General features: G+C 66.9%; 34 protein-coding genes and 1 pseudogene (1 of these 35 running past the window's edge). 16 read left to right on the top strand and 19 right to left on the bottom strand.

Annotation, left to right across the window (positions count from 1 at the left end; genetic code table 11):
• A pseudogene (locus tag G6O54_RS13705) lies at positions 1–389 on the bottom strand (hypothetical protein); the annotation flags it as partial.
• Positions 390–964: 575 nt separating this feature from the next.
• On the opposite strand from G6O54_RS13705, the gene G6O54_RS13710 reads away from it, so the two are divergent.
• The 10 genes from G6O54_RS13710 (at position 965) to G6O54_RS13755 (ending at position 16,105) form a co-directional block, all read left to right on the top strand.
• On the top strand, positions 965–1,546 hold the full coding sequence (locus G6O54_RS13710) for an ECF-type sigma factor (protein WP_165226199.1): 582 nt from the start codon (positions 965–967) through the stop codon (positions 1,544–1,546).
• A gap of 242 nt (positions 1,547–1,788) precedes the next feature.
• Positions 1,789–5,676, top strand: a complete 3,888-nt coding sequence (locus tag G6O54_RS13715) for a bifunctional serine/threonine-protein kinase/formylglycine-generating enzyme family protein (RefSeq protein ID WP_165226209.1) — start codon at positions 1,789–1,791, stop codon at positions 5,674–5,676.
• A 342-nt stretch (positions 5,677–6,018) separates the two neighbouring features.
• Complete coding sequence (locus G6O54_RS13720; protein ID WP_165226210.1) at positions 6,019–6,756, top strand: PspA/IM30 family protein; 738 nt, start codon at positions 6,019–6,021, stop codon at positions 6,754–6,756.
• A 1,010-nt stretch (positions 6,757–7,766) separates the two neighbouring features.
• The gene (locus G6O54_RS13725; RefSeq protein WP_165226211.1) at positions 7,767–9,542 is read left to right on the top strand and encodes a phosphate ABC transporter substrate-binding/OmpA family protein; all 1,776 of its coding nucleotides are present in this window, start codon (positions 7,767–7,769) and stop codon (positions 9,540–9,542) included.
• A 129-nt stretch (positions 9,543–9,671) separates the two neighbouring features.
• Positions 9,672–10,781 (top strand): ABC transporter permease, encoded by a 1,110-nt coding sequence (locus G6O54_RS13730; RefSeq protein WP_165226212.1) that lies wholly within the window; start codon positions 9,672–9,674, stop codon positions 10,779–10,781.
• Positions 10,778–11,686 carry an ABC transporter ATP-binding protein gene (locus tag G6O54_RS13735; protein ID WP_165226213.1) on the top strand — a complete coding sequence of 303 codons (909 nt, stop codon included), beginning with the start codon at positions 10,778–10,780 and terminating at the stop codon, positions 11,684–11,686. The genes G6O54_RS13730 and G6O54_RS13735 overlap by 4 nt, the downstream gene beginning before the upstream one ends.
• A 23-nt stretch (positions 11,687–11,709) precedes the next feature.
• Positions 11,710–12,672 carry a hypothetical protein gene (locus G6O54_RS13740; protein ID WP_165226214.1) on the top strand — a complete coding sequence of 321 codons (963 nt, stop codon included), beginning with the start codon at positions 11,710–11,712 and terminating at the stop codon, positions 12,670–12,672.
• A gap of 505 nt (positions 12,673–13,177) precedes the next feature.
• On the top strand, positions 13,178–13,786 hold the full coding sequence (locus G6O54_RS13745) for a DUF2239 family protein (protein WP_165226215.1): 609 nt from the start codon (positions 13,178–13,180) through the stop codon (positions 13,784–13,786).
• Positions 13,787–13,940: 154 nt separating this feature from the next.
• Positions 13,941–15,353: a protein kinase domain-containing protein gene (locus tag G6O54_RS13750; RefSeq protein WP_165226216.1), complete on the top strand. Its 1,413-nt coding sequence runs from the start codon at positions 13,941–13,943 to the stop codon at positions 15,351–15,353.
• 65 nt (positions 15,354–15,418) lie between these two features.
• A complete protein-coding gene (locus G6O54_RS13755) occupies positions 15,419–16,105 on the top strand; it encodes an HAD family hydrolase (RefSeq protein WP_165226217.1) in 687 nt (228 codons plus the stop codon).
• A gap of 11 nt (positions 16,106–16,116) precedes the next feature.
• On the opposite strand, the gene G6O54_RS13760 is transcribed toward G6O54_RS13755, so the two are convergent.
• The 4 genes from G6O54_RS13760 to upp form a co-directional block, all read right to left on the bottom strand.
• On the bottom strand, positions 16,117–17,007 hold the full coding sequence (locus G6O54_RS13760; RefSeq protein WP_165226218.1) for a purine-nucleoside phosphorylase: 891 nt from the start codon (positions 17,005–17,007) through the stop codon (positions 16,117–16,119).
• Positions 17,004–18,437, bottom strand: a complete 1,434-nt coding sequence (locus G6O54_RS13765; RefSeq protein WP_205678778.1) for a NupC/NupG family nucleoside CNT transporter — start codon at positions 18,435–18,437, stop codon at positions 17,004–17,006. The genes G6O54_RS13760 and G6O54_RS13765 overlap by 4 nt, the downstream gene beginning before the upstream one ends.
• Before the next feature lie 25 nt (positions 18,438–18,462).
• On the bottom strand, positions 18,463–19,770 hold the full coding sequence (locus tag G6O54_RS13770) for a thymidine phosphorylase (protein ID WP_165226219.1): 1,308 nt from the start codon (positions 19,768–19,770) through the stop codon (positions 18,463–18,465).
• Between the two features lie 209 nt (positions 19,771–19,979).
• Complete coding sequence (gene upp / locus G6O54_RS13775) at positions 19,980–20,606, bottom strand: uracil phosphoribosyltransferase (RefSeq protein ID WP_165226220.1); 627 nt, start codon at positions 20,604–20,606, stop codon at positions 19,980–19,982.
• Positions 20,607–20,928: 322 nt separating this feature from the next.
• Here upp and G6O54_RS13780 point away from each other — a divergent pair, with 322 nt between their 5' ends.
• Positions 20,929–22,122 (top strand): hypothetical protein, encoded by a 1,194-nt coding sequence (locus G6O54_RS13780; protein ID WP_165226221.1) that lies wholly within the window; start codon positions 20,929–20,931, stop codon positions 22,120–22,122.
• Between the two features lie 54 nt (positions 22,123–22,176).
• On the top strand, positions 22,177–24,546 hold the full coding sequence (locus G6O54_RS13785; protein WP_165226222.1) for a hypothetical protein: 2,370 nt from the start codon (positions 22,177–22,179) through the stop codon (positions 24,544–24,546).
• 45 nt (positions 24,547–24,591) lie between these two features.
• Here G6O54_RS13785 and G6O54_RS13790 read toward each other — a convergent pair whose 3' ends face one another.
• From G6O54_RS13790 to G6O54_RS13810, 5 genes are all read right to left on the bottom strand, one after another.
• Positions 24,592–25,698 carry a hypothetical protein gene (locus G6O54_RS13790; RefSeq protein ID WP_165226223.1) on the bottom strand — a complete coding sequence of 369 codons (1,107 nt, stop codon included), beginning with the start codon at positions 25,696–25,698 and terminating at the stop codon, positions 24,592–24,594.
• A gap of 57 nt (positions 25,699–25,755) precedes the next feature.
• Entirely contained in the window at positions 25,756–26,787 is a 1,032-nt protein-coding gene (locus G6O54_RS13795) for a DUF1559 family PulG-like putative transporter (protein ID WP_256368982.1), read from the bottom strand.
• A 54-nt stretch (positions 26,788–26,841) separates the two neighbouring features.
• A complete protein-coding gene (locus tag G6O54_RS13800) occupies positions 26,842–30,834 on the bottom strand; it encodes a carboxypeptidase regulatory-like domain-containing protein (RefSeq protein ID WP_165226225.1) in 3,993 nt (1,330 codons plus the stop codon).
• Complete coding sequence (locus G6O54_RS13805; RefSeq protein ID WP_165226226.1) at positions 30,831–31,241, bottom strand: BlaI/MecI/CopY family transcriptional regulator; 411 nt, start codon at positions 31,239–31,241, stop codon at positions 30,831–30,833. Before G6O54_RS13805 ends, G6O54_RS13800 begins: the two co-directional genes overlap by 4 nt.
• 83 nt (positions 31,242–31,324) lie before the next feature.
• The gene (locus G6O54_RS13810; protein ID WP_165226227.1) at positions 31,325–31,987 is read right to left on the bottom strand and encodes an MBL fold metallo-hydrolase; all 663 of its coding nucleotides are present in this window, start codon (positions 31,985–31,987) and stop codon (positions 31,325–31,327) included.
• A 145-nt stretch (positions 31,988–32,132) separates the two neighbouring features.
• Here G6O54_RS13810 and G6O54_RS13815 point away from each other — a divergent pair, with 145 nt between their 5' ends.
• Complete coding sequence (locus G6O54_RS13815; RefSeq protein ID WP_165226228.1) at positions 32,133–33,362, top strand: glycosyltransferase family protein; 1,230 nt, start codon at positions 32,133–32,135, stop codon at positions 33,360–33,362.
• 57 nt (positions 33,363–33,419) lie between these two features.
• Here the strand turns inward: G6O54_RS13815 and G6O54_RS13820 are convergent, their stop codons facing one another.
• The 4 genes from G6O54_RS13820 to G6O54_RS38825 form a co-directional block, all read right to left on the bottom strand.
• Positions 33,420–34,403 (bottom strand): ROK family protein, encoded by a 984-nt coding sequence (locus G6O54_RS13820; protein ID WP_165226229.1) that lies wholly within the window; start codon positions 34,401–34,403, stop codon positions 33,420–33,422.
• 133 nt (positions 34,404–34,536) lie between these two features.
• Positions 34,537–36,402, bottom strand: coding sequence for an ATP-dependent zinc metalloprotease FtsH (gene ftsH, locus G6O54_RS13825; protein WP_165226230.1), 1,866 nt, complete (start codon positions 36,400–36,402; stop codon positions 34,537–34,539).
• A gap of 34 nt (positions 36,403–36,436) precedes the next feature.
• Positions 36,437–38,380, bottom strand: a complete 1,944-nt coding sequence (locus tag G6O54_RS13830) for an ATP-binding protein (RefSeq protein ID WP_165226231.1) — start codon at positions 38,378–38,380, stop codon at positions 36,437–36,439.
• An 819-nt stretch (positions 38,381–39,199) separates the two neighbouring features.
• On the bottom strand, positions 39,200–39,730 hold the full coding sequence (locus G6O54_RS38825) for a site-specific integrase (protein ID WP_369432141.1): 531 nt from the start codon (positions 39,728–39,730) through the stop codon (positions 39,200–39,202).
• A gap of 410 nt (positions 39,731–40,140) precedes the next feature.
• On the opposite strand from G6O54_RS38825, the gene G6O54_RS13840 reads away from it, so the two are divergent.
• Positions 40,141–40,707: a DinB family protein gene (locus tag G6O54_RS13840; protein WP_165226233.1), complete on the top strand. Its 567-nt coding sequence runs from the start codon at positions 40,141–40,143 to the stop codon at positions 40,705–40,707.
• Between the two features lie 122 nt (positions 40,708–40,829).
• Complete coding sequence (locus G6O54_RS13845) at positions 40,830–42,878, top strand: alpha-galactosidase (RefSeq protein ID WP_165226234.1); 2,049 nt, start codon at positions 40,830–40,832, stop codon at positions 42,876–42,878.
• A 12-nt stretch (positions 42,879–42,890) separates the two neighbouring features.
• Here G6O54_RS13845 and G6O54_RS13850 read toward each other — a convergent pair whose 3' ends face one another.
• Positions 42,891–44,744 carry a GxGYxYP domain-containing protein gene (locus G6O54_RS13850; protein ID WP_165226235.1) on the bottom strand — a complete coding sequence of 618 codons (1,854 nt, stop codon included), beginning with the start codon at positions 44,742–44,744 and terminating at the stop codon, positions 42,891–42,893.
• Positions 44,745–44,906: 162 nt separating this feature from the next.
• Positions 44,907–48,533: a protease pro-enzyme activation domain-containing protein gene (locus G6O54_RS13855; protein ID WP_165226236.1), complete on the bottom strand. Its 3,627-nt coding sequence runs from the start codon at positions 48,531–48,533 to the stop codon at positions 44,907–44,909.
• Positions 48,534–48,860: 327 nt separating this feature from the next.
• Here G6O54_RS13855 and G6O54_RS13860 point away from each other — a divergent pair, with 327 nt between their 5' ends.
• The gene (locus G6O54_RS13860) at positions 48,861–51,524 is read left to right on the top strand and encodes a hypothetical protein (protein WP_165226237.1); all 2,664 of its coding nucleotides are present in this window, start codon (positions 48,861–48,863) and stop codon (positions 51,522–51,524) included.
• A 58-nt stretch (positions 51,525–51,582) separates the two neighbouring features.
• Here G6O54_RS13860 and G6O54_RS13865 read toward each other — a convergent pair whose 3' ends face one another.
• From G6O54_RS13865 to G6O54_RS13875, 3 genes are all read right to left on the bottom strand, one after another.
• Positions 51,583–54,576, bottom strand: coding sequence for an ATP-binding protein (locus tag G6O54_RS13865; RefSeq protein WP_165226238.1), 2,994 nt, complete (start codon positions 54,574–54,576; stop codon positions 51,583–51,585).
• Between the two features lie 168 nt (positions 54,577–54,744).
• A complete protein-coding gene (locus G6O54_RS13870; protein WP_165226239.1) occupies positions 54,745–56,640 on the bottom strand; it encodes a trypsin-like serine peptidase in 1,896 nt (631 codons plus the stop codon).
• Positions 56,641–56,661: 21 nt separating this feature from the next.
• A protein-coding gene (locus G6O54_RS13875) for a trypsin-like serine peptidase (RefSeq protein WP_165226240.1) crosses the window boundary here: on the bottom strand, positions 56,662–57,671 show its 3' portion. It continues 190 nt past the right edge of the window; only the last 1,010 of its 1,200 coding nucleotides appear in the window; its start codon lies beyond the right edge, outside the window; it ends in the stop codon at positions 56,662–56,664.

The raw sequence follows: 57,671 nt of genomic DNA on the forward strand, positions 1-57,671 counted from the left end.
TGCACCCAGACGGTCTGCCCGGTCTGGATGGATCCGGTAAGGGTATTTCCGCCGCGCATGACGAAGTCGGCGGAGCCGGAGCCGGGCTCGAGGTCGAGAGCGGTGGAGTAGAGGGTGGCGCTGCTGGCGATGGAGCCGCCCAGGTAGTTCAGCGATCCGCCGGTGAAGGTCAAGTTGCCGGCGGTGGTCAGGGTGCCGCCGGAGACTGTCAGGTATCCCGAACTGACCAGCGAGTTGATCGCGGCCGTGCCCGTGCTGAGATGGACCGTGGCGGACGAGCCGATCATCACGTCGTCCGCCGTCCCCGGTACGGCCTGTCCGCTCCAGTTGTTGGGGTCGAGCCAGGAACTGGCGTCGCCCAGCCCGGTCCAGGCAACGGCAGAAAGCACCGTCCGCGCTTCCAGATCATCGAAGCGGGGACGCACCCGCCAGCGAATTGAGGAACGACCTCGCGACGCTCGTTCACGAAGATCAAGGCAATGAGGACGGGTGCGATGTCGGTTCACGAGGCGAAGCATGATGGAGAACTCCTGACCGCGAAAGGCACGTATCAATGTCGCTGCCAAGTGCGGGAGATCGTCATCGACGGCCGGCAAACAAGCTTGTCCGGAAGGCAGGCACAGCAATGCGTGAATGCGGCGTACGTCGACGCGCTTTCATTACCAAGAGGATGAATCGGGTTCGGAGTAGCTCATCGACCTTTGCGGATTCTCTCGGAAGGCGCCGCCGATGAGCCATAAGATATTCATTCACAATGGATTAAGACGTTCGCACGGCAGCCCACCAGATCAAGACTGTGGCGATCATGCATCAATCTCGACTTGAAGCGTGAAATCATGGCGTGATCGTGATAGCCTGATGATGCTGTTGTTCTTCGGTAAGACGACCGAGGGGACGGCCGATATCTCGAGGGCGAGTGTCGGGGCATCAGCTCATGTTGTCGAGTTCCCTGGAGCGTGGGGAGATGAGCCTGCGTGTCGAAGGTGACGTGACGCGGTGGATCGGGGAGATGCGGAACGGCGATCCGGAATCGGTCAAGTTGTTGTGGGATCGCTACTACGGCCATCTAGTACGCATCGCCCGGTCGGAGTTGCAGAAGAGATACAATGCCGAGGGGTTCGATGCCGAGGATGTCGCCCTGAGTGCATTCCACGTGGCGTGCCGGAAGCTGGGCAATGGCCGGTATGAGGGCGTATCTCGTCGCGATGAGTTCGCCCGACTGCTCATGCGGCTCTTGTTTCGAAAGATGCAGGAGTATCGATGCGCCGCGCATCGCGGGAAGCGTGGCGGCGGCCGGAAGAACGTGGACGGGATTGCGTTGGCTGAGCTTTTCGATCCCGGCTATCCCGAGGGTATCGCGCTCAGCGAGTTGTTCATGAAGGATCTCCTCGAATTTCTCCCGAATGACCAGCTCCGGCTGATCGCGATCTGGCGACTCGAGGGGTACACGCATCTTGAAATTGCTGATCGACTTTATTGCTCCGTTGCGACGGTCAAGCGCAAGCTCACGCTGATTCGCGAACGTTGGTCGGGACAGTTGGGATGAGTTCCAGCGAAACGGGCTCTCATTTTCGTCGAGCCCTTGAGAGAGACCGGCTTTGCGACGAGTACGAAGCCGAGCGGCGAGCGGGACTCCAGCCATGCATCGAGGACTACCTCGAGAAGGTCCTCGAGCCGGAACGTGGACCGCTACTCCGGGAGTTGCTGGCCATTGAATTGTCCCAGAACCGATCGAGAAGCCCTGCAGAGAGAGCGAAGCAACGCGATCGTTTTTCGAAGTGGGCGTCGGTGGTCGATCAGGTCTACAACAAGCAAGACGCCGACGGGACCGATGGGCAGGTTCAGGAAACCTATGAGAACACCTCCCGGTTTCTGGTGATCGAGAGGTATCGCAAGGGCGGCCAGGGGGTCGTGTACCTCGCCGACGACGAGCGGTTGGGACGAATCGTTGCTCTCAAGGAGATTCGCGACGAGCTGAAGGACGATCTTGAGATTCGCAAGCGATTTGAATTCGAGGCCCGGCTGACGGGCTATCTCGAGCATCCCGGCGTGGTCCCGATCTACGCCCTGGGTCACGGCCCAGGCGGCGAGCCTTACTACGTGACCCGAATGGTCCGCGGCGTCACGCTCAGGCAAGCGATCCGCGAGCTTCACGCTGGCGAGGTCTGGTCCTGGGGAGGACGCGGGAGACGAGCGGATCTCCATCGCCTGCTCCGGCGGCTCCAGGCGGTCTGCCAGACCATGTCTTACGTGCACGGCGTGGGAGTGGTCCACCGCGACCTGAAGCCCGACAACATCTTGCTCGGGGATTTCGGAGAGACGCTCGTCATCGATTGGGGCCTGGCCAAGCCCTTCAGTGCCGAAGGGCCTACGGCGCCGGGGGCCGATGTTCGTATCGTGTCCCTGGTGAGGGATCGGGGAGAGGCCACCTCGATCGGATCCGCTCAGGGGACGTTGCCGTACGCCAGTCCGGAGCAGCTCCGTGGCGACCCGGACGCCGGCTACCCTCCCTGCGACGTTTACAGCCTGGGAGCGACGCTCCATCAACTGCTCACGGGCCGAGCTCCTCTCGCCACGGGCGAAGACGCGAATCAGACTCTGGAAAGGGTATTCCAGGGGCGTGTCCCCTCGCCTCGCCAGGTCCACCACGGGATCCCGAGGGCACTGGACGCGATCTGTCGCAAGGCCATGGCCACTCGCCGTGAAGAACGTTACGGGACGGTGGCGGAACTCGAGGACGACCTCGACAGGTGGCTCGAGGGCGAACCCGTGCGGGCCTGTCCGTCCCCGCCGTGGGAACAACTGGCGCGCTGGGCGAAGCGGCATCGAATCAAGTCGACTGTCGTAGCGACCATGATGTCGCTCTTGCTACTCCTTGGCATCTTCCAGGTGCAACGCTCTCGGCTGGAGCGATCGCTCGTGGAGGCGGAAATCGATCGGCTCCAGGAGACCCCTCTGGCCCAGGTTGCGGCGTTCACCGGCAGCCTGGCGAAGACTCCGGATCTCGCCTCTGGGCTGGTGGCTCATCGACTCATTCAGGTCGGCGATCAGGCCAGGAGACGCAAGCTGGCGCTGGCCCTTGCACGGCTGGATCCGTCGCGGACGGAACTGGCCCGGAGCGAGCTGAGAGCGGACGCGCGGTATCGGTGGAATCTTGCTCGATCGCTCGTCGGGTCCAACTCGGATGGCGTGGATGCACCCGACAACCTCCGCTGGCTGCTTCGTCCCTTGCGAGCGGAGCTGCTCGAGCCGCTCTTCTTCTGCGAAGACAAGGAGGTCGTCGAGACGTTCCCCGAAGAGCTTCACGGGGCCGGTGCGTTGCTCCTGGATTACGCGAGCGATCGTCCGGACGTCCTCGCATGGGCGATCACGTTCGCATCGAACCGAGACTTTCCCGCCTATCTCAAGCTTCTCAAGAAAACGCCCGAGGCGTCGCGCAAACATCTCTCGGCCGTCTTTCTCAAGCATGGCTCGCTTGAGCTGGATCCCTACCGAAATCCGCGCTGGACGGAACCGAGCGCGGCGGACTTGCAGGCGATCGACGACGCTCAGGGCCTGGTGCTCCCTCATTCCCTTTGGTGCCAGACCATGCCCCTGGCGACGTTCCTGCGCGTCTCGGAGACGCTCCGGCCCACGGGGTTTCGGCCAGCTCGGGTCCGGCCAGTCGTGGGAGCAAGGGGAGAGCCCCTCATCGCCGCCATCTGGAATCGAGATGGTTTCGACTGGCGCCTGGAACGCGACCTGAGCACGGACCAGGCTCGTTCTCGGGATCGCGAGATGGCAAGTCAGGGATTCGGATGTGGTGACGTCGCCGTTTGTCCGGGACCGGATCCGAGTCATTCTTCTTACTCCGTCCTCTGGGTCCGCTGCGACTCCGAGATACGGCTTGCGGCTCGATTGCATGCCCGGAGCTTTCAGGACTGGGTCTCCTCACCTTCCGTCGGAGAGTCCGGGCGGCTGGAGGTCGGCCTGAGCCTGGAGCAGGCGCGTCACGACGACGAAATCATGAAGCCCCCCCTTCGCCGGTTTGCGCTGCTACAGTCCCTCAAGCGACCGGACGGGCGCGTCGAGGTGGGCGCGATTCGGCAGGAACGGGACGATTGGTACGACCGCTTTCCATTAACTTGCGGGCCGTTGGCAACCATCCGCGAAAGGGAGGGCCATCTCCTGGCCCAGACAGATGTCTGCCGGCTCCCTGCGGATCACTCGGGGGAGCCGGATCGCTATCTCGCCACCTGGCAGGAGCCCTCGACTTATCGGACGACATTCCTCGACGCCTCAGATCCAGCCTCTCACCGAGAGGAGGCGCGAACGCTTGCCGCGGCGGGCGCGTGGCCACTATCCGTTCAGTCCACTACAGACAAGGAGGGGGCGATCTCCACCGTTTCGGTGTGGGCCTCTCTTCACCTCGCGCGTTTTCATGATTATCCGGCGAAACCGCGGGTCAGGGCGGCGATCGCCCTCCATCAGCTCGGAGACCCCGGGCCGTTACGGAGCCTGCTTCGGTCCGGTCCGGACCCCACGGAGCGGTCCTGGTTGATCGAGATGCTTCGGACGCTGGAAGGGGACTGCGAAACGCTCATCCGGGAGTTCCGCGGCTCAACCGACGATTCCGTCCGAGGCGCATTGCTGCAGGCCATCGGGAATGGCGATCAGCCGACGGGACAAGATGCGTTCGTCGAGGAGGTCCTGACGCTGGCTTGCGGGGCGGCGGATCCGGGGCTGCGGGCCTCGGCCCGGTGGCTCGCGCGGCGTTGGGGGCTGGGCGAGGAACTCGCGGCCCGCGACGCCAAGCGACCGCGAGGCGAATCGACTCCTGGCGACGGCCGCCTCTGGTTTGTAAACAGGGAGGGTCAGGAATTCACGATCGTTCGGGGTCCGGTGACCTTTCTCATGGGAGAGACGAACCAAGAACTGGAAGCTCCCGGCTTCGCCCTCTCCCATCGCGTTCAAATCAACCGCGACTTCGCGATCGCGACGACGGAACTCACCGTGGCGGTCTTTCAGTGCTATCTCGACGATCCATCGGCCTCGGGGCGTTCCAACCGGACAGCAGCGGCAACGCCGTTCGGCCGCGAGCCCGACAGCCCCGCCCTGGGACTTAGCTTTTATGACGTCGCATACTTCTGCAACTGGCTGAGTGCACGTTGCGGAATCCCCAGGGATCAATGGTGCTTCATCGAGACCCCTTCAGGCGAGATCCAGCTTGCCCCGGACTACCTGCGGCGGACTGGCTACCGAATGCCAACGGAGGCCGAATGGGAATATGCGTGCCGCGGCGGATCCGTGACCCACCGCCCCTACGGTCGGGGCAGTCTCGACTCCGACGCGCTGCTCGAACGCTACGCCTGGTGCATGATCGGCCGGAGTTACAATTCCACCCAGCCGGTGGGATTGCTCAAACCCAATGACATGGGGCTCTTCGATCTTCTCGGGAACGCGCACGAATGGTGCCTCGACCCGGTCAAGCCCTATTGCACGGGATCGTGCGAGGCAACCGTGGTCGATTCCGAGAAGACGGAACCTCTGACATCGAAAGGCAAACGGAGTCTCCGCGGCGGATGGTTCAACATGCCTGTGTCCGGCCTCGGCTCGGCGCATCGGAGCTGGAACAGGGCATCCTATGGCGATCAGGAAACCGGCGTCCGACTGGCGCGTACGGTGAGGCCGCTTTGAACCGCATCTTCACTCAATTCCGAGCTGAAAGCGTAACGGCCTATTGATTTGGTCGGAGCGAGACCAGGCATAAGCTCCAAATGTCGAAAAGTGACACCCAAGTACGATTTGGACGCCGAGCACATCAATGCACCCATAATTCAAACATGCTGTCCAGCAAAGGCTCCCGGGGTTTTCAGCCGACCGTCACGCTTCCGGATCGGAAAGACTCGAACTCTTCTCTTTGATAGAGCACGCTCCAACCTGGGGACGTGACGGGCCACGTCGTTTCTGGTCGGCTGCTGGTACGATGTCACGCTTGTGGGGATGGGCACCAACCACCGACGCAGGACGAACCTCGCGATGATCCTGGGCAAACTCTGGCGTGCGTTCCGGGCTCAGCTCCACAAGCTTGCAGGCTCCTTCTGGGAGCCGGACCCGATCGCCGTGATGCAGCTCGAATATGATCGGGCCGTCGCCCAGCTCCGCGAAGGGCGCGAGGGCCTGGCCGACTACCGGGCGCTCGTGGAACGCGTCGCCCGCCAGGTCGCCCGCAACGTCGCCAACGTGGAGCGCCTGGACGCCACGGTGCGTACCTGCCTCGATGCCGGCGACCGCGAGACGGCCGGCCGCTACGTGCTGGAACTCCAGCGGGCGCGAAGAGACCTCGCCGACAACCAGGGACAGCTCCAGCTCCACGAGACGGCCTACGAGAACAACCTCCTCAAGATCAAGCAGGCCGGGAAGAAACTGTCGGAGATCCGCACCAAGATCGCCCGCTATGACTCCGAGCTGCGGATGAGCGCCGCCGAGGCGGAGATGGCGAGACTGGCCCAGGAGTTCCATGTCGACGCGACCACCGACTTCGGCCGGCTCGAGTCGGAGATCCAGGACAAGATCGACCTCAACCGGGCCAAGGTGAAGGTCGCCGCCGACCTGTCGAACGTGGGCGTGGCAGAGATCCGCCAGGAGATCGCCGGGAACGATCAGCTTGCCGAGGACGCCCTCCGCGAGTTCGAGGGGCAGGTCGCCCGAGAATCCGACCCGTCCATGCGAAGCCTCGCCCAGCCCTCCCGCGGACGGTTATCCCAGGTCGATTAGCGGGATTGTCGAAGGACGCGACGGCCAGGCCGACCCCTTGCCCTCATGCCGACTCCCCCTGCGAGATGGAGACCCGCGGATGGTAGGTTCCTGTTCGTCGGTCATGGGCACCTTGACGTGTTCCAGGCACCCGGCACGTCGGAACCCTGGATCGGGCTCGAGTTCCGCCAGCCGTGATTTCGCGAATTTCAGCGAGAACAATCTTTCAGAAGTCCCGGCCAACGCGGTCAAGAATCGCGGTACATGGCGCACTCTCTAGATAGGAGACCATCGCGATCGGACGAGGGTGCGCGCCGGGTTCGGAGCATCGCGAGTCCCGGGCAGAGGTCTCTCGCGGACGCGCGGCCTGAGACGACTCGATCCCGCGACGGTGCGTCGGCGGTCCCCGGGAGCAAGCATCGGGGTTCATCTTGATCGGATTCGAGGGGGCAAACCCAAATCAAGAAACGAATCTACGCGATTACCCCGTAACGACTTGCGTCAATATCCAGGTGACACCACCGCGACGATCGAAGCCAATTCCCCGCAGGACGCATCCGCCCGGATCGAAGGGTGGCACGGGCAGCCCGGAGGGGTGAGGTGGACCGTCATGGCACGTGGGCTCCATGGCACACGGGCCAGGCCGATCCGATGCAGTCAAGGAGGACGCGTTGATCGCGTCGGACCGGCTCGACCGCCGTGGCCGAGGGCCGGGCCGATTCGACGGGCGGGATCTCTCCTCGTGATCGGCCACCACGGTCATCCGCCGGCCATCGGAAAGTCGTGTTCCGATGGACGGCCTGGACGTCCGATCCCGGGCCGCTCGTGGGGTCAAGCGACGCGAAGAGACGGCCGACGTCGATCGCTTCGAACATCCGGCCAATCTCGGCGAACACACGGGTGAGGACTACCGGAAGCCCTGAGTTGCATGGTCTTGCAGCGAGGGTTACCCTGAAGGACCGCGCCCGGGTCAGGCCAAGTGCCGCCCGGAGCCCAAGTCGCCGATGAATCGCCAGAGAGGAACCTCGACAATGGCCGCCGGACAGCCGAAACCCGCCTTCTACGTGGCCCTGGCCGCGGTGGTGCTGGGCCTGATCGCGTTCGCCGTCTATCGCAAGGACGTGGTCGCGCCCAGGCCGGTCCAGCCGCAGGACGAGCCGAAGAACGGCGGGGGGGGCGGCCCGCCGATCGATCCCAAGGGCCTGGAGCAGGTGGCCGAGTCGACCGACTCCACCAGCCCGACCACGGTCAAGGAGTACAAGTTCGTCCCGGCCGAGAAGCTCCCCCCCGTCAAGGGGACCGGCAAGTACAAGCCGCTCGACCAGAACAACAACACGGTCCGGTTCGCGCTCAACGTCTGGGCGGGCTGGGCCCCGATCGTGCTCGCCAACGAGGGCTTCAAGGCGGGCAAGGAGTGGAAGACCGCCGACGGCAAGCCCTTCAAGGTGGACCTGGTCCTGATCGACAACCCGGTCGCGATGCGCGACGCGTATGCCTCGGGCGAGGTCCACATCGGCTGGGGCACGCTCGACATGGTCCCGCTCTTCCTCGAAGGATTCGTCGACTCCCAGGGGAAGCCGAAGGACTCCACGATCATGCCGCGGATCTACCAGCAGGTGGATTTCTCCAACGGCGGCGACGGCATCGTCGTCCGGGAGAACATCAAGACCGTGGCCGACCTCCGCGGCAAGAAGATGGTGATGGCCCAGAACTCGCCGTCGCAGTACTTCGCGCTCAACATGCTGGTCTCCGGCGGCGTCCAGCCGTCCGAGGTCCAGATGATCTACACCGACGACGCCTTCCAGGCCGCCGCGGCCTTCAACAATCAGAAGGACATCGCCGCCTGCGTCTCGTGGGCGCCGGACATCTACAACCTCTCGGGCGTGAAGGGGAACCGCCTGCTGGTCACGACCAAGGAGGCCAATCACCTGATCGCCGACATCTGGTTCGCCCGGGCGGACTTCGCCCGCGACCACGAGCCGATCCTGGAGGCGATCACCCGCGGGATCTTCGGCGCGATGGAGGAGCTCAAGAGCGAGGGGGCCCGCCAGAAGGTCTCCGGCCTCATGGCCGCCGGCTACAACATCCCGGCCAAGGACGCCCTGGGGATGTTAGGGGACGCCCACAGCACCAACTGGGCGGAGAACTTCCAGTTCCTCCTCAACCAGAACAACCCGACGAACTTCGAGCGGATCTGGCAGCGAGCCTATTACCTCTACCGGCGGATCGGGTCGATCCAGCATCAGCCGGTCCCCTTCGACCAGGTGATGGACTTCTCAATCATCCAGAAGCTGGGCAAGGAAGAGAAGTTCGCCTCCCAGAAGGCGGAGTATGGCACCCAGGCCCCGGCCAAGGACCTGCAATCCGTGCGGGCCGAGGGGGACGAGATCCTGACCAACACCGTCGTCCTCCACTTCTTCCCCAATAGCTGGGACCCGTTCAAGAAGGTGCAGCGGACCGTGGACGGCAAGGCCGTCGAGGAGATGTACGACCCCAACGTCGGCAACGTCCTTGAGGAGATCGCCCAGCTCGCCGGCCAGTTCGGCGCAGCCCGGATCGTGATCGAGGGCCATACCGACGCCTCGATGCGCGGGCAGGTCCCGCCCTCCCTGGTGAAGGAGCTGTCCCTGAACCGGGCCAACGCGATCAAGGAGGCCCTCCTTCAGAAGTATCCGAGCCTGGACCCGAACCGCTTCAACGTGGACGGCGTGGGCTGGGACCGCCCGGCCGATCCCAGCGACCCGGACAGCCACAGCAAGAATCGCCGGGTCGAGGTGAAGGTCCTCACGGCCGAGAAGGCGGCGTGAGGGTGTTCCGGATGGATTGAAATCCGAGCGCCGTGGACGTGTCCTTGACACCCGGCGGGCCATTCCCGACCCCTCCACCACGGAGGGGAGGGGATCGAATTCCGCCCTCCCCGTTCCTGGTGAAGCTGGATGGATCAGAACGAAACGGCGGGCGCAAGTGAGCCGTCCAGCCCCAGGCGCGAGTCCGACCTGAAGCTGGAGGCGACCCCTCCCGTCGACGAGCCGATGGCCGCGCCGGCGGTTCCGCCAGTCCCGCGCCGATCGCTCCTGGGCCGGCTCAGGCTCGGCCTCCGCGAATCCGCCCCGCGGTGGCAGGTGTTCCTGATGGGCCTGCTCGGAATCGGGGCGTGCTTCGGCCTCTGGTGGTTCGTGACCCGGGGCGAGCCGGAGGAGCGGATCCTATCGCCCTCCTCCGGCCTGAGCAGCCCGTCCGAGACGTTCGCCACCTTCCACAGCCTCTGGTTCGACCGGGGGCTGACGCGAAACCTGCTGACGAGCCTGCGGCGAGTCGCCTCGGGGTTCGGGCTGGCCACCCTGGTCGGGGTGCCGCTGGGGATCCTCTGCGGCTGCTTCACGCGGGTCGACGCCTTCTTCATGCCGATCACGCTCTTCGGCCGGAACATCCCGGTCGCGGCGCTGATCCCGCTGACCTTCTCGCTCTTCGGGATCGGCGAGCTCCAGAAGACGATGTTCATCTTCATCGCCTGCGTGGCGTTCATCGTGTCCGACACCGCCCGGGCCATCCGGGAGGTCCGCGAGTCGTATGTCGACTCGGCCTACACGTTGGGGGCGGGGCGGTGGCAGACGATCATGAAGGTGCTGGTGCCGCTGGCCCTGCCGAGCGTCTTCAACTCGCTGAGGCTCCTCTTCTCGCTGGCCTTCGGCTACATCATGCTGGCCGAGGTGGTGAAGTTCGGCGGCGAGTCGGGGGGCCTGGGCGACATCATCAACACGTCGCAGAGGCGCGGGCCTCGCGAGCACGTCGTGCTCGTCCTCCTGATCATCCCCGTGGTGGCCCTGGCGATCGACCGGGCGCTGCTCTGGATCCAGAGCGAGCTCTTCCCGTACCGCTACGGAGGCGCGGGCCTGCTCCACTCGCTGGTCCGGGCGGTCATGCACGGCTGTGAGGACCTGAAGGGCTTCCTGTGGCGGAGGCCCCTGCCCCCGGCCGTGGCGGCGGAGCTGGCGGGCCCGCCCCGACCGTCCGCGAGCGGACCAGCCGACGGGGAGGGTCCATGAGTCAATCCGAGCCGGGAGCCGGAGTGCCGCCGGACAGGAAGGTCGGGGTTGGCGAGGTGCTCGGCCACGTCGAGACGCCCGACGAGGTGTCGCTGCCGCACGTGGTCGAGTTCCGGTCCGTGACCAAGACGTACAACCCGGGGGGTGCGAACGAATTCACGGCGATCCGCGACGTGACCTTCGTGGTCCAGGACCTGATCGACAAGGGGGAGTTCATCGGCATCCTCGGGCCCAGCGGCTGCGGCAAGAGCACGATCCTCCGGCTCATCGCGGGACTTCGGCCCCAGTTCCCGGCGACACGGGGGGACGTCCTGGTCTTCGGCCGGCCGGTCGAGCGGCCCGGTCCGGACCGGGGGATGGTCTTCCAGGACTACACCAGCTTCGATCATCGCAACGTCCTGGACAACGTCGCCTTCGGCCTGGAGTGCCAGGGCGTGCCCCGCAGGGTCCGCTACGAGGTGGCGCGGGAGTGGATCGCGAACGTCGGCCTGAGCGTCGCGAAGGACCAGTACAAGTACCCGCACGAGCTCTCCGGCGGGATGCGGCAGCGGGTGGCGATCGCCCAGACCCTGATCCTCAGGCCCCGGATCATCCTCATGGATGAGCCCTTCGGTGCGCTCGATCCGATGACGCGGATGAACATGCAGGACCTGCTCATCGACCTCTGGCGGCGGACGCAGGCGACGGTCTTCTTCGTCACCCACTCGATCGAGGAGGCCGTCTTCCTGAGCGATCGAATCTACGTGGTGAGCAACTCACCGGGTACAATCCTCAGGGAACTGAAGGTGGAGCCGTCGGATCGCCCGTCCAAGGAGATGCAGCGTCAAACTCGGTTCCAGGAGACGGTCTATTACCTCCGCGACCTGATCAGCCAGCTCGAGGAGAGCCAGCGGGCCGGCACCTGATCGGTGAAAGGAACACGATCCCCGTGGGCCTGGGCAAGTACCTCAAGAAGGCGTTCCTCAACCACTGGAACCTGCTGGTCTTCCTGGGCGGGATGGGCTTCGCCGCCCTCTCCGGCCAGCCCGACGTGTACATCCCGCTGGTCCTCGCCGGCGAGGCGGCCTACGTCGGCGTGGTCGGCACCCACCCCAAGTTCCAGCGGATGGTCGACGTCCAGGAGCATCAGGCCAACCGCAAGTCGGACTCCGAGGTCGTCGGCGAGGCCTTCGACCGGATCCGGAAGTCGCTCCCGTCGCGTCAGCTCCGCCGGTTCGAGGCCCTCCGCGACCGCTGTGCCACCCTGCGGCAGCTCGCCCGCCAGATGCAGGAGACCGACGACCCGACGGGACTCTCCACCAACGAACCGTTCGAGGACCTTCAGCTCTCCGGCCTCGACCGCCTGCTCTGGATCTACCTCAGGCTGCTCTACACCCAGACCATGCTCGAGCGGTTCCTGGAGAGCACCAGCGAGGCCCAGATCCGGGGCGAGATCAAGAAGCTGGAGGACCGGATCGCCGGCTCCTGGAAACCCGGACCGGACGCGGTGATCCCCGAGTCGCGGCAGAACATCCTCAAGACCCTCCAGGACAACCTGGAAACCTGCCGCGCCCGGCTGCAGAACCTGGAGAAGGCGAAGGAGAACTACGACCTCGTGGATGCGGAGATCGGCCGCCTGGAGAACAAGATCCAGTCGATCACCGAGATGGCGATCAACCGGAAAGACTCGAGCTTCGTCACCGGCCAGGTGGATCAGGTCGCCGCCAGCCTGGTGCAGACCGAGCAGGCGATGAACGATCTCCAGTTTGCCACCGGCCTCGATCCGCTCGATGACATGGCCCCCGCGATCGTCCCTCGCGGCCAGGCGATCCCGGAGACTCCTCCGTCCGCCGAGCCACCTCCCCCCCGCCCCCGGGCGAGACAGACCGACGACGGAATTCGATACTACTGACACACCACGCCCGAGGCTGCCCTCGGCGATTCCCGATTCAGTCGTCCACGGTGATCTCGGCCTTGAGCTGCTCCCCCGAGACGAACTGGAGCGCCTCGCAAAGGGCAAGCTGCCTGGCATACTGCGTCCGTGCTTGGCCCTGAAGCAAGATCCGGCCACCATCCTCCCGAACAATCAGATCTCGAATGCAACCACGTGCGGCCTTGCGAACTCTTGATTCCATCAATTCCGCCAAGGATGTCACAATCCTCCCCCTTCCTGGTGGTCAGCGAGGATGATCACCATCTGCTGCTCTATTGCCGCACGCCGCGTTCCATTCGACCCCGCTTCTACTCGCAAATTAGGACATCCAGGCCCAAAGGTGGACTGGTATTTCCGCGACCCGCCATATTTTCGCGTTTCGACCACTCAAAACGGTCGAAGCGAGCCCATAATTTCACCCGGGCAATATTGACGGCCGAATATTATCCGGGTAAAATAGAAGGGTAACCCGGAGGGACTCGAGATGAATCAGAACGACGTTCGCGCCTTCACGGCCTTCGAGGGGACGACACGGATTGCCCGTGGCGACCTGCGACACGTGGCCGGCGTGGTGAAGGGCCGATATGACCGGCCGGATCGGGCGCCGATCCTGGTCTTCGACGACGCGACGGCGGTCCAGGTGGACCTGGACCTCGGAGGGACGGCGGAGCAGGTCGCCGCCCGCTATGAGGAGACAACCACGTTGCCGGAGGCCGCGGAGACCACCGCCCAAGAGGGAGACCTCGCCCGCCGGCCCGGTCGTCCGCGGCTGGGGGTGGTCGCCAGGGAGGTGACCTTGCTCCCGAGGCACTGGGAGTGGCTGAGCGACCAACCTGGCGGCGCGTCGGTCGCGTTGCGCCGGCTCGTCGAGCAGGCGAGGAAGCTGAGTGCCGACGCGGACCGGAGCCGGGCGGCGCGGGAGCGGGCCTATCGCGTGATGACGGCCCTGGCCGGGAACCTGGCCGGGTACGAGGAAGCGACCCGGGCCCTCTTCCGCGACGAGCCGGACCGGCTCGATGAGCTGATTCGGGACTGGCCGCCGGATCTGTACGCGTATCTCCGGGAGCTGAGCGGGCGCGTGGACCAGGCGTGAGGCGGTGCCGGCCCGGACGAATGGTCCGGGCCGACTGGAGTTCGCGGGCGTTCCTCGCCGGTTGTCTCATCGGCTAGAATCGTCCGTGGCACGGGCAGCAAGCTCGGCCGCAGGCCGGCCCATCGTCGCGGCCGCACCGCGGCGAGCGGGGCCCTTGGTATCCGGACCGATCGACCCGATGGAATCCACGTTCATAGGCAATCCGGCCCCGGGGTTCGACCTCGCCTGCACGCGCTTCCCCGACCCGTCGCGGCGGCGCGTCCGGCTGGAGGACTACCGGGGCCGATGGCTCCTGCTCCTCTTCTATCCCCGCGACTTCTCGCTCATCTGCCCCACGGAGCTGATCGGCATCTCCCAGCGATTCGACGAGTTCCAGGCGATGGGCTGCGAGGTCCTGGGCGTGTCGTGCGATTCGCTGGAATCGCACGAGCGGTGGATCGCCACTCCCATCTCGAAGGGAGGGCTCGGCGGCCTGAATTTCCCCCTGGCGAGCGACACCGACGGCGTGGTCTCGGCGCGCTATCACGTCTTCCAGGCCAGCCAGAGCATCCCGGTCCGCGGCACCTTCCTCATCGACCCCGACGGCCTGACCCAGTACCAGGTGGTCCACTCGCTGAGCGTCGGGCGGCGGAGCCAGGAGGTCCTCAGGGTGCTGCATGCCCTCCAGTCGGGGGGACTCTGTCGCGAGGACTGGATGGTCGACAGTCCCGTCCTCGACCCGTTGGGCGCGCTCAAGACCGGGCATTTCTTCTCGCACTACCTCGTCGAGATGGAGATCGGCTCGGGCACGTTCGCGCGGGTCTTTCGCGCCCGCGACCTCCAACTGGACCGCCCCGTCGCGCTCAAGGTGTTCAAGCCCGATTGCCCCGTCACCCCGGGCGCCGCGCTCGCGGAGGCCAGGGCCGCCGCGGCGCTCAATCACCCCAACGTCTGCACGATCTACGCGGTCGATGACACGGCGGGCGTGCCGATCATCGCCATGGAGTACGTGACCGGCCGGCCGCTCTCCAACTTGCCCCGGAACGGACCGATGCCGACGGACGGCCTCATCGAGATCTCGCGCCAGCTCGCCGCGGGGATGGCCGCCGCGCACGAGTCCGGGATCGTCCACGGCGACCTGAAGCCGGACAACGTGATGATCACCGAGGACGGGCTCGTGAAGATCCTCGACTTCGGCCTGGCCCGGCGACTGCGGAGCCCCGGGCCGATCGAGTCCCGGGAGACGCCGATCCTCGGCCTGGCGGACACCGCGGACGGGGTCTTCGGGACCCCGCGCTACCTGGCCCCGGAACAGACCCGCGGCGAGGCGTCCTCCTTCGCCAGCGACGTCTTCTCCCTCGGCGTCGTCCTCTACGAGCTCGCCACCGGCAAGGTCGCTTTCTCCGCGCCCAACTTGCTCCAGATCCTGGACCGGATCCGGACCGTCGATCCCGAGGCGATGAGCGCCGAGGTCCCCGAGCCGTTCCGTTCCCTGATCCGCCCCATGCTCGAACGCGAGCCCGGGCGGCGGACCATGACGATGCGGCGCCTCACCGATGACATCAGCACGCTCAGCGAGGCGATCTGACGTCCCTCCCGGCCATCCCGTTCTTTCCCCCCGCGCAACGCGTCCCCACGACGAGAGGTAGTGCCTTGCCCGCCGAGAATCCCCCATTCCTCGCCATCTTCGACCATGACGGGGTCCTCGTGGACAGCCTGGAGCTGCATCAGGACGCCTGGGTCGAGCACGGCCGTCGGACCGGCCTGCCGGTCACCCGTGAGTTCGTCCTCGAGACCTTCGGCATGACCAATCCTTCACTCCTGAGGAAGCTGATGGGCGACGGCCTCGAGGATGCCGAGATCGCCCGCCACACCGACGGCAAGGAGGCCTGCTACCGCGAGCTGGCGACCGGCAACATCACCCTGATCGACGGGGTCCGAGACCTGCTGGACGGCCTCACGGCGGCCGGCGTTCGGCTCGCGATCGGCTCCAGCGGCGTCCGCGGCAACCTCGAGCTGACCGCCCGCGAATGCGGGCTGGAGGGCCGGTTCGCGGCGATGGCGGGCCTCGAGGACATCACCCGGGGCAAGCCCGACCCGCAGGTCTTCCTGGTGGCCGCATCCCGGGCCGGCGTCGAGCCGGGGCGGGCGGTCGTCTTCGAGGATGCCCCGGTCGGCATCCGCGCCGCGAAGGCCGCGGGGATGTACGCCGTCGGCATCACCAACACCCACCCGGCCGGCCCGCTCCGCGAGGCGGGTGCCGACGAGGTCATCGAGACGTTCCGCGGCTACGACGTCCCCGCGTTGATCGATCGGCTGAAGGCTCGCGGGCTCGCCTGAGGCAGCACGCCTCAGACATCCCCGCCGAGTGTCGACATCTCCGCCGTGAGTCCGGTCCCGCCCGGATCCGAGACCCGGAGCACGACCCGGCGGAGAAGTTTGCCCAGCAGAGGGGTGGCCTTCTTCCCGGCCTCGAGCACGTCCTTGTGGCTGATCGGCGCGACGCCGACGCCGGCCGCGGCATTGGTCACCAGGGCGAAGGCCAGGACGTCCATCCCGCCGTGCCGGGCCACGATCGCCTCCGGCACGGTCGACATCCCGACGACGTCCGCGCCCAGGGTCTGGAGCATCCGGATCTCGGCCGGGGTCTCGTAGCTGGGACCCGGCAGGCACGCATAGACCCCCGGGATGACGTTGATCCCCAGCCGCTTCCCCTCCTCCCGGGCCACGGCCCGCAGCTTCTTGGAGTAGACCTCGGTCATGTCCGGGAACCTCGGCCCGAAGCTGGCGTCATTTGGACCGCGGAGGGGGTTGCTGCCGATCAGGTTGAGGTGATCCGACAGGCAGACGATGTTCCCCGGGCGAAGGTCCGCCCGGATGCCACCCGTCGCCGCCGTCAGGATCACGGTCTTCACCCCGAGGAGTTTCAAGACCCGCATCGGGAACGTCACCACCTCGAGCGGATGGCCCTCGTAGTAGTGGAACCGCCCCTGGAGCAGGATCAGACCGGCCCCGGACGTGCGCCCGACGATCAGGTTCCCCGCGTGACCGGCCACGGTCGGCACGGGGAAGTTTGGGATCTCGGCGTACGGGATCGTCACCGCGTCGGGCAGGCCCTCCGCCAGCTCGTTCATCCCCGAGCCCAGCACGAGCGCCACCGTCGGCAGGGCCGGGATCGCCTTGCGGATGAAGGACGCGGACTCGGCCGCCCGGGCGGCGAGGTCTCCGATCGATTCACTCATAAGAGGATCCCCGCGATGCACGCCGAAAGGAAGTTCGCCATCGTCCCCGCCAGCAGGGCCCGCCAGCCGAGCTCCGCGAGGTCCCGCCTCCGCTCCGGGACCAGCGCCCCGATCCCGCCGAGCTGGATGCCGATCGAGCTGAAGTTCGCGAACCCGCAGAGGGCGAAGCTCGCGATGTCGAACGATCGCGGCAAGATCGTCGCCTTGAGGGCCCCGAGGTCCTTGAACGCGATCACCTCGTTGAGCACGGTCCGCGTGCCGAGCAGGCCGCCGACCTCGCGGCAGTCCTCCCAGGGGACGCCCAGCAGGTAGGCCACCGGCGCCAGCAGCCAGCCCAGGATCTTCTGGAGCGAGGTCCCGACCTGGCCCAGGCCGAGGTTGATGAGCGCGATCAGCCCGAGGATGGCGATCAGCATGGCCGCGATGTTCAGGGCCAGCGTGAGCCCGTCGCGGGTCCCGCGCGAGATGGCGTCCAGGACGTTCGCGTCCTCGACCTCCGACGACGGCCGCGTGTGGCCGAGCGTCTCGGGCTTCTGCGTCTCCGGCAGGAAGAGCTTGGAGAGCAGGATCGTCCCGGGGGCCGTCATGATCACGGCCGTGATGATGTGCCGCGGCTCCACCCCGTAGCCGAAATAGACCGCCATGATCCCGCCGGAAACGTGGGCCATGCCGGACGTCATCACCGTCAGCAGCTCGGACCGCGTCAGCCGCGGCAGGTAGGGCCGGATCGTCAGCGGGGCCTCGGTCTGACCCAGGAAGAGCGACGCCGCCACGTTCAGCGACTCGGCCCCGGAGGTCCCCATGAACCACGCCATCACCACCGCGAAGAGCCGGACGATCCACTGCATCACGTGCAGGTAGTAGAGGGCCGCGAACAGCGCGGCGACGAAGATGACCGTGGGCAAGACCCGGAACGCGAAGACGAAGCCGCCCGGCCCTCCCGGATTTACGAGTGCGTCGCCGAAGACGAACTTGGCCCCCTCGAGCGCGCACCCCAGGACCGACTCCACGGTGCCCCCGGCCGCACGCATCGCCTGGATCCCGGCCGGCACGCGAAGGACGAAAATGGCGAAGGTCCACTGGAGGATCAGCCCCCAGAAGACGATCCGGCCCGAGATCGCCCGTCGGTTCTCGGAGAGGAAGACGGCCACGCCCAGGATCGCGAGCATCCCCACGAAGCCCCGCGCCCGATCGACCAGGTCGACCAGGTCGATCGACTCCGGCAGCGAGAATCGAGCGCTCCAGCCGCCCAGTTGGAGCTTGTATCCCCGACGGACCTCCACCGGACCGGGCTCTACCTTGGCCGGCCCGGCCTCGGGCTGCGGATGCGCCGCGGGGAGATCGGCCGGCGGGGGCCCTTTCGCCTCCTGGGCCGAGGCGACGGTCGCGAGGGGTATCAACAGAAACGCGATCGGCCAGATCCACCGCATTCGGGAGCCCTTCACAGTGGTCGAGTCAGTCCGCCAGGCGATCGATGATCACGTCGGCCGGAGAGAGGGGCTCCGGCCCGATCTGAAAGGCCGATCGGACCGCCGCGACGGCCTCCGTCAGCCGGGTCGCGTCGTTGTAGTGGAGCGTGCAGAGCGGTTCACCGGACTTCACGAAGTCCCCTTCCTTCGCTTGCAGGCAAAGCCCGACGGCGTGGTCGACCCCCTGATCCATGCGGGTCCGCCCCGCCCCCAGGAGCATCGTCGCATGGCCGATCGGCCAGGCCGCCAGCCGCTGGACATAGCCCGACTCGGGCGATACCACGTCCTCCCTGCTCCGGGCCGTCGGCAGCCTCGAGAAATCGTCGAGGCTCGTCGGATCGCCCCCCTGGGCCGCGACGAGCCGGCGGAAGCGCTCGAGCGCCTCGCCGGAGTCAACGACCCGCCGGCAGGTGGTCCGGGCCTCCTCGAGCGACTTCGCCTTGCCTCCCAGGAGGACCATCTCCGCCGCCAGCTCGAGGCTGAGGTCCATCAGGTCCTTCGGCCCCCCGCCATTGAGGCACTCCACGCTCTCGATGACCTCGAGGGAGTTCCCCACCATGAGGCCGAGCGGCTGCTCCATCCGTGTGATCAGGGCGGTGATCCGCTTGCCCATGCTCCGGCCGATGCCGCACATGGCCTCGGCCAGCGCCCGGGCGTCCTCGAGCTTTGCCATGAAGGCCCCGTTGCCCGTCTTCACGTCCAGCACCAGGCCGTCGATCCCCTCCGCCAGCTTCTTGGACATGATCGAGGCGGCGATCAGCGGGATCGATTCCACGGTCGCGGTCGCGTCCCGCATCCCGTACAGGTACTTGTCCGCCGGGGCGATCTCCGCCGTCTGGCCGATCATGACGAGCCCGCACTCGCGGAGCACCCGTCGGTAGCCGTCCAGGTCCAGGTCGGTGCGGAACCCCGGGATCGACTCGAGCTTGTCGAGCGTCCCGCCGGTATGCCCGAGCCCCCGCCCCGAGACCATCGGCACCGGCACCCCCGCCGCCGCGGCGATCGGCGCCAGGATCAGCGACGTCTTGTCGCCGACGCCCCCGGTGCTGTGCTTGTCCACCTTCAGGCCCGGGAACATGGACAGGTCGACGATCGATCCCGACCGCATCATCGCCATCGTCAGCGCCGAGGTCTCCTCGCCCGACATCCCCTTGAGCAGGATCGCCATCAGCAGCGCCGACCACTGATAATCCGCCACGTCCCCCCGCGCGATCCCGCCGACCATCCACTCGATCTGCTCCGCCGAGAGCGTCCCCCCGTCCCGCTTCGCCCGAATGATGTCAACCGCCCTCATGAGTGCCCCCGGGTAGAAAGGCCACAAAACGAATCTGGCCACTTATAAACACAGATTCACACCGATCATTCAGGGAGGTCAGGTAACATGCCCCCGACAGCCTGCCCGATCGCCTCGCTCTCAACCTTACCTTTCCCCATCTCCTGCATTATCTGTGTCCATCTGTGTTCATCTGTGGCTAAATTCCTCTTCGTTCTTTCATCCGTGGCTCACGTGGTCGCGAACTGCCGATCGCCGGCATCGCCGAGTCCGGGGTGGATGAAGCCGACGTCGTTGAGCCGTTCGTCGACCGCGGCGACGTGGATGGCGACCTCCGGCATGGCCTCGGCCATCTTCGCGATGCCTTCCGGGGCGGCGATCAGCGAGATCAGCTTGAGCCGGGGCACCCCGGCGTCCCTGAGGATCTCGCAGGTCCGGACCGCCGAGCCGCCGGTGGCGAGCATCGGGTCGACGACCAGGCCGAGGGTGATCCGCGGCTTGCGGGGGAACTTGTTGTAGTACTCGGTCGGCCGCAGGGTGGCCTCGTCGCGGAAGAGGCCGATGTGCCAGACCTCGGCCTCGGGGATCAGCTCGAGGATCCCCTCGGTCATGCCCAGCCCGGCCCGCAGCACGGGCACGATGCCGACCACGTCCCGGAGCGTCCGCGTCGGCGCCGTGCCCAGCGGGGTCTGCACCTGCCCATCCTTGGTCGGCAGGTCGGCGGTGGCCTCGTGGGCCAGGAGCATGGCGAGCGAGCGGACCAGCCTTCGGAATTCCGGCGGGGCGGTCTGAGTGTCACGAAGCCTGGCGACCTTGTGCTGGACGATCGGATGGGTGGAACAGAAGACCTGGGGCATGCGGTCCTCCCACGGACGGGCTGGAGGGTATCGAGGCGGCGATACGGCTTCGTCGGTACCGGCCGGGCGGGAGGACCAGGTCGGACCATCGCGGCGAATGACGCGGCGTACATCCTACCGGAGAATGGCCTGCGATTCATGGCCCCTCCGACCCGGCATCCCTCAAGTCGCGCCGCCTTGCCAGCCCGCCCCACTCCGAATATCGATCGGAGACCGGGCGCCCCGCCCCGGATCGTGGCAGAGCCTCGCCACGCGTGGTATTCTCGCCAGCGACACGGCTCGTCTGCGAGGACTCTCGCGCCGCGAAGCCCGGAGGTTTCCCATGATCGGAAGACGCAGCAGGCTTCTTGCCGCCCTCGGAGTCCTTCTGTCCGCGCCGATGGATTGCCGGTCGGCAGACCCCGCCGGCCCCAGCGGCGTGAGATACCTCGAGGACGCGACGAGGAGGCTGCTCGAAGGATGCCGGATCACGGCCGGGGACGGCACGACGCTCTACACGCCCGACGGCAAGGCGCACTATCGGGCCCTCTGGACGCGGGATTTCGCCTACATGGTCGAAAACGCCGGCGACCTCATCCCGGCCCGCGACGTGGAGGCGTGCCTTCGCTACCTGATCCGAGCCCAGCGCGACGACGGCACCGTGCCCGACCGCGTCCAGCCGGACGGAGTTGCCGTCTACGCGGCCGGAGCGCCGGACCATCCCGTCGGCCTCGCCAACCTGGACAATCCCGCGTTCCTCGTCATCGCCGTCGACGAACACCTGAGACGCCTGCCGGAGTCGGCCGCAAGGTCTCTCTTCGACGAATGGTCCCCTCAGCTCGACCGGGCGATGGCCTGGGTTCCCCGGAACCCCGGCGGCCTGGTGTACAACGACCCCGCTCGACCTCATTCGCCCTATGGGTTCACCGACACGGTAGGCAAGACCGGCGAGCTCTTCATGGAGTCGCTGCTGGACTGGACGGCCTCACGGAGACTGGCGACGAGGCATCAGCACGCCGGCCGCGCCGACAGGGCCGAGGCCTACCGGCGAGCCTGCCGGGCCATCGAGGAGCACCTCCACGTCCTCTGGGATGACCACGAAGGGGCCTTCCTCGCGGCAACCCGCGATTGCCGACAGGTTGACATCTGGGGGAATGCGTTCGCGATCCACATCGGGATCCCGCTGGCTGACCGACGGGGACGAGTCCTCCACTACCTCGCGAACAACCAGGGGCGCTTCGTCTGGCGAGGACAGGTGAGGCATCTCCCCAGGGGGGAGCACTGGCAACGGCTGCTCGCCCCCGTGGAGCCCGAGCGCTACCAGAACGGAGCCTACTGGGCGACCGCATCCGGCTGGATGATCGAGGCCATCGCGTCGGTCGACCCGCCGAAGGCCCGGTCGATGTTCGAGGAACTCCTCGCCGATTTCCGGTCGGGCGGGATATGCGAGTGCATCAACGTCGGCTATCGCCAGCTCGACAGCTACGTGGCGAACGCGACCAACCCCCTGGCGGCCGCACGCAGGCTCGGATGGTGAGGGATCAGGCGCCCACACGTGAGGCATCACGGGATCAAAGCGAATGAGGACATCATGCGACTGAATCCAAGGGCTCTCGGGATCGTCACCATCGCCGCCCTGACCTGCCTGACGCAGGCGTCACCGGCCCAGCCCGCGGCCGGCCTCGACGCCCGGCTCGACGCCCTGCCCGTGATCGACGAGATCGACACGGCCACGGCGGCACCCGTCCATCAGTTCCCCGAGGCCGCGAGTCGAGTCTCGAACATCCTGGGACGACGAGCCCGGGCCCTCGAGGCCGGCGATGGTCCCAAGACCATGGCCTGGGTGATCGGCAAGGGGAAGGGCCTGAAGGCGGGAGCGGCCTATGTTCTCGAGGTCGAATATCCAGATGACCTGCCGCGCTCGATCTTCATCGCCAACCGCGGCGCGGACCTCGTCCGCGGCTTCGCGACCGGGGCCGCGATCGGCGATGCCCGCCAGCAGTACGTCCCGCCGTCGGCCGAATCGCTGAAGTATCCCCAGTCCAGCAAGTGGCAGACCTACCGGACGATCTTCTTCCTCCACGACCGGTTCCAGGGCCTGTACGCCCAGCGCGATTCCAAACCAGGCGGCCGGCCGTTCACCCCGGCGGACGGCTTCCACGTCGTCGTCTTCCAGACGAAGCGGCTCAATGATCCGCCGTCGCACGGCGCGGCGATCGGCAAGATTCGCTTGCGGGCGATCCCCGACGTGAAGGCGCTCTACGCCGAGGTCGAGCCTCTTCCCGACGGCCTGCCGAAGCGGAGGATCTTCTTCCGCGAGGAGATGGCCGACGAGGCGATCTCGGCGCGCGAGGAGACGGACCGGGGCGTGGCCGACCCGCTCAACTGGCTCCTCTACAAGGCCCGAATGTCGCGCATCCTGGCGATGAACACGTTCACGAAGGACCTCCTCGAGTTCGGTCACAACCAGGGGTGGAAGGCCGGCGACCCGGACTGGATCAACGAGGCCCAGCCCCCTATGACCGACCTCTGGGACCGCGCCGTCAGCCGGATCGGGGCGGAGGGCCTCGATCTGCTCCCCTACTACGAGTACAAGGGCGCGATCGGCCGCAAGGAGGCGACCCCGCCGAGCCTCGGCTGGCAGCGGAAGGCGGAGAAGCTCTACCAGAATCTCCCCAACACGCGGTACTCCCAGACCTGGTGGACCGAGGACCACAACGCCGACCTCACCGATCCGGCGACCCTGAAGGACGTGTTCCGCGTCATCGACGCGACGATCCTCGCGCACAAGGGCCGGGCGAAGTTCGCCGGCGCCTGGTTCCGCGTCCGCGACAATCACCTGCCCATCAGCTTCGCCGAGGCCGCCGTCGCCCGGTTCCGCGCCGCCCATCCCGGGGATGAGCTCGCCGCGACCGCCTCGCGCCAGGCGTTGATATCCTCCTATGAATCCGATCACAAGCTCTACGACCGCTACATCGACTGGTGGCTCGGCGAGCGCCGGCGGTTCCTGGAGGCGATCGGCGACCACCTGGCGGAGGGGCTCGGGGATCCCTCGGTCCGGGTCTGGTTCACCCCCTGGATCAGCGAGCAGATCCCGATGCTCCGCGATCCCGGCTCGGGGGCGAACGGCCACCCGGTGCAGGTGACGACCGACGATGTCCCCTGGTGGGACGCCTTCGTCCGCACCCAGCCGGATTCGGGATGGTTCCGCTGGGCCCTCGCCCCGACGAGCTTCGAGAAGGTCGTCGCCGAGAAGACCTACGCCTATAGCCTGGAATTCCGCGAGAAGATCGGCGCCCCCCCGGACCGTTACGAGCCGTACCACTCCGCCCCTGGGGCCGATCCCCTGCACTACTCCGACAGCACCCGCGCGATGCTCACGTTCCCGATCGGCCGGCTGTTCACGGTCGCCAATCCGGAGCTGCTGGATTCTTATCGCACGAAGGCCGGCCTGACGGCGATCCGCCACTACACGCTCAACGAGGACGACCACGACCGGGCGAAGGGGCCATCGAATCTCCCCTTCGACGGACAGGCCGGTTATGCCTCGGTGGACGTCGATCGCGCCGGTCCGTTCGTCCGACTCCTCGAAGCCCGCGCCGTCGCCGCGGCCGACCCGACCTACCTGGGCTACCTCTCGGCGTCGAGCTTCTCGACCGGGTTCCCGGACCATGTCCGCCGCTTCAACACCGCATACCTGTCGGTGCCGGCCCTCCCCTCAACGGTGCTCTCCGACGCGTGCAAGGACCCCGCGATCGTCGTCCGCAAGATCCCGACGAACGGCCACGGGACCTACTTCCTGGTGGTCAACACGGCGATGAACCCGGCCAGGGACCTGATCGTGACCTTGCCGGCTCGCGGCCAGGTCCGCGACCTGGTTGAGCATCGCGACCTTCACGACGGCACGCTGCGGATCACGCTCGAGCCGGGCGAGTTGAGGAGCTATCGGGCGGCCGAGTGAGGCAGGCCGTCCCTCACCATGGCCAGACGTTGGTCCCGGCCCCTTTCAACCCCGCCTCTGGCGCCAGAGAACGATCAGGGAAGCTACGACCGCCGCGCCAAGGCCATACGGCAGGAGCGATGTCCAAGCGAGAGCCATGGGCGCTGAAGCGTCAACGGATCCCGATTTCTGCTCCTGGCTCTCGTCAAGTTGATCGTCGAGCGTTTTCTCCCTCGCGACCGCGGTCGTCTTCCACCTGGCTTGCTGCTGGCGGTACTGGGACTCGAGCGTGCGAAGATTGGCCGAGATCGGATTGCCGAGCTTCTCCTTGATTCGAAACACCTCGGGGGAAGCGCTCCTGTTGAACTCCATGGTCCTCTCCACCACGCGGACGGAAGTGCGCGTTGTCCATTCCTTGGTCACAACGACCTTCCTGTCGACCAGGGCGGCGAACCCCTGTGACTCTCCGGAGACCGGCATCCAGAGCTGGCTATCACCTACCCGGAAGGTCGCAAGCTTGATGTCACTTCGACCGGTCACGGCATTTTGCGAGTAGCTCTCGGCACGCACGACATGACCATTCCGGCGAAGGTCGATCCAGTAGCGCGAGAAGAGGGAGTCGGGGACTCCCCTGAGCCGAACATCGAGCACTTCGAGCGGGACCTGATCAATTTGATCGTGAGAGACCGAGCACAAGAACGTCCCATCCGCAGCCATCCTCCGGAGCGAGTCCGTCAGGAAGATGGAGCCGTAGCCGTCGGTCAGGTCGACCCTGACATCCTTCGGTTCCCTGTTCGAGTTAGGCACGATTGCCGCATCATCGTAGCGGTGGAATTCCTCGGACTGATGCTGACTTGTCCGCACAGCCACTCCTCGGTGTTCCACGAGATCATCGGAGACTCGGAGGTGGTAACTGTCGACGCGGATGTCGCCGCCTCGTTTCCGGATGAAGACGCCGCTGAAGGACTCGAAAAGCCCATCGTCGCGGACGACCTTCATGTCCTCGGCAACCTTGCCCCGGGCACGCATCTCACCCTCGAATTCACAGCGAAAATCCTGGATCGGCGCCTGCAGAGCCTCGATGGTGTCGAGGAGCTTCTGCACGTCGCCCGGGGCGGAGTTCTCGCCGTTGCCCACGATCGCCAGCAAGATGGGGAGAACGACCTCGATCATGATGCGCTCCATGGGACCGAGAACGACCGTAGGGTCCGTGACTCAAGGGCCTGCGATTCACTCGACGAGCTCGCCGCCGTTTCGCGTACCAAGTCCCCGCCAGACCTGGCGCGTGATCGATTCCTTGACGAACCGAACCGAGCCATCCGCCATGAGGCTGTTCACGCCCCCCGGATGAACGCTCCGGGCCGTGGCGATGCCGACCCAGCCGCCGAAGCTCGAGAGGGCGTCGGGGATGCGTCCGTTCGGCCCCTGGGCATGGCTATAGGCCGCGCATTCGAAGTCGCCGTAGAACCATGTGAAACCGCCATCGCGGAAGGCCGGGAAGTCACGCGTCGAAGCCAACTGGCAGCACTTCAGGGCGTAATCCGCGTCGCGGTCGGTGCAGTCGCTCTGGACCAGGATGTTGCCGAAGTCTCGCGATGGGACCAGTCCGCCGCCCTCGCCCGTGCCGCGGAGTCGCTCGCTGTAGGCGACCGTATGGGCCAACCCGTCGGTGAATGACCTGGCTCCCAGCACCCCGGGGAAGGTGTAGAACCCCGTACCGCTGTCGTAGGTCTGTCGACTCGTGGCGCCGTACGGTCCCACGCCGTAGTTCCCTCGATAATTGCAGCCGTGGGGAGTGGGGCCGGATGCCCCATCAGAAGGGCACAGGAAAACGGCGAGGGTCGTCACGAAGGCCGAGGAGTTCTGCGGGAAGGAGAAGGCTCCAGGCCGAAGGACCGGGAACGTCTCCACCTGGAAGTTGATCGAGGCGTATAGCGCCCATTGATCCAGGTCCGCCAGGAGACGCGTGAAGGCGGAGAAGGGCCGATCGTAGATCCCATAGGCATGGCCGCGGATCGGGTCCACTCGCGGCTCGGACCAGTTGAGCGGGAACGAGCCGTTGCGAGTCTCGTAATTGTGCAAGGCCAGGCCGATCTGCCTCAGGTTGCTCGTGCAGTGCGCCCGCCGGGCCGCCTCGCGAGCGGCCTGCACGGCGGGCAGGAACAGAGAGATGAGCAACCCGATGATCGAGACGACCACCAGACACTCGATGAGTGTGAGTCCATAACGCCGGGCTGCTCGTCGACTTTCCGATGACAGCATGATCGACCTACGATCCTCGTGACTTCCTCGGTGACGGATGACTGCCCATGACGTTCAATCACGTGGAAGCGCTTTCTCGACGGCCGCACCCATTTCGTTGTACGGAAGGTTCGGGGCGATGATCTTCCCGTCCGGGCCGATCAGGATCGCGGCGGGGACATTCTCGTCGTGGATGCCGTAGGCGTCCGACACCGGGTTGGAAAGGCTACCGATAATGGCCTGGGGCCAGGGCTGACCCTTCTCCACGGCGAACTTGCGGGCCGCCTCCGTATCGGGCGCGAGGATCAGGCTCAGGAGGGCGAACTCGGGTTTCTTCCCGAATCGCGCCTGGATGTCGTTCATCCGGGTGATCTGGAAGAGCGACTGATCGTTCCACGGCGCCCCAAAATCGAGCAGAAGGACCTTCCCCCGGAAGTCGGCGGGGACGGAGAGTTTCTTGCCGTCGACCGTCGTAACCTCGAAGGCGGGTGCAGGGTCGCCCGGCTTGAGTACAACGTTCGGCTGGAGGATAAACGTGCCCAGATTCAGCGGCCGATCGCTGCGGCCGCCCGCGGGACGGGGGACGCTGAATTCGCGAACGATCGGCGAGAATGGCCCGGCCTCGTTCCGCCGTTCTGGCTGGGCCACGCGGATCGACAGCCGATAGTCGCCGGGCGGAACATCCTCGATGCGAAAGGAACCGTCGGGTGCCAGGTCGACGGTCTTGCTCAAGCGTCGGGCCTCGTGGTCCCAGGCCTCCGGTGTGAGGCTCCAGTGCGGCATCCATTCCGACCATTCCTTGTCGAGCGAGGTCTTGCCCCGGAAGAGGCTGAGCGGGTACGGGATGAAGGGAGAATTGCTGGTGATCGAAGCATACGAACCGTCCTGCAGGTCAATTGTGGACGACCCTGCCGCGGGCATGACGACCCGGCCAACGACCGGCATCCCCGTGCCGCCTAACTGAACGACGGCCGTTGTTCCGGGTTGCACCTGGACCGCTGCCCCCAGGGACCAGGCGCGACTCTTTTCTACCCGATGAGCCCTGTGGCCCAGGCGAAGGCCGTTCCCCGGGATGACCTTTTCGAAGCGGAACCGGCCATCCGCATCCGTCGTTCCACTCTGGTGGAGGAAGATAACGCAGTAATCCGTCGTGTCGTCCTGCACGCTTCCATCGAGCCCGAGTTCCGCCCTGGCCCCTGGCCTGGTCCCGACCAGGTAACGGCCCTCGATGCGGGCATAAGGCTTCGCCTGGATCATTCCGCTGGCCGTGACGGCCCGGCCCCCGGCGATAGCATAGCAATCGTCTCCCAGGATCAGGACCACCCAGGACTTTTGTTCCGCGGGAATCGGGAACGAACCGTCCGGGCCCGTTCGGACCTCGCGCCCGCTGGAACGTTCGGACTCCACGAGTCCGTCGGAGACCCTCAGGTGATTCTCGTCACGGCTCCCGCGATACACCCTCGCGCCGACGAGCGGCTTACCGTCGGGACGGATGGCGCGGGCCGTTGGGGCCGTACCCGGCCTCGCGGGCGAGAGGAGGATCTCGTAGTCCGAGACCTCGATCTCGTCACTGCGGAAGACTCGAGAGACGAACGGCTCGAAGCCATCCGCGAGGATCCTAAGCCGGTACGCGACGGCGGTTGCCGGGAGATGGACGTTCAACATTCCGTCGACGACGCCAACGGACGTCCGCGGCAAGGCCCCCCAGACGGGCTCTTCCTCATGCCCGAGATTGACGGCCGCGAATTCGACCTTCGCCCTGTCGATGCGTTTGTTCGTCTCGGCGTCGCGTACCACACCATTGATGGAGATCGAAGGTTGGAGCGTGAAGATGAGGTCCGGCGCGGAGGGATCGGTCTTCTGCTGGAAAATATGATGGTATCCCTGTTTGCTCACGTTGATGTGCAAGTCGTCTTCCGGGGCGTCTTCCCACCGGAATCGGCCGTCCTCGTCGGTGTAGAGGAAGACCCCGAGGAACCTCAGCCTGCGCCAGGTATCCACGCAGACAAACGCCCCTTCCACTGGCTTCCCGGCGCCGCTGACGACGCGCCCCTGAAGGGTGCGAGGCCTCCCCAGGCGGATCTCGGTCGCGGACATCCCCGCACGGACTCGCACCGTGGCCTCGCCGGGGGCGTGGCCCGGGGCCTTGGCGATAAAATAGTACGTCCGCGAGCCGAGCTGCCCCGTGCGGAAGGCGCCGTTCGCGTCGGTCGTCACGTCGAAGAGACCATCCCCTTCTGCCAGCTCGCCCTCATGGGACGCCGAACGGACCAGGGCCCCGGCGACCGGATGGCCGTCGGCGTCGACGACCCGACCTACCACGGGGATCCCCTTCTTCATCACCGAGACGGCCTTGCCGGCGCGAAGATCCGCGACCTTCGGCTTCTCCCTGTCGGAAACGTAGTCGCGATCGCTGAGGAAATCCGGATGATCCACGCGGAACCCGAGCAACTCGCCAGTTGTCTCCGGCGCCCCCGACGTCTTCCAGCGCCCGTCCGCCCCGGTGACCGCCCGCAGATCGTAGAGCAGCTCCTTCGGGTCCTTCTTCTTGTAGTTGTGGCTCCAGAGATAAACCGTCGCACCGGCGATCGGCCGACCTTGCTCGTCGCGGACAAGACCGCTCAGCGTCTCTCCGGGCATGAGCTTCAGGGTGTCCCCGTCGGGCACGGGAATCCGCGGCTTGCTGCCCCAGCCATGGCGCTGCATCGCGAAACCGTCGCCCCAGACGTCCACGCCGAAGTCCTGATCCGCGGGACCGGTCGCGTAGCGGATGTCGAGACGGCCCTCCTCATCCGTCACGCGCCAGTCGTCGCGCAAGGAGATCCAGACGCGGACGTTGGCCCTCGGCACGGGCATACCGGTGGCCGCGGACACGACCCGGAGATGGAAGAGCTTGCCGGCGGCGGGATCGGTCGCGGCCTTCTTCGGCCGATCGGCGGCCTTCTGCGCCTGGGCTCGCGTGAGCCGGGCGGCGCCCACGAGTCCGACGGCCAGGAAGACCGTCGCGGCGATGACCAGACGAACCCTGCCCCGCGGCAGGCAGCGAGAGGCGCCCCGGCTGCCGTCGATTCCCCTCAGTCGCCGCGCCAGCCGCGGCGATCGGGCCATCGCCAGCCCGAGCGCCGGGCCAGGGTGGCGGACCAGCCCGGCGGCCACCGCCAGCAGGGTCGCCCTGTAACCGGCCGGCCCGCCCATCTCGTGGATGCAAAGGTCATCGCAGGCCCGCTCGCGGGCCGCGGCCGAGGCCCTGGCCACGAGCCAGGCGAGAGGATGCCCCCAGTAGAAGGCGACCGCCAGCCGCTGGACCAGGTTCCACGCGTAATCGCCGCGACGAATGTGGGCCAGCTCGTGGACCAGGATCGCGTCGATGTGACCGGAAGTCTCGAGCGCGGCCGCCGTCGCGGGGAGGATCACCATCGGTCGCCGCCAGCCGACGGCAACGGGGACGCTCACGCCCGACGACCAGGACAGCCCCACGCGGGTTCGAATTCCGAGCCGCCTCCGCCAGGCTTCGAGCGCCCGCAGCCAGTTGGGCTCGTCCGCGGCAACGGCCTGGCGACGAAGCCGACGCACGGCGGTCAGGCCAAGGCCCAGACGCGTCAGGAAGGCCGCGACGACCAGCAAGTAAGCCGACGCCATCACGATCGCGAGATCCACCGCGTGAGACCGATCCGGAGCAGGTCCCACTCGATCGCTGGTCGCGATCGGGGCCGCGGCCGGAATGTCCATGCGGATGTCTTGCGGCGCGATCCCCTCGAGAAATCGCAGTTGCTGCGGCGGCGGAACCGCGATGACTGGAGGAGGGATCACGGATTGGCTTGCAGAGGCCGACTCGTGGACCGCCGGCAGGCACGCGACCGCCAGCGGCGGCAACAAGACGACCGTGAACGGAAGGACCAGGAGCGCCACGAGCCCCGCGTTCGCCACCGCCGCGGCGATCGTCGGCCGCCTCCGCGTCGCGAGGACGACCAGGCCCACCGCCGCCAGGAGTGCCGAGGACTTCCAGCCCAGCTCGAAGCCCACGCTCGAGATCCAGGCCGGCCACCCGCCCGTCGGAATCTCGTTCATGACCTGCCCCCCTTCTTGCGTCGTTTCGGAGCCGCTTTCCCTTCCGCCCCTGCCGATTGCTTCAGTTTCTCGAGCTGCTCCGGCGTGATGCGCTCGTCCTCGATCAGCCGCAGGACCAGGTCCTCGGCCGATCCGGCGAAGAACCGCTTCAGGAGTCCCTGGAGGGCCTGCCGCTGCGCCTTGCTCCGCTCGACCGCCGCGCGATAGACGTAGACCTTCCCGCGGGACTCGTGGGTGACATGACCCTTGGCCTCGAGGATCCGGAGCAGCGTCCGAACCGTCGAGTCGTGCGGCTCGCCGGGGACCGCCTCGCGGACCTGGTCGGCGGTCGCCTCCCCGAGCCGCCAGAGCGCGTCCATCACCTCCGCCTCACGCTCCGTCAGCCCCTCCGATGCACTCCTCGCCATCGCTCCCGCCTTTCGTTAAATCGTTAACACATCGGCCACGATAGCCGCCGTTTCGGTGCGACGCAAGCCCATCCGTTAAAGATTTAACGAGAATGATCGAGGACGACGATCGTCCGGCGGGCCGGGAGCGAAGCGGGAGTGATCACGTAGGACGCGGTTCCGGTGCGGACCACGGGATCGGCGGGCAGGGCCTCGAGGAAGCGTTCGACGGGCTGGATCCTGAGGTTGATCTTGGGCGTCAGGTAGTGCATCGGGAAGACGAGCTTCGGCCCGATGGCGTCGAGCAGCGGGGGGATCTCGGGGAAGTCGATCGTGGGCGGCCCCCCCGCGGCGGCCAGGACGACCTCCGCTCCACGAAGCGGTGCCAGCTCGTCCTCGGTCAGGGCGTGGCCGAGGTCGCCGAGGAAGGCGACGTGCAGCCCTTCCGCATGAAAGTGAATGATCGTCACCTCGTCCTCGGGAAGCCGCTGGTCGTTCTCGAAGACGTGGACGGCCTGCACGCGGATGGGGCCGATGTCGGCTCCTTCGGGAGGAAGCTCCAGGGCGCGAATGACCTGGAATGGAGGCGTGATCTGGCCGAGGTGGCTGTGGTATCGGTCGTTCTCGTGGCTCACGATCACGTAGTCGGCCGGCTCGTCGATCGGCAGATATCCGCCCGAGTCGGGCGAACGATAGGGGTCCAGGATGATCCGCAGGCCCTCGGTTTCGATGAGGAAGGCCGCGTGGCCGTACCAGGTGATGCGCATGAGTCGTGACCTCGGTGATGGAGGCGGCCGCGTCGCGGGGCGGCCGACTCGTCGCAGCTTACCGTTGACAGGCACGGCGACGCCACTCGACGATGGTCGTCCGTCCGTCCGGGCCGCGCCGGCCCCTCTCACGGAGCCCGCGTCGATGAGCCGATCCGGTAGCGTGCTGACCCGCCAGGTCCGTCTCGAGCCCCTCTTCCGGCCAATCCTCGATCATCCGATGGAAACGATCGCGATCGTCGGGGCAGTCCTCCGCGTCCTGCTCTATGCCCAGGACCGGTCGCTCTGGATGGACGAGGGCTCGCTCCGCGGCAACATCGTGGACAAGGGGGTTTTCGATTTCTCCGAGCAGCTCCAGTCGGATCAGCTCGCCCCGGTCGGCTTCATGATCGTCGAGCGAGCGATCGCGGCCGTCCTCGGCGGTCGGCGCCTGGTCCTCCGGATCCTCCCGCTCGCGTGCGGGCTCGTGTCGCTCCCGCTGCTCCGGGCGCTGGCCCTGAAATGGCTGCCAGGACCGGCCGCGATCCTGGCCATGGCCCTCTTCGCCTTCTCGGCGGACATGGTCTATTACTCGAGCGAGCTGAAGCCGTACGCCGGGGACGTGACGGTTTCGCTGGCGATCCTGGTCACGGCGTCGAATTGCCTGCTACGCCCGGGCGATCGCCGTGCGATCCTCGCCTTCGGGCTGGTCGCCGTGGCCAGCCCGTGGTTCTCGTTTCCCTCGGTCTTCGTCGTTGCATCGAGCGGGGCCGTGCTGGTCCTGGATTCGATCCGAGCGCGGGACTGGACGGCCGTCCGCTGGTTGGCGGCCGTGGCCGTCACCTGGGGGCTCGGCGTTGCCGGATCGTGGCTCTACGCGAAGGTCATGCTCGGTTCGACCACGGGCATGTACGTCTTCTGGGACTTCGCGTTCCCGCCGCTCCTGCCCGCGAGCCCAGGCGACTTCAAGCGGCTGGTCGGGCTACTGCTGGAGGTCCTGGTCAACCCGCTCGACCTTGTCCCGCCGGCCCTGCCCGCGACCTTCGTCGTCTTTCCGCTCGGCCTCCTGGCGATCGGGACCCTGTCACTCGCCCGGCGCGAGCCCGGCGCATTCGCCCTGGTCTCGCTGCCGGTGGCGCTGGCGTTCCTCGCGGCCGGGCTTCGGTCCTATCCCTTCCACGGCCGGCTCATCCTGGCCCTGGTCCCGGGGTTCTACCTCCTGCTGGCAGAGGGTGTCGGCGCGATCGGACGCCGCTTCGGACGCCGCGGCGTCTGGATCATCGCCGCGGCGCTGCTCGTCCATCCGATCGTCTCGTCGCTCGTCGAGGCGTCGCGGAACCACACGCGCGAGTTCAATCGGCACGGGGACCTTCACCGCAATCGCTTCCTGGAATAAGGCCGCGGATTCCTGGGCCGACCTCGTAGGTCGTGGTCGACCGCGTTCGCGGACGCCCTACTTATTGAGGAGGTGCTCGCGAGCCAGGAGGGCGGCGCCCAGGATGCCGGCGTCATCGCCGAGGGCGGCCTTCTCGATCTTGATCGTTCCGCCCGGGTCCGTGATGATCTGGGCCCTCGCCACGTTGCGGACCAGGTCGACCCAGGAGTTGCCCATCGCGTTCACGACGCCGCCGCCGATGACGACGATCTCCGGCCCGAGGACGTTCACGAGCCCCCCCAGGCCCAGGCCCAGGTAGTGTGCGGCCCTCTGGACCGCCTTGACGGCCACGGCATCGCCGGCGGCCACGGCCTCCGCCAGGTCGCCACTCTTGAGCCGTCCCTTGCGTGCGATCTTGTCCCTCAGGACCGTTGGGGTCCCCTTGCGAATGGCCTTGGAGATCCGCCGCTGCATCGCGGTCTTGCTGGCCAGCGCCTCCATGCAGCCCTTCGAGCCACAGCCGCACCGAGGGCCACCCGCCTTCACGATCATGTGGCCGACCTCGCCGGCGTTGGATGTCGAGCCGGTGACGATCTGGCCATCCATGACCACGCAGCCGCCGATGCCGGTCCCCACGAAGGCCGCGATCATGTTCCGGTATTCGCGGGCCGCCCCGAGGCGGAACTCGGCGTAGCCGCCGACCCGCACGTCGTTCTGCACCAGGACGGGCCTGTCGAGATAGGCGGAGAGCTCGGGTCCGATGGGGTAATTCTTCACGTTCAGGTTGGCGCTGAAGAGGATCACCCCCGTCTGCACGTCGAGCGGCCCCGGCGAGCCGATCCCCCCCGCGGCGATCTCCGCCCGGGAGACCCCCGACGTCGCGAGGGCCTCCTCGACGCACTCCTTCATCACCTGGAGGATGGCCGGCCCGCCTTCCTTCGCCGGCGTGTTCCGCTTGCCGCGTCCCAGGATGACGTGGTCGGGACCGACCACCCCGGCCAGGATCTTGGTCCCGCCCAGGTCCACGCCGACGACCGGCGCCCCGCTCCCCTGCCCTGCCATGAAGGCGTCCTCCCGTCGCGTGCCCTCGCCGCGGCAACCGACCCGGCCGGCGATGGGCCCTTCGCTGGCCCAAGAGTCTAACCGCACGCCCCTCGGCATGGTATGGAGGACCGACGAAATGCAGCGCGGTCGATCAGGCGATCGAGGCGGAGGCCGGGACCGCGCCCGGGGCCGGATGAGACTCGGCCAGGATCCGTTCGAGTGCGCCGCCGTCCAGGGTCTCCCGCTCGATCAACTCGGCCGAGATCCGCTCGAGGGTCGCGCGGCGAGTCTCCAGGATGGCCCTGGCCCTGGCCTCCGCCTCGTCCATGATCCGACGAATCTCCAGGTCGATCTCGCGAGCGGTCTGTTCGCTCCAGGGGGAGTCTCCGGGGCCGGAGCTCGTGGCCTCGCGGCCGTAGTTGAGACGGCCCAGCAACGGGCTCATGCCGAACTCCATGACCATCCTGCGGGCGATCTGGGTGGCCCGCTGGAGGTCGCTCGTGCAGCCGTCGGAGACCTCGCCGAGGACGATCTCCTCCGCGAGCGTCCCCCCCAGCAGGCTGCTGATGGCGTGATCGAGCGACGTCCGGGTGTGGAGCAGTCGATCCTCCTCCGGCCGGTAGAGCGTGTAGCCGAGGGCACCATTGCCGCGGCCGATGATCGTGACCTTGTGGACCGGATCGGTCTCGGGCAGGCAGCGGGCAACCAGCGCGTGTCCCGCCTCGTGGACGGCGATCCGCCGCTTCTCCGCGAGCCGGATCAATCGCTGGCGCCTCTCCGGACCGGCGATGAGGCGCTCGATACCCTCCTCGAACTCGGAGAGCCCGACCGAAGTCTTGCCGCGGCGGGCGGCCAGGAGCGCCGCCTCGTTGACGAGATTGGCGAGATCGGCGCCGACGAACCCCGGCGTCATGGCGGCCACCATCTGGAGGTTGATCGACTCGTCGAGCGGCACGGACCTCGCGTGGACCTTGAGAATCTGGGCCCGGCCGATGAGGTCGGGGCGATCGACCACGACCTGGCGGTCGAACCGGCCCGGCCTGACGAGGGCCGGGTCCAGGGTCTCCGGCCGGTTGGTGGCGGCCAGCAGGATGATGCCGCGATCGGCGTCGAACCCGTCGAGCTCGACGAGGAGCTGATTGAGGGTCTGGTCGCGTTCGTCGTGCCCCCCCGGCCCGCCGGAGCCCCTGGCCTTGCCGATCGCGTCCAGCTCGTCGATGAAGATCAGGCTGGGGGCCTTGGCCTGGGCCCTGGCGAACAGGTTCCGGACCCGCGACGCCCCCACCCCGACGAAGAGCTCGACGAAGTCCGACCCGCAGAGCGAGAAGAAGGGGACGCCCGCCTCCCCGGCGACGGCCCGGGCGAGCAGCGTCTTGCCGGTCCCCGGGGCGCCCACCAGGAGGACGCCCTTGGGCGGACGTCCCCCCAGGAGCCCGAACTCGCCCGGAGTCCGGAGGAATTCGACGATCTCTCGCAGCTCGGTCACGACCTCGTCGTGACCCGCGACGTCCTCGAACGTGACCGGTGCCTCGCCGGCCGCGTACAACTTCGGCCGCGACTTGACGAAGGCCATCGCCGAGCCGAAGCCTCCGGACCGGGAGATCACCAGGGAGAGCGCCGCGATCATCAGCAGGAACATCGCGCCAGGAAAGACCAGGGCCTGGATGGGCGACGGCGGCTCCTCGGCGGAGTAGGAACCATCCGGCAGGTGGTCATCGAGGAGCCGGATCAGGTCCTGATCGTGCTCCATACCGACCCGAGAGACCCGGAAGGCGACCGGGGCCCCCGAGCTGTCCCGTTCACGAAGCGTCCCTTCGATGGTCGCGACGCCGACGATCGCCGAGGCGACCTCTCCGCGCTCGAGCTGCTTGCGAAACTGTCCGTAGCTGAGGGGTCGGGCGGTCCCGCTCCCGCGGGACAACGCCACGGCCGCCGGGCCGGCGAGGAAGATGCAGGCGACGAGCCAGAGGGCAACCTTCTGGCGTCGATCCCGCGTCGATCGAGGGCGCTTCATCATCGGGTGCTCAACCGGTAATCAGGGTCTGAACGGCTCAGGACGGTGCAGGGTTCCTCGCGCGCGGCCGGCCCGAATCCGCGTCGGCGGCGTTCGGGGCCGCGGGCCTTGCCAGCGGTCCATGCGGGGTGACGGCGCGGGGCTCGATCCTCCGGGCCTTGCTGAGGTCGATCGCCTCGTCGGCGAGCGTCACCTCGAACTTGCGGTTGCCCGCGAGTTGGAGCGGGAGCCGGACGACGAACGTGCTCCCCTGCCCCAACTGGCTCCGGAGATAGATCTCGCCGCCGAGGAGCCGCGTCAGCTCGCGGACGATCGAGAGCCCAAGGCCGGTCCCCTGGTGCTCGCGGGTGAGGATGTTGTCCTCCCGGCCGGGCACCTTCGCCTGCCGGAACTTCTCGAAGATCGTCTCCCGATCCGACTCGGCGATCCCGATCCCGGTGTCCTCCACCTCGAGGATGACGAAGCGTCCCTCGCCGCGAGCTCGGAGCGTGACCTTGCCCCCTTCGGGCGTGAACTTGATGGCGTTGGACAGGAGGTTGTAGAGGATCTGCCGGACCTTGCCCGGATCCTGCCGCATCAGGGGGATCGCCTCGTCGAGGCGGCATTCCAGCGTCAGGTCCTTGCGGTCGGCCAGCGGCCGCATCAGGTTGACGAGCGCCTCGCTCACGTCGCGGATCGAGAAGTCGTCGATCCGGACCTCCATCTTGCCGCTCTCGATCTTGGCCAGGTCGAGGATGTCGTTGATCATCCCCAGGAGCATCTTCCCCGAGGTCTGGATGTTGTTGGCATAACGCTTCTGCCGCTCGCCCAGCGTGTCGCTGCCGGAGAGGACCTCGGAGAAACCGATGATCGAGTTCAGGGGCGTCCGCAGCTCGTGGCTCATCGTCGCCAGGAAGTCGCTCTTGAGGCGGTTCATCTCGTAGAGGGCCATGTTCGCCTGGGCCAGTTCGTCCACCTTGCGGTCGAGGTCGCTGTTGACGTCGCGGAGCTCCTGCTGCATGGCGACCAGGTTGTGGAGCATCCGGTTGAACGCGTGCGAGAGGTCCTCGAACTCGTCGCCGGTCTGGATCTGGCTGCGGATATTGAGGCGGCCGGCGGCGATCGCGTCCGACACGTCCCGCAGGTGCTTCACCGGCTTGACGATGACGTAGCGGACGATCATGGCGGAGGACCCCATGGCCAGCAGGGCCGTCACGATGGCCGCGGCGATCAGCATCGCCCGGTTGTTGTTGATCGCCTTGTCGGTCTGCTCGGTCGGCAGTTTCACGACCACCGCGCCGGCCAGGTCGCCGGCCTTCGCCAGCACCCAGTGGCCCCCCTCCTGGGCGGGGGGTCGCCAGAGGTGGTTGTCCAGGTGCTCCAGATTCTCCGCCAGGCCGCCGGAGCTTGCGGCGTCCCGGTTGGTGAATCCGCCCAGGTCGGCCGCGTCGCGGCTGTGGCAGTCCATCAGGCAGCTCGACTTGAATGTGACCGCCTGGACGTACTCGTATTTCTTCTCGGTCTTGAGCGTCTGGTCGGCCCACATCGGCGTCCCGTCGGCGAAGTAGAGCTTGTCGCGGGGCTTCCCCGTCTTGTCCGCCGGCTCCTCCACCGAGGCCGCGTGGAGGAAGCGCGTCATCGTCGCGCGCTCGAAGTCATCCTGCGGCTGCTTCTTCGAAGGGTCCGTGGCCCCGTACGGGTAAACGACCCAGGTATCGTAGTTCGGGAACTCGTCCAGGGGACGCAAGTCGCCCCAGAGGAGATCGAAGATGTCCTCGTAATTCTCGTTGCCGAGCTTCTTGTAATGGATGTTCATCAGCGTCTGCTTGACGAGCATCCGGGCCGTCTGGGTCATCTGCTTCTTGACGAGCGTCTCGTTCTTGACGCCATAGATGAAGAAGCTGATGACGACCAGCAGGAAGATCCCCAGTCCGAAGATGAAGCGGCACTTCCGCTCCAGGCTGGTCTCACCGAGCAGGTGCTTGAAGCTTCGGTAGGACACGGAAAGGATCCCTCATCCTGGCGGCCAGGCCCCCCGCGACGGCCGCTGGAAGTGCCGTCGTCGAGCGGGCAGCAATCCCTTGCCCCTTGTCGCCCGGTCCCACGATCACAGTGAGAGGACCATCCAACCTACTCGAAGCCGGGCGATCCGGCCAGACCGAGCGGCCGGCAAACCGTCGATGTGTCCAGGCGATCATTCGGCTCGAGCTATCCCGGTCCCCGCCCTGGCTTTGCTCGTCATGCGGCCTGCTTCGAAGGAATTACTGCAAGTCCTTCTGTCGCAAGGCTCCCAACGCGGTTTCGAATTGGCTTCGCACCCCCGCGCGGGATCCGGAAACCTCGCCCCAGCCGCCATTTGGGAGGCTTCCGAGGTCTGTGGCCGTTCGCAGCAGCGTCCTCGTACGCCAGACGGGATAGTCGCCGGCTTCCTCGATCCCCGCCAGACCGTGGAACGAACCTGCCGCGCCTCGACAACTGGCGGCGGACTCAACGCGCCCGATCGATCTTCCCAACCGCAGCTCACGCAGCGAATCTCCTTCGGCCTGATCGTCGGCTCGTCCGATCGGCGCGTACGAAGCCTCTATAAGGAGAGTGCGCCATATTTCGCGTTTTTCGATCGGACTTCAGAGCCTGCTTTTCATCATGGGCCGGACGCAAGCCACAGGATCGCTAGAATCAGAAAAATCGATCAGGCCGAGGCACCGACGCCGACGAACACCTCACCTCGAACGCTCCCTCTCGGGTCAGACGAGATGGACCGTTTCGGCGTTTAGTCCTCAGCCTCCAGGGTTCGTCAATTCTCCAGAAGACGGCGAGAACTTCATCCACGGAGATGTCGATGGTGAGCCGTCCGGGTCGGATCACGCGAACCGAATCGATGCGGGGCACGTCGATCTCGAGGATGGCCTGATAGGCAAATGAGGAGCGCGGCCAGGGCCTGGTTCTGGGTGCTCGCCGCCACGTGCTCGTAAACGGCCAGGTGTGTGAGGAAGGCCGCCACCTCGCCGGACCCCATTTCTCGGGGATGCCGCTTGCCATGAAAGAGGAAGAAGCAGTGGATCCAGCCGAGATACACCTCCTCGGTGCGGATGGGGTCGTGGCGGTTCCGCATTCGATTCCTCACCTGATCGAGGAGGTTCGGGGGATTCGGCGGTGCTGCATCGATGTGGGAGCCGATCCTTGACGTTGTGGTGGGATCGGGACGTGCCACCTTGTCCCGTGCCACGGAGCACGTCATATTGAAGTCGACAAGTTTGACTTGACTTGTACAAAGAGCCAGAAGGCGTGTCGAGACGCTGGAATCCCGTTCCGAACAACTCGCCCGCCCGACTTGTGCAGAATCGGCGGCCATGTTACGTGGAATTGGGATTCCGTCGAACCACTGTTCGGAGGTCGAGGAGGCGAGCCTTGTTTAATGACCGCGAGCCTCGACGGTGTGCACCGGCAGCCTTTCGCCTCATCGCCCTTATATTAGCCGTCGTTTGTGCGTGGACTTCGCTCGGCTCCCTGGTGGTCTGTCTCTTCACGCTGCCGGAGGCGTGGTTCATGGTCCTCTTGTGGGCGGCCTTAGCGGGTCTCCTCGGGTCATTCGCCGTTCGTGGGCGACTCTTGTCATGACGAAGGGTGTCGGCGTGAGGCCGGCCGAACCTCGCGCTTCCGCGGCCCCGGCCCGCCGAGGCGCTTGCTCGTCAATCGTGACTTTCCCTCGGCGGTCCGGTCCCCTGAGTGATGTCGTTAGGCGGCGGAGACGGAGTCGCTGCGATGTCCTACGAGCGAACTTCCCTCGCCGTGCGCGACACCCTCTGCCGCGTCTTCGCCGAGGTCGACGCATGGTTCGACCGCGACGAGGCGATGCGGGCTTTCCGGCCCTCCTCCGGAGGCTGGTCGGTCGATCAAGTGCTGGAGCACGTCACGCTGACAAATCGCTTTCTCATGCTCACGCTCCGCAAGTACGCCGCCATCGCCGAGCGACGTGCCCTGCGCGGCGACCCGATTCCCGCCCCCGAGAGCGACCTGGAACGGCTGGAAGTTATCGGCGAGCGCGGCAGCTTCGGCTGGCCCCGCCCCGAACACATGGAGCCGACCGGCGTGCCGTCATCCGGCGAGGTCCGCGCCACCTTGAATCGGCAACTCGACGAATGCCTCATCCTGCTGGAGCGGCGGGGCGGCGGGGTCGGAGCGATGTGCCGCGTCACCATGACGGTCAATGACCTCGGCAAAATAGACATGTACCAGTGGCTCTACTTTCTGGCCCAGCACGCGCGGCGGCACTTGCAGCAGATGTCCGCCGTCGAAGCCGAGTACCTGGCAGGTAGAGCGCACACTTGAGTGTTGACAAACAAGTGGTTCCGGCAAGCCGCCTCTGAAATGTCCGGGATTCTGAGGGTGGAAGAGGCGATCGAGACGCATCGGGCGGAGCTGCCCCGATTCGATGGCGAAGGAGCATTGGCATGGTCTCCCGAAAAGCCTCCTTGGTCCTTGCGTTCGCCCTGATCGGACTGGCCGTGACGGCGCCCGCCGCGGAGCCCACCGCGGCCGAGAAGGAGCGTGCAAGGCGCTGGACTGACGAATGGCTCACCTCCAACGCGAGGCGACTCCCGTTCTCCTTCCGGTTCGGCGGGCGGAACTCTCGGGACGTCCTTGCGGGCTGGACGGTCGCGGCCTCCGACCATGAGTTCGCGCCGGGGCGGACGGAACGGACCATCACCTTCACCGATCCCGCCTCGTCGACCGCGATTCGATGCGTCGCGACGATCCGGCGCGAGTGGCCGGCCGTCGATTGGGTGCTCTGGATCAGGAACGGCGGGGCGATCCCGACACCGATCATCGAAGAGGTCCGCGCACTCGATCTCGTGGCCGGAGCCGCGGCCGGCGGAAATCCAACGCTCCATTACGCTCGCGGCAGCCACGCGCTGATCACGGATTTCGAGCCCCTGGAGCGGAGCATCGCCCGGGGCGAGGAGATCAACCTCGCGTCGTTCGGCGGCCGGTCCTCGGATGGGATCCTGCCGTTCTTCAACCTCGCGAACCCCGCAGGCGGCGGCATGATGATCGACGTCGGCTGGACCGGCCAGTGGAGGGCGAGCTTCGATCGGAAGGACACCGAGGGAGTTCGAATCCGGGCCGGGATGGAGTCGTTCCACGCGAGCTTGCTGCCGGGCGAGGAGATCCGCACACCGTCGATCCGGCTCCTGTTCTGGGACGGGCCGGACCGGCTCCGGGGACAGAACCTGCACCGGCGGATGATCCTGGAATGCGACACGCCGCGAGTCGACGGCCGGGTCGTCGCCCCCCCGATCTGCGCCTCGCCGCACGCGGCGATCGGCTTCGAGAAGACGACCGAGGCGAACCTGCGTGACCACATCCGCAAGATCGCGGCCCACCGGATCCCGTTCGACTTCTTCTGGATCGACGCCGGCTGGTACACCTGCGGCGACAACTGGGCCCGGTATGTCGGCAACGTCGACCCCGACCCAACCCGCTTCCCACGCGGCCTGCGGCCCGTCGCCGACGAGGCAAAGGCCGCGGGGATGAAGTTCCTGCTCTGGTTCGAGCCCGAGCGCGTGATGCCCGGCACCTGGCTGGCCACCCATCACCCGGACTGGCTGATTGCCCCGCCCGAGGGACTCCCCGAGGAGATTCGCTACGAGCGAAACGACGGATTCCACCTGCTGGACCTGGGAAATCCCGCGGCCCTGGAATGGCTGAAACAGAAGCTCTCCGGCGACATCGCGGCGGCGGACATTTCGTGCTTTCGCATGGATTTCAACATGTATCCGCTCCATTACTGGCAGGCTGGCGAACCGGCCGACCGCCGGGGGATCCGGGAGGTCCGCCACGTCATGGGGCTCTATTCGTTGTTCGACGCGCTCCGAGCGGAGCATCCCGGCCTCCTCCTCGACAATTGCGCCAGCGGCGGCCGGCGGATCGATCTCGAGATGCTCCGCCGTTCGCTGGTGCTCTTCCGGAGCGATTACGTCTGGGATCCCGTCGGCCTGCAGTGCCAGATGCACGGCCTGGCCCGGTGGATCCCGATCACCGGCGTCGGCGCCGCCAGCCTGGACGTCTACAGCACCCGAAGCGGCCTGGGAAGCCATTACACGCTGGCGGCCGACTACGGTTCGGAGGATCCGGAGACCTGGAAGTCCATCGCTCGGACGGTGGACGAGTCCCGATCGCTCCGCCCGATTTACTCGGGCGACTTCTATCCCCTCAGTAGGTGGAGCATCAAGGACGACGACTGGATCGCCTGGCAGTTCGACAGGCCCGACCTGGGCGAGGGGCTGGTCCAGGCATTCCGCCGGCCGAAGTCGGATCTGGACGCGAAGCGCTATCGACTGCTCGGACTCGACCCCGGGGCGCGGTATGTGTTCACGAACCTCGACGATCCGACCTCGGCGACGCATCTCGGCCGCGACCTCATGGAGAGCGGCCTGAGTGTCCGGATCTCGACGAAACCGGGAGCCGTGGTCCTGCGCTACCGCAAGGGTCCGCGGTGAGCGAGCGGGGTTTCACCGCTTTGTGGCCAGGTCCCGACGTAGCAGCTCGAAGAGCGTATAGGGGTCGACGAAGACGATGTCGGGCCGTACTTTCCTGACGGCATCGATGAGTTGCTTGTGAGAGGTCGGCGACCAGAGGATCGTCCGGAAGATGCCGAACTGGGGTCCGGGCTGATCGGTGGGGAACGAGTCGGCCACCTGTCGAACGCCCTCGACCGGGTTGGCCAGGTCCGGGCCCATCCGCAGGAAAGGGACGCCGTCCGCCAGGGATTTCGGCGGCAGTTTCTGCCCGACCACCCCGGACTTCGAGAATCGAGCATAGGCCGACCGGACCTCGGACGACATCGCCGGGCCATCGCCGTCGATCACGAAGCCGGTGATCCGCAGGTCCCACCGGCGATAGCCCTCGGCACAGAGTCGCTCCCAGGCCGCCAGGTCGGAGGGCAGGTTGCTCCACCTGCGGGGCGGCACGAGATGGCCCGGATTCAGGTAGCCATATCCCGAGTCCCCCGCGATGAAGAAATCGTTCGGGGTCGCCGTCGCGCGGGCGTGGATCAGGCCGACGGGGAACCGCCTGGCGAGCGAGGGGTTGAACGCCCAGCCCAGCGGGATCTCTCCGCGCGCCGGGTCGTCCCAGATCTCGGGCATCCTCTGATAGAGCCACGCGGCCGCGTCGTAGTCTCCGACGTAGAATGCGGCGTATTGGTGCGCCACGACCTTGCCGTCCGCCTCGAGGTAGCCCCGCCCCCGCAGGGTCGCCTCGGTCGGGAGGTTGCGCTGGGGATACCGATCGGCGAGCGGGGCGTGGCTGAAGACCGAGGCATTGGCCATCGCGTGCAGGCCGGGGGCATCGGCGTCCATGAAAGCACCGAAGCAGGAGAGGATATCCGCATATCGCCACTCGGTCGGGACGCCTTCATGCTTCCCTCCGGTGAAATTCGTATATTTCTGATCCCAGGGCGTGAATCCGCCGACATGAATCGGCCTGCCCTTCGCGGCCGCGTGGGCCGCCCCAAGCATCGCGCGCAGGGTCCCGGCGTCCGTGCCCGGCTTCTGCCGGGGATCGTCGTTGGGGGCCTCGTCATCCCACGGGCCCAGGTCGAAGAAGAACCCGCGCCGGGCGATGTAGTAATCGTGGTTCGACAGGAGCGTGTTCACGGGCGCGGCCTTCGCCTTGCCTTCGAGCCACCAGGCGTCGGGATAATAGGCAAGCAGCGTGGGATCGCAACGGCCCGTCTTGAGATAGCGGTCGACGGCCCAGAGCGTCGCGTCGCACTTGGCGCTGCCGGTCCGCTCGCCGGTGAACATGGGCGAGCCGTCGTCCTTGAGCAGCCTGAGCTTGACGGGGAGCCGCGGACCGGAGGACTGTTGCACCAGGCGATCATAGAGTGATCCGGGGCTGGGATCGAACCGGACGGGGAGCAGATCCTCGACGCCCGCGACCGTGGACGCGACCAGCGCCGTCGCCGGCACGCGCTCATCCCAGACCACGACCCCCTTGATCACGTCCCGATGCCGTTTGACCAGCTCGATGAGATCGTGCCGCTCGCGCACCGCGGACTCGTGAAGCCACTGGCCCCGCTTCCTCAGCAGGTCCAGCCAGTAATGATCGATCCGGCCTCCCTGGCCCACGAGGAAGACATAGAGCCGGGGAGCGTCGCGATTCACGAGTCCTTGAAGCGCGCTCAGGGCGTGCAACTGGTCCCAGAAGGCGCGCCGCTCCTCGAGCTTCTGGGCGTCGAATTTCAGCAGGGGCGTGGCGTCGAAGACCTCGATCACACGAGGGGGCGGCGCCGTCCCGGCCGGCGGCGAGAGTTGCACGAGAAGGAGGAAGCCGGTCAGCAGGAGGAGGGGGGCTCGCCTCATGGGAAGACTCACTTCGTCGATATCGTTCCGGTCTGGGTGTCGTCATCGACTCCATGGGTCGACCCTAACACGTCCCGCCCGCCCGTGCCACGGGGGATCAAACATGGAGACGCGATGATGCAATGGTGTGAGGCGATGTTCCGGGATCGCGAGGGCGTCGCCTCAGGGCTTCCTCTTCGCAAGTGCCTTCAACGAATCCAGGAGCTTCGTCCCGACCGGGCTCCCCCAGCCCGTGGTCATGTCCCAGCCCACCCTCGCGTCGTAGCCGAGATAGGTCGGGATCTGGTGACCTTCCAGGTCGATGTGGCTGGAGACGTTGTTGCCGGCGGTGACGTCATGGGTGGAGCCGGTGCCCCGCAGGTCGCCATACAGGAGGGTGTTGTAGAAGCCGACGTTGCGGCCCAGGAGCTGGTTGATCCGGGCGGCGAGGCCGGCCCAGGCGGGGGCCCCCGCGCTCGTGCCGCCGTCGTAGAGGAAGCGGCCGCGGGCATAGATCAGGAGGCCGGTGTGCGGGTCGGCGATCGAGGCCACGTCCGGATCGGCACGCCCGGTCGCGTGGCCGGGGTTCGCGGACCTGGGGTCGTGGCCCTGGTCGACATGCTTCTGATAGTCGGGCACCCCGAAGTGCGCGCTCACCCCGCCCCCCGTCGATCCCTTGTCGCCGATCAGATAGCCATTCTCGATCGTGTACGTGTTCCAGACGGCCTCGTCGTCGATCGGCGCCCCGCGGTCGATCGACGTCCCTCCCACGGAGGTGACCCAGGGGCTGACCGACGGAAACTCGAGGTGAGCCAGGCCGTCGGCGATGCCCCGCGAGGATCCGTAGTCGCCGGCCGACGTGAAGACCGACACGCCCATCACGGCCGCCTCGAGGAAGGCCCGAGACGCGACGTCCAGGTACATCGATGAAAGGTAGGCTTCCGGGATCGAGTCGCTGATCGAAAGCACGTCGAGCTGGTGGTCGTCGTCGTGCACCGCGTTCTGGATCGACTGGAAGAAGTCCCCCGAGCCGCCCCCCGCGGCATACACGACCAGAGTGGCACCCGGCGCCAGGGCCCCGACGGTCTCGACGTCAAGATAGAGCTCGTTGTCACCGGCCGGCGTCCCCTGACCGACGGTGAGGATCGTCGGCGCGGTGATCCCCTGGGAGGTGAAGAAGGTCGCGAAGTCGCTCCTCGCCGCGTCGTCGACCACGCCGGCAACCTCGATGATCCCGATCGTCTGCCCCGCGCCGGTCGCCTCCGGATACGCGTACCGGGCCTCGAGCTCCGACGGCGTGTATCCGTGTTCGCTCCCCTCGATATCATCTCCCGAGCCGGGGCCACCCGGTGCCGACGACGTGAGCCCCGCGGTCCGCACGCTGAAGACCCCCTGGATCGTGTCGTGGAGTGCGATCGGGACGCCGATTTCTCCCTTGTAGACCCAGGGGCCGTTGACGGAGTCTCCCCCCTTGTAGAGGGTCGTGCCGAAGGCGTTCTCCAGGTTGCTGACCATGCCGGAGACCCGAATCAGCCTCGTCGCCAGGTCCACCGAATCGACCTGGAGCCCCTGCCCTTGGACCCAGTGCGTCACCGCGGCCACGTCCGAGGGATCGGCCCCGTACTTCGTCGCGAACGCGGCACGACTGAGGAAGTCGCGATCCGCGAGCGACTGGTAGGCCAGCGATTCGAGCGACGGAAGGCTCGCCGAATCGGGCCGGGGCCGGACGACGATTAGCGCGTCCGCCGTGTCCTCGGCGCGGAGCCGTTGGAGGTTGTCCGAATCGTGGACAGTCGGCAAGGCGCTGCCGGCGATGGGCTTCGTGGCGGTCGCATCCGCCTTGATGAGCCGGAGAACATGGCCCAGGTGGGTGTAGTACCAGTCATTGAGCGACCCCGGAGCCCCGAATGGTCGGATCTGCACCCCTTCGGGCACCACATGCCCGTTCGAGTCCACATGGCTGGGTGTGATCCCGGTCGAGTCGATGATCAGGTTCTGGTCGACGCCGTTGGTATCCTTGCCGTAGGCCCCCAGCCAGGTGATGGCGTGGGTCGCCTGTTCCGGGTGGGAGTCATCGCCGTCGATGATCAGGATGTCGCCCGGGAGGAGCTGGGAGACCAGGTCGGCGTAGCTCGACCAGTGTTGGATGGTCTGGATCGCGACCCGATCCGCGAGCGTCGCGGGGATGACGGTCCCGTTGGGGTTGGACGCGCTGATGGCGGCCTGCTGACCCGTGTCGCTGTTGATGGAAACGCCCAGGGCGTCCGCGTAGGCCCAGGCGGTGAAGTTGGTGCAGTCCACCCCCTGGCTCTGCTCGCTCACCGTCGAGGTCGCATTCCAGGTCGAGCCCTGCTGGGGTATCCAGGTGGGATCGTGATGATGCTGATAGTCGACGCCGAGCACGCTCATGTACGCGGCGATCACGCGCTGGCGGAGCCAGTCATTGGACGCCCCCGCGGGTACGGTCGGCGGATCGTTCGTCGACCGGGCCGGTCCCCATCCGCTCGTGTCCGGCGCGACGATGGTCCGATTCCAGAGGCCGGCATCGAAGCCCGCCGGTGCCCCGCTGAGGTCGATGCGATACGGCGAGGTATAGCTGATCGAGGGGTAGTCGATGAGGTTGACCCCGGCCGCGGCCCCGCCTCCCGACGCCGCATCCTTGTTGGACTGAAGGGGTGTGAACGCCGCCGATCCGTCCGACAGCGGTTCGACGTAGGTATCGGCCTTGCTGGGCAGGAGGTCCGCGCCCAGGCCCTGCACGATGAAGGAGGCCGCAGAACCGGTCGAGGCGAAGAGGATCGTCGGGGTGACCGGTCCGTTGCTGTAGGGGAACGGGGTGTCCAGCCCTTTCAGGGTGCTCCTCTGGTACACGTAGCCCGCACCGAGCGGGACGAGATCCCCGCCCCCGATCGTCGCGGCCGGCTGGAAGACTCTCTCGTGCGGGTCCCCCCAGCTCTGGATGGCGGCACGAGATTGGTTGCGGCCCACGCGGCCCGTCTCCACAATGGCCCCCGGCGCGTTCGTCGATTCCACGATCGTCAGCCGGGCCGTCCCCGCGCGGGCCTTCAGCGGCTGTGTCGGCCGGAGCCACTGGGCGACCGAGGTGTCATAGACCGACACCTGTCCGTTGGCCTGCGAGGCGACCGCGAGGTCGTCCCGGCCGTCGCCCGTCACGTCACCGACGGCGAGGCTCACGCCGGCCCGTCTGGCGACGGGGGGCGAGGCGAAAGTCTGGTCAAGGGTCCAGCCCGAGCCGCCGAGCGAGAACGCGGCCAGCGGCCGCCATCCGCCCGCCGTGCCAGCGGCCGCGACGACCAGCTCATCGCGACCGTCCGCATCGAGATTCCCGGCCGCGATGCTCAGCCCGGTCGCCCCTCGAAAACCGGGCAGGAACGCCGGCGCGACGATGCACGTGGCCGTGACGCTCGCGTTCACGGGCGACGATCCGTCCACCCGGAAGGAGTAGACGGCCACCTTCCCGGTCCGGGCGGACGCGACGGCCAGCTCCGAGACGCCGTCGCCGTTCAGGTCCGCCATCGCGATCCGCAGGTCCCCGCTCGACCGGGCCAGCGGATTGTTCCCGCTGGTGCCGCCCGGCGAATAGAGAGGGTTCTCGATGGTGGCGAGGATCTTCGGGGCGAAGCCCGTCGACGTCTTCGCGGCCTGGCCCCACCCGCTGTAGATCGTGACGAGAGATTTCGAGCCCACCCGCGAGGCGACGGCCAAGTCCGCGACCCGGTCGCCGTTCACGTCCCCGATCGCCAGGGCATCGACGCCGGAGCTCCCCGTCAGGCCCGCCGATGCAGACATGCAAAGCCGTATCTCCAGCTCGTCCAGGGCCAGACGGAACCTTCGACGAGTCGCTCTGTTCCGAAGTGGGTTGAGGCTGGGCCTGAGAGACTTCATCGAGATTCCTCCTCCGGGGATGAGCGTCGGGCCATGTCAGCAGCCTAGAACACGCTCGATCGCTAGGAGGTCTCCTCGCCGCGAACCGTCGGATCAAACCCGTCGGACTTCAGGAAAAATTTACAAAACGGCGAGTTCGCCTCGGAATTTCGGGAGGAAATGGTATGACCAGTCCGTATGGCCAGGGATAGGTATCCCCGGCCGGCTGATCCTGTTCCGAGGCCACCCCGCATGATCGGTGATGTGCGACGGATTCGAGGACGAAGGCTCGGGATCACCGTGTCGCTGGTCGGTCTGTTGTTCGGGCAGGCGGGATGCGCGGGGATCCGGGAGACGTCGTTCCGCTGGCCGTCGCGGGAACGCCCGGCCGAGCTCCCCGCGGCCTCGCCGCAGGCAGGGCCTGCCGCGTCCCAGCCGTCCGCCACGGCCCAGGATCGCCTCCCCCGCGTCGCGTTGCCGGACGTCGAGCAGATGATCGATGAGCTCGACCGGATGATGACCTCGAACGGGACGATCGGCGTGAAGTCGCCGGACGTCTGGGGCCAGGATCGGCTGTCCAAGTTCCGGTTCGAGTACGAGACCCAGATGTCGGAATGGGTCAAGTCCAGCTTCAAGGGGGACATGAACGCACAGTTGCGCCGGGGAGAGTCCGAGGCGCGGAGGCTCTCGGTGGCCGGGGCGTTTCAGCCCGGCACCAAGACCGCCGCTGGCGGCTCGACCACCCAGACGGCCGCGGCGACGGCCACCACGGCGTCGATCTCCGCCGAGGCCCCGACGATGCCGAACCTGTCCGGCGACAAGCTCCCGGTCTCGCTCGAGCCGACGGTGGTCCTCGACGAGCATTCCAACTACCTGAATCACCTCAACCAGTTGCGCCGGATCAATGCGGGTGACGACCTCACCGACCGGCCGGGGTATGGGCTGTACCTGGTCCGGATCCCGGTCACGCTCTCACCCGGACCGAAGAGTCGACGCGGCCGGGGAGCGATCATCACCGTCTCCGCCAAGTCCCTGATGACGCGCGAGACCATGCGGAACACCCTCCGCAACGCGGTGATCAACGAGACGGTGAACAACCTCAGCCAGGCGATCGCCAGCAAGGCCGACCCGGAGAAGGGGGCCTCGTTCTCCTCCGCGGGGTCGTTCTCGCTGCTCGCGTATGCGGACACCGAGGTCTACTACGGGAGTCGAAACATCGCGCTCCTGCTCCAGGAGGCGGAGCACCTGCTGGCCCGCGACTTCGCCGACGAGCCCCATCATCGCGACGCCCGGATCGCGGAGTGGCTCCGGAGCGAGCTCGAGTCGTCCTATCACCTCTTCGAGGAATCGGCGGGCCCGGCCCGGTCGGGCCAGCGGATGGCCGCCGTGGATCCGCTCGAGGAGCTCGGCGAGCTGCTCGTGCACCGAGACTACCCGAAGGTGGCCGCCTTCCAGTCGAGGGTGATGAGGGACGGGATGGTGCGGCTTGCGAACGGCGACGGCGGCGTCGCCAATCCCGAGGACGCCCCCACCCTGCGGAAGCCCGTCACCGAGTTCCTCGGCTTCGCGCTCCGGATCCAGGCGGCGGCCGTCAATCGCCGGCTCAAGAAGGACATGCTGGAGCAGGATCCGAACCTTATGAAGCAGGTGAACCTGAAGGACACCAGCTTCTTCGACCCCCAGGCGCCGCAGGAAGTCATCCGGCTCTTCGAGAAGTACGTCGATGCGAAGTGGCCCCTACGGGTCTACGCGATCGAGCCCGTGATCGCCCAGCAGAACGTCGCGGACGCATTCGGCCGTCGTAGCCAGTCCAGCTTCGAGCTCGCCGGGGCCGGACCCGTCGGCCCCCTCCGGGCGCTCGGCGGCGTGGCGTCGGCGGGCTTCGCCTCCGACAAGAAGGTCGCCGAGGACGAGACTGCCATCCGCCTGAATCCCACCATGGTCGGCTTCGGCGCCGGCGAGAACACGTTCGGCTGGGTCTTCTATCCGCGGATCCAGACGATGGCCAGGGGGCGAGGCCTCTTCACCTCGATCGCCCTGCTCGCCCGCGGGGATTTCCCCGATGGCTCGGGGAAGGAACAGAGCATCGAGCCGGGCCAGCGCGAGTGCACGGCGCTCATCGTCATGCCCAACTTCGTGCCCAAGCTCGAGTTCGTCACGGTCGCCAACTGGTTCAAGACGAGTGAGACCAGCGACGGCCAGAAGTCCGATCTCGAGAAGTCGTCGACGCTCGCACGCAGGCTCGTGGTCGCGGAGAACGCACTCCAGCGGGCCAAGGTCGAGGGGCAGTATCGTCCCGAGGAATTCCAGATCGCCATGGAGCGGATCAACCAGCTCAAGAGCCTCATGCCCACCCAGCGTCTCGTCGTGAACGTGCCCTTCACCGGCGACCTCAACGACTCCCGGATCTTCTGTTCGGAAGGGGGCCAGCTCCGGCCGATGCTCGTCGCCTGGCACGGGCGGCCCCCGGAGCAGGGCGAGGAATCGACCATCCTGATCGAGGGCAAGAACTTCAGCGTCCACGACACCCACATCATCGCCGGCGGCAAGCCCGCCAAGTCGATCCTGGTCAGCCGCAACGTGCTCGAGGTCACGATCACCCCGGAAGCCTGCCCGATCCGCAGCGACGAAAACCGTGAGTTGCTCCTCGACATCACGGCCGCCACGCCCAACGGTGTCTCCAATCACCTCCTCCTCCCCATGCAACCCGCTCGCGCCGATCGCAAGAAGCCCGGGAGCGATGCTCCCGCGGAGAAGGTCGCGAAAGACGACGGTAAAGCCGCAGAGAAGTTGACGAAGGACGATGGCAAGGGCGGCAGCCCTCCCGCCATTCCCCCCCTGATTCCCGCGAAATCGGTGGACCCGATCGTCAAGCCGTCGGCCGCTGAGGATACCGGGGAACCGAAGAAGAAGTGAGTGGGGTCCTCGGGAGATCGGAACTCCCTCAGGCCTTCAAGGCGCGACCCTGGCGTGGTTACCGTGTGTTCAGGGCCGCCTCGACCGCTACACCCCAGCGCTTGTGGGCCTGATGGACCAACCCGAGGCGGGTAGAGTTCGGCCGAATTCGTACGACGGCGTCGAGGAATGCGCCCAGCCGCCAGGAGCGATCCACGAGTTCGACGGGCGCCACGAGCGTGTGTTCGGCGTCGAGAGCCAGGGCCCCAGAGAACACGTCCGCGTCGAGGTCGGCCAGGGGCAAGTCGATGTGCGCCTGGATAATTCCGGCCAGTTCCCGCCTGCCTGCGTCATCGGCGAATTCCTCGAGGAGGCAGTAACGGACTGGGTCGCGGAAGTCCAGGTCGGGGCCTCGCAATAGGTCGGGGTCAATGTCTCGGCCGATCTTTAGGCTGACCGTCTGCCACAGATCCTCATGTTTGTAGAGCGAATCGACGACACTAAGGACCGCGCGGGTCGTGAGCTGCTTCCTCTCCGCCTGACTCTCGACGGTCTGGAGAAGGTCCTCGAACAGGTCGCGGGCCCTCCTGAGCTTCTCGATGTGCGCCATTCGGTCGAGGAGCTCACGCCGCAACGGCAACAAGGACGGAGCGAGATGGAAGATGTGAGGGTCGCTCAGATCATAGGCCAGCGTCAGGAGCTGAAGGCGGTGGTTCAAGACGGCGGACCTGGACCGATTCCGGGACCGTTCGTGCCGGTCCAGCAACGCAGTGACGCCGAATTTCATGACGTTATGCAACGTCACCGCAGGCTTCACCAGCAGGAGGCCCATCGCCAGAGGATTCAGCCCGGGAAAGTCCCCTTCGGGGCGGGAGATCATCGGGAGGGGATACACGTAGTAGTCAAGCAGCCGGGAGGCCACTCTCTGGAGCGAGTCGAGGGGCTGACTGAGCAGCACGGCGTCGTAGTAGAACGACTTCGCCGCGGCCTCGAGCTGGCCGCTCGAGATCGGATGGTCGGGCATGGTCCCGTCGCGCAGAAGTAGGGCGGATAGGCGCTCCCACTGGGCGCTGCCGAAGAGTGCTTCGAGCTCCCATTCCAGCGCCGGCGAGGTGGTTGGGCCGCCCAGGCGTGATCGGTCGAGGGCTTCTCGCCGGTCGAGGAATCGAATCGCCTGGCCGAGTTCCCGGTTGCGAACCAGCCGCTGGCCCGTCTTCTTGTAAGCGCTCAGGAAATGCTCGACGGGGAGGAGCACGACGTCCGACGCCGGAACGGACGGCAGGGAGGCGAACCGCATTAGCGCCGCGGCGGCCGGCGGCAAGTCGTCGATGTCGGGTTCGATCGAGGAGTAGGCTTGATTCAGGTCCGCCAGGGCGAGACCCGCACCATCCTCCGGCTGGCGGATCCAGAGGAGCCGGTGGTACATCGCCTCGGCGAGAACGGCCGACGGGCCGGTCCCGAAGTACGGCACGGCCAGGTCGCTGATCTTCCGGGCCTCCCCGGCCGAATCCTCGATCATGAGCTTGAGCATGGACCGACGCAGATCGCGGCGGTGGCGCACGCGGTCGGGGCCGTCGAGAGTTACCAACCACGAGTGGCCGGCCAGCTCGTCGAGGGCGAGGCGGGCCTCGACCTCGGTCATTGAGGGGAGATCAAGGGCCGGTCCGAGGACGTCGCGGATCAGGCCGGGAGTCACGAACCGGAGAATCAGGCCCGGCGCGGCAATCCTGCCGATCAGTCCGGAGCCCAGTCTGGCCAGCACCCTCCGGTAGATGATCCCGGCCGAGAGCTCTCGGCTCCCCGCACGCAGGTCGCGTTCCAGGGAGTCCACCGAGACCCGTCCGTCGATCGCCAGCCTGGCCAGCAGCCGCAACTCCAGCGGGCGCCGAGGCAGCCAGTCGGATCGGGCTAGAGCCTCGGCCAGCCCGGCCGGCACGCCGGACTTGCTCAGGAGTCTTCGGGACGCCCCCACGGGTAGGACATCGAGATGCAGGACGGGGTCGCCGGCCCGGTCCAGGAACGGGGCAAGGGAGTTGTCGAACAGCCGGCCGGAGAAGAGAACCTTCAATGGGATCGGCGCGAGGATGTTGCTGACCGTGTCAATCCAGCTCAGGAGCGCGTTCTGGGAGTCGCTGGAGGAGAGTATCTCCAGAGTGTCGAGCACCATGAGTACCGGTCGGTCCTCGACCCCGGCGTCCTTCAGTGCAACTCGGATCTGAAAAAGGAGGTCGTCCGTCGCCTGAGCATAACCGAGAGATTCGAGGCCCGCGTTACTCTGCTGAGCCGCCCAGTCACGGCCCCGGCGGAGCGTGCGGCGTGCCTCGCGGAGCTGGTCCGCCACCTCCGGATACTGGAGGCCGATTTGCCGGGCCATTTCGGTGCGAAGCCAGACGGTGTCGGCGGCATCGATCCCGGGGCGGTCGAAGTCGAAGACGACGAGGTTGGCCGTCCGGTCGCGATGGACACCTCGGAGGAACCGGGCCAGGAGCGCCGACTTGCCGGCCCCACCCAACCCGCTGAGGACCATGGCGGTCCACCCCGGCGAGGATTTCGGTGCCGCGGTCAGGAAGTCGCGGAGCGTACTCAGCTCGCGCTTGCGTCCCACGAAGGGACCGTCCAGGGTCAGGAATTCCCGGACGAACGCACCGGCGTCCAGCGTCCTCTCGATTTCGGCGGCGTCCGGCGCCGGCAAGCCGGCGGCTGCCAGGTCCTCGGCGATCAACCGGAGGCACCGAAGGTCGTCCGGCGACCGCCGACGCAACGACAGTTTCGGCCCCCGGCTCAGGGCCAGCCGCAGCAGCGTCCCGTAGTCGTCGGTCGCGGGGAGCTGCCGTTGGAGCACCGCTTTCAAGCGACCGGCCTCGGAGAGTCCCCGCAGCGCGGCGGCGCGGACCGCCGGCCTCATGATCCACCTCACCCGCCCGCCCGTCGTCTCGACGGTGAAGTTGCCGACCGCCCGGTTGAGGACGGCCTCGCGGATGGCCGGGGCATCGTCCGCGGCGAAGAGATCCTGCGGCTCGAACCGGCCGGCGACGGCGGCGAGTTCCTCGAACTCCTGGACCCGAGTCTTCACCTGATCCTCGGGCAGCTCAGGGGGTCGGGGTTCCTCGACTTTCGACGGGGCGATCTCCGGGCGCGGCGAGTCGGGGGACGCAGCCCGCCGACTCAGTAGGCGGAGGCGCCGGTCGACCTGGTTCGCCAGTTGGGTCATCAGGGTGTCGTTAGGCACGGAGGTCTCCGGTCAGTCTTCTTGGGACTCGGCGGCATCCAGGTAATCCTTGATCGCCAGGGCCACTCGAACGGCCAGGTTCTGGGCGGCGGTCGGCCGCCTGGCCGGGTCGTTCCAGAGCTCCAGGTAGTCCTGATGCAGGCCCCTTGCGCGGGCGGGGAGGCCGAGCGCGCCAGGATCCAGTCCGACCTGGACGACTCTCTGGCGGAGGTATTGCAGCACGTCACTCCTGGAGATCGCCGAGACGGAATGTATCTTCGCGGCCAGCCGGAGGTCCTCGGCCAGGTTCCCCTCCATCCCATCGAGGAGGAACCGCAACCACGGGTTGGTCAGTGCTTGCTGGTACAGCAGGTAGAGCACTTGAGACGTACCCTCGCCGAACACGCGGCAGGAATTCAGGTCCCTTAGGATCACCCAGGCTAGCCGGCCCTGCCGGGCGGCATCAAGCCTCGCGATGATGGCCGGCACGAGGACATCCTTGTACCAGTTCGAGCGAGTCGAATCCGTCTTCTCCGCGGCCGGGAGGGTCGGCAGCTCCGAACCGGCCCGGCTGCAGAGGTGTCGAGCGAACTCCTCTGCCGACCGGGCCACGTCCACCGGAGCATCGAGGGGGAGCTTGAGGTGGTTGGCGACGGGCAGCACGACCTCAGCGGCACGAGCCCGCCACGTCTTGCCCGAGCCGGGGTATCCCTGGACACTCACGACGCGGGCGCCTCCCGGCAACGCCGCGGCCCACAGGTCGGTCAGGAAGCTCCCGCAGCCGAGGACGAGGTGATTTCGAAATCGTTCATCCGGATAGGCGTCTCCCAGGGTCCAAATCGGGGCCTCGGTCGGGTCCAGGGGCGGTAACTTGTTCGGGTCATCGTTGATCGTCTTGCAGATGGCCATCGTCGGCACCCCTCGGTTGACGGCCCCCCCATTCCCACCCCCGTTCTGCCACACCCCCTGATGCACTCCGAACAGGTTGAAGTCTTGGTCGAGGCACGGCCCGCCGGAAGCACCGTGGTTGGCATTGACCGAATGCAGGAACCGCAGGCGCGGCACGAACTCGCGATCGGCGGCGCCCGCCTCAACGATCTCGTGATCGTGGTATCGCTGCGCGGCGCCGTTCGCGTACTGGAAGATCGTGACACGCGTCCTGGCCCGAGGGACCGGGATCCGGGCATCCATCGGAGCCCAGCTCCGTTCGAGCCCGATCGGCTCGGCGAGCCGGATGATGGCGAAATCCCATTTCCCGTCGAGTTCACCCCGATCCGCCGGCAGCGTGTTCTGGAGCTCAACATCGTGACACGGCCGGAACATCGGGCACCAGTTCCTATGGGGCCGGACTTGCCGGGCAGGGTGATAAGCCAGGCCCTGACTTCGGGGCAGGGCGACGACGTCGAAGTCGATCCATAGACGCCCGGTCGCGTCCTTGATGGGCGCGTACCCGCCGAGATCCCGCCGAAACAGCGTAGCGACCACATGCCAGGCCGTCAGGAACAGGTGCGGGGCGATGAGCAACCCGGTTCCCGTCAGCGCCCCATCCACGACGACACTCCCCGTCCACCGGCTGTTGTTCATCAGGCCGCGGTAGGCCACGGCGGGGTGGAAGAGGCCCTGGGCCGTGTTGACGATCGCCTGGAGCGCGGCATCGTTCGTGGTCGACAGCCGATCCTCGCGGAGCTCGCCGTTCTCGCGGTCGCTCAGGATCAGCTCGACGATCAGGGCATCCAGCCAGCCGTCCTGGCTGGCGCGGGTCACCGCGTCCTGGAACGCCTGGGCGTCGTCGGCCGCCTGGGTGATGGCCGCCAGGAACAGGCGATCCTTCAGGGGGATGTCCGCCTCCCTCTGGGCGCGGAGGATGATGTCGGCGAACTCATCGCGCGAGGCGGTGACGGCCCTGGCGATCTGACTCGGCGTGAGCACGGTGGCGATCCCCTGACCGTCCTACGGGCGATTGGAGAACTCAACATGATACCGGTCGAGGGCGTCCAGGAGTTTCTCGCCCGCCTCGCCCCGGGCGGGCAAGGCCAGTCCGAGGACGTGACCCCAGTTCTCGGCCGGCTCGGTGCTGGTCCCGCCGTAATGGATGGCCAGCAGGCCGAGCGACGTGCCGGCCCTGACGATGGCCGAACCCGAATTGCCGCCCAGCGTCGTCGCGTCGTGGGCCGCCGTCCATGCGGCCGTTGAGCGTCTTGATGCGATCGTCTGGCCGGGGGCCAACCGCTTGTAACCGAACAGCAGGTCGAACAGCCGGTCCAGCAGGGTCGGGGTGTAGAGCCCCGGGTCCGGCCGGTAAGGGTATCCGATCGCATACACGGGCGGTCCTCCTGCGCCGACCCTGACGGGGGCGGCATCCACGCTCATGACGAACCGCGACCCACCGCCGGCCGGGGGAGGCTCCAGCTCGATCACCGCCAGGTCAAGCCTGCCATGATCGGCGTCGTACGGATCCACCGGCTGATCGCCGACGAAAGCGACCTTCTTGAGCTTGCGGCGACCGATCGTTGCATGACCCCGATACTCGTGACCGAAGTCGATGGCCGCGTCTCCGATCGAATTCCCGAGGAGGCCGATCGTTCTCCCGGCCAGCATCTGGACGACGTGGCGGTTGGTCAGGATCAGGTCATCGTGGATCAGCACTCCGGTGCCGGCGTAGCCTCCGATCAACCCCGGGGCGTCGATCCGGCCGATGCAGGTAATCGCCTTCTCCAGGTCGTGCTCGTCGGCGTAAAGAGAATCATCCCACCGGCCGAGCGGGCTGCTCCGCATATCCACGCGTCCGTCCCTGACCAGGAACGACGGCCGGCCGTCGGGCCGGATAATGGCCTCCAGGTCGGCTAGCAGCTCGGGCCGCCGTTCGAACTCGGCGTCCTTGCCGACCAGCCTCAGGGCCCGGTCGCCTCGCTCGACGATCTCGGCAACCAGGCCCTTCTCAACTGGGCCGTCGTCGAGGT

The organism is Aquisphaera insulae (assembly GCF_011064615.1).
GTDB classification, from domain to species: domain Bacteria; phylum Planctomycetota; class Planctomycetia; order Isosphaerales; family Isosphaeraceae; genus Aquisphaera; species Aquisphaera insulae.

Bases quoted from the DNA above. Each gene is read 5' to 3' on its own strand.
- G6O54_RS13800 (WP_165226225.1), bottom strand. From the start codon at position 30,834: ATGAACGAGATTCCGACGGGCGGGTGGCCGGCCTGGATCTCGAGCGTG.
- ftsH (WP_165226230.1), bottom strand. From the start codon at position 36,402: ATGATGAAGCGCCCTCGATCGACGCGGGATCGACGCCAGAAGGTTGCC.
- G6O54_RS13790 (WP_165226223.1), bottom strand. From the start codon at position 25,698: ATGATCGAGGTCGTTCTCCCCATCTTGCTGGCGATCGTGGGCAACGGC.
- G6O54_RS13735 (WP_165226213.1), top strand. From the start codon at position 10,778: ATGAGTCAATCCGAGCCGGGAGCCGGAGTGCCGCCGGACAGGAAGGTC.
- G6O54_RS13765 (WP_205678778.1), bottom strand. From the start codon at position 18,437: ATGCGGTGGATCTGGCCGATCGCGTTTCTGTTGATACCCCTCGCGACC.
- G6O54_RS13820 (WP_165226229.1), bottom strand. From the start codon at position 34,403: ATGGCAGGGCAGGGGAGCGGGGCGCCGGTCGTCGGCGTGGACCTGGGC.
- G6O54_RS13810 (WP_165226227.1), bottom strand. From the start codon at position 31,987: ATGCGCATCACCTGGTACGGCCACGCGGCCTTCCTCATCGAAACCGAG.
- G6O54_RS13860 (WP_165226237.1), top strand. From the start codon at position 48,861: ATGATCGGTGATGTGCGACGGATTCGAGGACGAAGGCTCGGGATCACC.
- G6O54_RS13785 (WP_165226222.1), top strand. From the start codon at position 22,177: ATGCGACTGAATCCAAGGGCTCTCGGGATCGTCACCATCGCCGCCCTG.
- G6O54_RS13845 (WP_165226234.1), top strand. From the start codon at position 40,830: ATGGTCTCCCGAAAAGCCTCCTTGGTCCTTGCGTTCGCCCTGATCGGA.
- G6O54_RS13840 (WP_165226233.1), top strand. From the start codon at position 40,141: ATGTCCTACGAGCGAACTTCCCTCGCCGTGCGCGACACCCTCTGCCGC.
- G6O54_RS13805 (WP_165226226.1), bottom strand. From the start codon at position 31,241: ATGGCGAGGAGTGCATCGGAGGGGCTGACGGAGCGTGAGGCGGAGGTG.
- G6O54_RS13850 (WP_165226235.1), bottom strand. From the start codon at position 44,744: ATGAGGCGAGCCCCCCTCCTCCTGCTGACCGGCTTCCTCCTTCTCGTG.
- G6O54_RS13815 (WP_165226228.1), top strand. From the start codon at position 32,133: ATGAGCCGATCCGGTAGCGTGCTGACCCGCCAGGTCCGTCTCGAGCCC.
- upp (WP_165226220.1), bottom strand. From the start codon at position 20,606: ATGCCCCAGGTCTTCTGTTCCACCCATCCGATCGTCCAGCACAAGGTC.
- G6O54_RS38825 (WP_369432141.1), bottom strand. From the start codon at position 39,730: ATGGCCGCCGATTCTGCACAAGTCGGGCGGGCGAGTTGTTCGGAACGG.
- G6O54_RS13725 (WP_165226211.1), top strand. From the start codon at position 7,767: ATGGCCGCCGGACAGCCGAAACCCGCCTTCTACGTGGCCCTGGCCGCG.
- G6O54_RS13720 (WP_165226210.1), top strand. From the start codon at position 6,019: ATGATCCTGGGCAAACTCTGGCGTGCGTTCCGGGCTCAGCTCCACAAG.
- G6O54_RS13795 (WP_256368982.1), bottom strand. From the start codon at position 26,787: ATGCTGTCATCGGAAAGTCGACGAGCAGCCCGGCGTTATGGACTCACA.
- G6O54_RS13730 (WP_165226212.1), top strand. From the start codon at position 9,672: ATGGATCAGAACGAAACGGCGGGCGCAAGTGAGCCGTCCAGCCCCAGG.
- G6O54_RS13780 (WP_165226221.1), top strand. From the start codon at position 20,929: ATGATCGGAAGACGCAGCAGGCTTCTTGCCGCCCTCGGAGTCCTTCTG.
- G6O54_RS13745 (WP_165226215.1), top strand. From the start codon at position 13,178: ATGAATCAGAACGACGTTCGCGCCTTCACGGCCTTCGAGGGGACGACA.
- G6O54_RS13770 (WP_165226219.1), bottom strand. From the start codon at position 19,770: ATGAGGGCGGTTGACATCATTCGGGCGAAGCGGGACGGGGGGACGCTC.
- G6O54_RS13760 (WP_165226218.1), bottom strand. From the start codon at position 17,007: ATGAGTGAATCGATCGGAGACCTCGCCGCCCGGGCGGCCGAGTCCGCG.
- G6O54_RS13710 (WP_165226199.1), top strand. From the start codon at position 965: ATGAGCCTGCGTGTCGAAGGTGACGTGACGCGGTGGATCGGGGAGATG.
- G6O54_RS13855 (WP_165226236.1), bottom strand. From the start codon at position 48,533: ATGTCTGCATCGGCGGGCCTGACGGGGAGCTCCGGCGTCGATGCCCTG.